The sequence below is a fragment of the Mycobacterium sp. E2327 genome (genome assembly GCF_001672675.1).
Lineage (GTDB): Bacteria > Actinomycetota > Actinomycetes > Mycobacteriales > Mycobacteriaceae > Mycobacterium.
Genome location: NZ_LZKE01000041.1, coordinates 56,371 through 102,645, shown reverse-complemented (window position 1 = coordinate 102,645; position 46,275 = coordinate 56,371). Strand labels below are relative to the sequence as shown.

The 46,275-nt window shown below is 65.0% G+C and carries 43 protein-coding genes, 1 tRNA gene and 3 pseudogenes (1 of these 47 only partly in view); 31 read left to right on the top strand and 16 right to left on the bottom strand.

Going from position 1 to position 46,275, the window contains the following annotated elements; genetic code table 11:
• Nucleotides 1–69: 69 nt before the first annotated feature.
• The 3 genes and pseudogenes from A5712_RS32635 to A5712_RS05635 all read right to left on the bottom strand — a co-directional run.
• Nucleotides 70–276, bottom strand: a pseudogene (locus A5712_RS32635) (PGRS repeat-containing protein); the annotation flags it as partial.
• Nucleotides 277–363: 87 nt separating this feature from the next.
• Nucleotides 364–633 (bottom strand): annotated as a pseudogene (locus tag A5712_RS32630) (PE family protein); the annotation flags it as partial.
• Between the two features lie 145 nt (nucleotides 634–778).
• The gene (locus A5712_RS05635) at nucleotides 779–1,768 is read right to left on the bottom strand and encodes a glycoside hydrolase family 6 protein (protein WP_068102332.1); all 990 of its coding nucleotides are present in this window, start codon (nucleotides 1,766–1,768) and stop codon (nucleotides 779–781) included.
• Nucleotides 1,769–1,925: 157 nt separating this feature from the next.
• Here A5712_RS05635 and A5712_RS05630 point away from each other — a divergent pair.
• The 6 genes from A5712_RS05630 (at nucleotide 1,926) to A5712_RS05605 (ending at nucleotide 9,298) form a co-directional block, all read left to right on the top strand.
• A tRNA-Cys gene (locus A5712_RS05630) sits at nucleotides 1,926–1,996 on the top strand.
• Nucleotides 1,997–2,254: 258 nt separating this feature from the next.
• Nucleotides 2,255–3,034, top strand: coding sequence for a hypothetical protein (locus tag A5712_RS05625; RefSeq protein WP_068102330.1), 780 nt, complete (start codon nucleotides 2,255–2,257; stop codon nucleotides 3,032–3,034).
• A gap of 470 nt (nucleotides 3,035–3,504) precedes the next feature.
• Nucleotides 3,505–4,134: a TetR/AcrR family transcriptional regulator gene (locus A5712_RS05620; RefSeq protein ID WP_231981990.1), complete on the top strand. Its 630-nt coding sequence runs from the start codon at nucleotides 3,505–3,507 to the stop codon at nucleotides 4,132–4,134.
• A gap of 78 nt (nucleotides 4,135–4,212) precedes the next feature.
• Nucleotides 4,213–6,876 (top strand): AAA family ATPase, encoded by a 2,664-nt coding sequence (locus tag A5712_RS05615; RefSeq protein ID WP_197519302.1) that lies wholly within the window; start codon nucleotides 4,213–4,215, stop codon nucleotides 6,874–6,876.
• Between the two features lie 138 nt (nucleotides 6,877–7,014).
• Nucleotides 7,015–8,205, top strand: coding sequence for an acyl-CoA dehydrogenase family protein (locus A5712_RS05610; RefSeq protein ID WP_197519301.1), 1,191 nt, complete (start codon nucleotides 7,015–7,017; stop codon nucleotides 8,203–8,205).
• Nucleotides 8,206–8,215: 10 nt separating this feature from the next.
• Nucleotides 8,216–9,298 carry a spirocyclase AveC family protein gene (locus A5712_RS05605; RefSeq protein WP_068102320.1) on the top strand — a complete coding sequence of 361 codons (1,083 nt, stop codon included), beginning with the start codon at nucleotides 8,216–8,218 and terminating at the stop codon, nucleotides 9,296–9,298.
• Here A5712_RS05605 and A5712_RS05600 read toward each other — a convergent pair.
• Both A5712_RS05600 and A5712_RS05595 read right to left on the bottom strand, forming a co-directional pair.
• Nucleotides 9,295–9,957, bottom strand: coding sequence for a TetR/AcrR family transcriptional regulator (locus tag A5712_RS05600; RefSeq protein WP_068102317.1), 663 nt, complete (start codon nucleotides 9,955–9,957; stop codon nucleotides 9,295–9,297). The two genes, A5712_RS05605 and A5712_RS05600, sit on opposite strands and share 4 nt — an antisense overlap.
• Before the next feature lie 285 nt (nucleotides 9,958–10,242).
• Nucleotides 10,243–10,851 carry a DUF305 domain-containing protein gene (locus tag A5712_RS05595; RefSeq protein ID WP_068102316.1) on the bottom strand — a complete coding sequence of 203 codons (609 nt, stop codon included), beginning with the start codon at nucleotides 10,849–10,851 and terminating at the stop codon, nucleotides 10,243–10,245.
• A gap of 850 nt (nucleotides 10,852–11,701) precedes the next feature.
• On the opposite strand from A5712_RS05595, the gene A5712_RS05590 reads away from it, so the two are divergent.
• The 10 genes from A5712_RS05590 to A5712_RS05545 are packed head-to-tail and all read left to right on the top strand — an operon-like array spanning nucleotide 11,702 to nucleotide 22,828.
• The gene (locus A5712_RS05590) at nucleotides 11,702–12,496 is read left to right on the top strand and encodes an ABC transporter permease (protein ID WP_068102314.1); all 795 of its coding nucleotides are present in this window, start codon (nucleotides 11,702–11,704) and stop codon (nucleotides 12,494–12,496) included.
• Nucleotides 12,493–13,356 (top strand): ABC transporter permease, encoded by an 864-nt coding sequence (locus A5712_RS05585; protein ID WP_068102311.1) that lies wholly within the window; start codon nucleotides 12,493–12,495, stop codon nucleotides 13,354–13,356. Before A5712_RS05590 ends, A5712_RS05585 begins: the two co-directional genes overlap by 4 nt.
• Nucleotides 13,353–14,771 (top strand): MCE family protein, encoded by a 1,419-nt coding sequence (locus A5712_RS05580; RefSeq protein ID WP_068102309.1) that lies wholly within the window; start codon nucleotides 13,353–13,355, stop codon nucleotides 14,769–14,771. The genes A5712_RS05585 and A5712_RS05580 overlap by 4 nt, the downstream gene beginning before the upstream one ends.
• A gap of 33 nt (nucleotides 14,772–14,804) precedes the next feature.
• Complete coding sequence (locus A5712_RS05575; protein ID WP_068102307.1) at nucleotides 14,805–15,833, top strand: MCE family protein; 1,029 nt, start codon at nucleotides 14,805–14,807, stop codon at nucleotides 15,831–15,833.
• Between the two features lie 26 nt (nucleotides 15,834–15,859).
• Entirely contained in the window at nucleotides 15,860–17,257 is a 1,398-nt protein-coding gene (locus tag A5712_RS05570; protein WP_068102305.1) for an MCE family protein, read from the top strand.
• Complete coding sequence (locus A5712_RS05565; RefSeq protein ID WP_068102302.1) at nucleotides 17,254–18,657, top strand: MCE family protein; 1,404 nt, start codon at nucleotides 17,254–17,256, stop codon at nucleotides 18,655–18,657. Before A5712_RS05570 ends, A5712_RS05565 begins: the two co-directional genes overlap by 4 nt.
• Nucleotides 18,654–19,808 (top strand): MCE family protein, encoded by a 1,155-nt coding sequence (locus A5712_RS05560; protein WP_068102299.1) that lies wholly within the window; start codon nucleotides 18,654–18,656, stop codon nucleotides 19,806–19,808. The genes A5712_RS05565 and A5712_RS05560 overlap by 4 nt, the downstream gene beginning before the upstream one ends.
• 1 nt (nucleotide 19,809) lies before the next feature.
• On the top strand, nucleotides 19,810–21,318 hold the full coding sequence (locus A5712_RS05555; protein WP_068102297.1) for an MCE family protein: 1,509 nt from the start codon (nucleotides 19,810–19,812) through the stop codon (nucleotides 21,316–21,318).
• Nucleotides 21,282–21,956 (top strand): hypothetical protein, encoded by a 675-nt coding sequence (locus A5712_RS05550; protein WP_068102295.1) that lies wholly within the window; start codon nucleotides 21,282–21,284, stop codon nucleotides 21,954–21,956. Before A5712_RS05555 ends, A5712_RS05550 begins: the two co-directional genes overlap by 37 nt.
• Nucleotides 21,953–22,828: a hypothetical protein gene (locus A5712_RS05545; protein WP_369830361.1), complete on the top strand. Its 876-nt coding sequence runs from the start codon at nucleotides 21,953–21,955 to the stop codon at nucleotides 22,826–22,828. The genes A5712_RS05550 and A5712_RS05545 overlap by 4 nt, the downstream gene beginning before the upstream one ends.
• Nucleotides 22,829–22,864: 36 nt before the next feature.
• On the opposite strand, the gene A5712_RS05540 is transcribed toward A5712_RS05545, so the two are convergent.
• Nucleotides 22,865–23,290: a hypothetical protein gene (locus A5712_RS05540; RefSeq protein WP_068102292.1), complete on the bottom strand. Its 426-nt coding sequence runs from the start codon at nucleotides 23,288–23,290 to the stop codon at nucleotides 22,865–22,867.
• A 213-nt stretch (nucleotides 23,291–23,503) separates the two neighbouring features.
• Complete coding sequence (locus A5712_RS05535) at nucleotides 23,504–24,016, bottom strand: CAP domain-containing protein (protein WP_068102289.1); 513 nt, start codon at nucleotides 24,014–24,016, stop codon at nucleotides 23,504–23,506.
• Nucleotides 24,017–24,241: 225 nt separating this feature from the next.
• Between A5712_RS05535 and A5712_RS05530 the strand changes: the two genes are divergently transcribed.
• Complete coding sequence (locus A5712_RS05530; protein WP_068102287.1) at nucleotides 24,242–24,688, top strand: lipoprotein LpqH; 447 nt, start codon at nucleotides 24,242–24,244, stop codon at nucleotides 24,686–24,688.
• 33 nt (nucleotides 24,689–24,721) lie between these two features.
• On the opposite strand, the gene A5712_RS05525 is transcribed toward A5712_RS05530, so the two are convergent.
• A complete protein-coding gene (locus tag A5712_RS05525; protein ID WP_231981988.1) occupies nucleotides 24,722–25,627 on the bottom strand; it encodes an alpha/beta hydrolase-fold protein in 906 nt (301 codons plus the stop codon).
• Nucleotides 25,628–25,824: 197 nt separating this feature from the next.
• Here A5712_RS05525 and A5712_RS31775 point away from each other — a divergent pair.
• From A5712_RS31775 to A5712_RS05515, 3 genes and pseudogenes are all read left to right on the top strand, one after another.
• Nucleotides 25,825–25,935, top strand: a pseudogene (locus tag A5712_RS31775) (CAP domain-containing protein); the annotation flags it as partial.
• A gap of 302 nt (nucleotides 25,936–26,237) precedes the next feature.
• Nucleotides 26,238–27,287, top strand: a complete 1,050-nt coding sequence (locus A5712_RS05520) for an LLM class flavin-dependent oxidoreductase (RefSeq protein WP_197519300.1) — start codon at nucleotides 26,238–26,240, stop codon at nucleotides 27,285–27,287.
• 77 nt (nucleotides 27,288–27,364) lie between these two features.
• The gene (locus A5712_RS05515) at nucleotides 27,365–28,090 is read left to right on the top strand and encodes a hypothetical protein (RefSeq protein WP_068102281.1); all 726 of its coding nucleotides are present in this window, start codon (nucleotides 27,365–27,367) and stop codon (nucleotides 28,088–28,090) included.
• Nucleotides 28,091–28,117: 27 nt separating this feature from the next.
• On the opposite strand, the gene A5712_RS05510 is transcribed toward A5712_RS05515, so the two are convergent.
• Nucleotides 28,118–28,867, bottom strand: coding sequence for an enoyl-CoA hydratase (locus A5712_RS05510; RefSeq protein WP_068102278.1), 750 nt, complete (start codon nucleotides 28,865–28,867; stop codon nucleotides 28,118–28,120).
• Between the two features lie 204 nt (nucleotides 28,868–29,071).
• On the opposite strand from A5712_RS05510, the gene A5712_RS05505 reads away from it, so the two are divergent.
• From A5712_RS05505 to A5712_RS05485, 5 genes are all read left to right on the top strand, one after another.
• A complete protein-coding gene (locus A5712_RS05505; protein WP_068102276.1) occupies nucleotides 29,072–29,695 on the top strand; it encodes a cytochrome c oxidase subunit 3 family protein in 624 nt (207 codons plus the stop codon).
• A gap of 2 nt (nucleotides 29,696–29,697) precedes the next feature.
• Complete coding sequence (locus A5712_RS05500) at nucleotides 29,698–29,973, top strand: cytochrome C oxidase subunit IV family protein (RefSeq protein WP_082973287.1); 276 nt, start codon at nucleotides 29,698–29,700, stop codon at nucleotides 29,971–29,973.
• Between the two features lie 73 nt (nucleotides 29,974–30,046).
• Complete coding sequence (locus A5712_RS05495; RefSeq protein ID WP_082973286.1) at nucleotides 30,047–30,724, top strand: TetR/AcrR family transcriptional regulator; 678 nt, start codon at nucleotides 30,047–30,049, stop codon at nucleotides 30,722–30,724.
• A gap of 290 nt (nucleotides 30,725–31,014) precedes the next feature.
• Complete coding sequence (locus A5712_RS05490) at nucleotides 31,015–32,970, top strand: NAD(P)/FAD-dependent oxidoreductase (protein WP_068102272.1); 1,956 nt, start codon at nucleotides 31,015–31,017, stop codon at nucleotides 32,968–32,970.
• A 9-nt stretch (nucleotides 32,971–32,979) separates the two neighbouring features.
• Complete coding sequence (locus A5712_RS05485) at nucleotides 32,980–34,146, top strand: acyl-CoA dehydrogenase family protein (protein WP_068102270.1); 1,167 nt, start codon at nucleotides 32,980–32,982, stop codon at nucleotides 34,144–34,146.
• On the opposite strand, the gene A5712_RS05480 is transcribed toward A5712_RS05485, so the two are convergent.
• The 5 genes from A5712_RS05480 to A5712_RS05460 form a co-directional block, all read right to left on the bottom strand.
• A complete protein-coding gene (locus A5712_RS05480) occupies nucleotides 34,140–35,279 on the bottom strand; it encodes a CaiB/BaiF CoA-transferase family protein (RefSeq protein WP_068102268.1) in 1,140 nt (379 codons plus the stop codon). The genes A5712_RS05485 and A5712_RS05480 overlap by 7 nt on opposite strands.
• A 5-nt stretch (nucleotides 35,280–35,284) precedes the next feature.
• Complete coding sequence (locus tag A5712_RS05475) at nucleotides 35,285–36,856, bottom strand: aldehyde dehydrogenase family protein (RefSeq protein WP_068102266.1); 1,572 nt, start codon at nucleotides 36,854–36,856, stop codon at nucleotides 35,285–35,287.
• Nucleotides 36,857–36,859: 3 nt separating this feature from the next.
• On the bottom strand, nucleotides 36,860–37,054 hold the full coding sequence (locus A5712_RS05470; protein ID WP_068102264.1) for a ferredoxin: 195 nt from the start codon (nucleotides 37,052–37,054) through the stop codon (nucleotides 36,860–36,862).
• Between the two features lie 20 nt (nucleotides 37,055–37,074).
• Nucleotides 37,075–38,313, bottom strand: a complete 1,239-nt coding sequence (locus A5712_RS05465; protein ID WP_068102261.1) for a cytochrome P450 — start codon at nucleotides 38,311–38,313, stop codon at nucleotides 37,075–37,077.
• Nucleotides 38,314–38,451: 138 nt separating this feature from the next.
• Entirely contained in the window at nucleotides 38,452–39,615 is a 1,164-nt protein-coding gene (locus tag A5712_RS05460; protein ID WP_068102259.1) for an acyl-CoA dehydrogenase family protein, read from the bottom strand.
• 219 nt (nucleotides 39,616–39,834) lie between these two features.
• Between A5712_RS05460 and A5712_RS05455 the strand changes: the two genes are divergently transcribed.
• Together A5712_RS05455 and A5712_RS05450 are read left to right on the top strand one after the other, a co-directional pair.
• Complete coding sequence (locus A5712_RS05455; protein WP_068102257.1) at nucleotides 39,835–40,962, top strand: acyl-CoA dehydrogenase family protein; 1,128 nt, start codon at nucleotides 39,835–39,837, stop codon at nucleotides 40,960–40,962.
• Nucleotides 40,963–40,974: 12 nt separating this feature from the next.
• Nucleotides 40,975–41,544 carry a TetR/AcrR family transcriptional regulator gene (locus tag A5712_RS05450; RefSeq protein WP_068102255.1) on the top strand — a complete coding sequence of 190 codons (570 nt, stop codon included), beginning with the start codon at nucleotides 40,975–40,977 and terminating at the stop codon, nucleotides 41,542–41,544.
• Here the strand turns inward: A5712_RS05450 and A5712_RS05445 are convergent.
• Nucleotides 41,534–42,337 (bottom strand): alpha/beta fold hydrolase, encoded by an 804-nt coding sequence (locus A5712_RS05445; RefSeq protein ID WP_068102253.1) that lies wholly within the window; start codon nucleotides 42,335–42,337, stop codon nucleotides 41,534–41,536. The two genes, A5712_RS05450 and A5712_RS05445, sit on opposite strands and share 11 nt — an antisense overlap.
• 68 nt (nucleotides 42,338–42,405) lie before the next feature.
• Here A5712_RS05445 and A5712_RS05440 point away from each other — a divergent pair, with 68 nt between their 5' ends.
• A complete protein-coding gene (locus tag A5712_RS05440; RefSeq protein WP_068102251.1) occupies nucleotides 42,406–43,203 on the top strand; it encodes an enoyl-CoA hydratase/isomerase family protein in 798 nt (265 codons plus the stop codon).
• 219 nt (nucleotides 43,204–43,422) lie between these two features.
• Nucleotides 43,423–43,839 (top strand): DUF732 domain-containing protein, encoded by a 417-nt coding sequence (locus A5712_RS05435; RefSeq protein ID WP_369830362.1) that lies wholly within the window; start codon nucleotides 43,423–43,425, stop codon nucleotides 43,837–43,839.
• Between the two features lie 32 nt (nucleotides 43,840–43,871).
• On the opposite strand, the gene A5712_RS05430 is transcribed toward A5712_RS05435, so the two are convergent.
• Nucleotides 43,872–44,669, bottom strand: a complete 798-nt coding sequence (locus A5712_RS05430; RefSeq protein WP_068102246.1) for an SDR family NAD(P)-dependent oxidoreductase — start codon at nucleotides 44,667–44,669, stop codon at nucleotides 43,872–43,874.
• A gap of 171 nt (nucleotides 44,670–44,840) precedes the next feature.
• Between A5712_RS05430 and A5712_RS05425 the strand changes: the two genes are divergently transcribed.
• Together A5712_RS05425 and A5712_RS05420 are read left to right on the top strand one after the other, a co-directional pair.
• Nucleotides 44,841–45,611 (top strand): enoyl-CoA hydratase/isomerase family protein, encoded by a 771-nt coding sequence (locus A5712_RS05425; RefSeq protein WP_068102244.1) that lies wholly within the window; start codon nucleotides 44,841–44,843, stop codon nucleotides 45,609–45,611.
• Nucleotides 45,608–46,275, top strand: partial view of an enoyl-CoA hydratase/isomerase family protein gene (locus A5712_RS05420; RefSeq protein ID WP_068102241.1) — the 5' portion only. The gene runs 136 nt beyond the window's last position; only the first 668 of its 804 coding nucleotides appear in the window; it begins with the start codon at nucleotides 45,608–45,610; the stop codon falls past the right edge of the window. The genes A5712_RS05425 and A5712_RS05420 overlap by 4 nt, the downstream gene beginning before the upstream one ends.

Sequence of the window (46,275 nt, the reverse complement as noted above, 5' to 3'; positions counted from 1 at the left end):
GGGCTCCCCGGCCTGCGGGCCGTGGAGCGGAACCTGCTGGACACGTTCAATGCCTACTCACTGACGTTTACCGGCCGCGCCGCTGCCGCCGGCCCCGCCGGCGCCACCCGTGCCGACCAGCCCCGCGGGCCCGCCAGGTCCGCCGGCGTTACCGGCCGCCCCGGAACCGCCGGCCCCGCCGGAACCGAGCAACCACCCGCCGGGCCCGCCGGCGCCGCTGGTCCCGGGGGCGGCGTTGGCGCCGTTGCCGATCAGCGGCCGGCCGGTAAACGTCAGTGAGTAGGCATTGAACGTGTCCAGCAGGTTCCGCTCCACGGCCCGCAGGCCGGGGAGCCCCAGAATCGCTGCGCTGCTGGCCTCAGCGGCCGCGTATGTGCCGGCGCCGCCGCTCAGGGCCTGCATGAACTGCTGCTGAAACGCGACCGCCTGGGCGCCCAGCGTCTGATACGTCTGCGCGTAGTTGCCGAACAGCCGCGCAATCGCGGCGGACACCTCGTCGGCGGCAGCCGGCGCGATCCCCGTGGTCGACGGGGCCCACGACGCCGTCGCCTCTTTGATCGCCTCCCCGATTCCGTTCAAATCCGCCGAGGCCGCGGCCAAGGCCTCCGGTGCTGCGATCAAGTAAGTCGACATCTGCGGCTCCCCTCAACTTCATCGGGGTGACTCGAACCGGCAAACTGTATTTAACAAGACCCGGGTCTGTATAGCCCAGGTATTTCCGTACAGAGGTGCGGTTTCTTTGCGCCACGCGGCTGCGATGACCGCTCGACGAGACGCGCTATGAGCCCGCCGCGTGGGCCAGATCGATGGCGTACTGGCTCACGAAGGTGCCCGCCGGCGGATCACCTTTGTCGCAGGTTCCATCGGACTCGCCGGGACGTTTGATCCACAGATAAGCGTCGGCGTGCGCGCCCGCGGTCGCGGTGGTCGGGGCAGCGCCGAGCCCTCGGCCGCTGGGGTTGCACCAGTTGAGCCCGGAGTCGGGCGCCGGCCCGGCGCCGTTGCGTGACGTGTCGATCACGTAGTGCGAACCGTTGGTGAGCCCCGAAATCGCTTCCCCGTAACCGATTTCGTCCCCGGTGGTGTAGAAGTTCGCCGTGTTCAGGCTGAAACCCCGTGCCCGGGCGACGTCGACCTTGTTGAGCCTGGCGGCCATGTCCTCGGCGCTGTGCCAGCGCAAGTGGCCACCGTCGACGTACACGGCTGTCGCCGGACTGCGCGTCAGCGTGTCGACCGCATAGCGAATCAAGTCGTAGCGTTCCTGGCGCTGGTCGGCCGACAGGCAGTCGGCCATGGCCAGCGCATCGGGCTCGAGGATGACCGCCGTCCGCGTACCACCCACCTGGGAGGCGATCCCGTCGATCCACCCGCGGTAGTCGTCGGCCGTCGCCATGCCGCCCGCGGCGAAGCTGCCGCAGTCGCGGTGCGGGATCCCATAGATCGCCAGGACCGGGATGGCGCCGGCAGCTGCCGCGTCGCTGGTGTACTTCGCGACCGTCGACGCGGACGAGCCCGGGACGATCCAGTACGCCTGCGGCGTGTTGGCGATGGCGGTCAACTCGGCACTTGGCGGATCGGCATGCTGTGCCGCCCGCATGGCCGCCGAGTTCGGATTGACGTAGAAGGGCATGCCGGCCAACGGGTTGGCGTCGTCGACCAGCCGCACCGATGTGGCCCGGTCCCCGAGTAAACAGATTCCGGCAACGGTCGCAACCGTTAGGAGAGGGGCGATCCAGCGCGCGACTGCGCCAGTAGCTGAGAACGTCACCCCAGGAAATTAGCAGCACGGGACGCCGATCGCGGACGTAGGTGAGGGCGCGCTGCGTGCGCCTGTTCGCCCGCGAGACCGCGCGTCTACACCGAAATGATCGGACCGAGGCAAACCGTCGGGTTTCGCGGCCTGCGCTAGCATCGTAGCGATTCGTGCGGGTGTGGCTGAGTGGCTAGGCAGCGGCCTGCAAAGCCGTATACACGGGTTCGAATCCCGTCACTCGCTCCGCGAAACGCGGCCCTTAGCCGCACAGCCACCCGCGCCTAACGGTCATCAGTCGGCCGAAACGTCTATTCTCCAGCTTTCGGCCGGAGGTTACGTAATTCGCCAGCATAAGGCCCGATTTAAAGGGCGGTAACCTTCAGGTTCCTCTTTCGATTTCTGCGAACGATCGTTATGGTGTGTGAAGCACGGCACATCGCGCGTCGGGGAGCGGCGCGCCGCGTCCCGCATGACCGATCGCATCATTTGGGAGGGCAACTGATGACTTCGTCCACGACCTCGCCGCCGCACACCACGGTGGATAGCCGCGGCCACTTCTCCCTGGCGAGCCAGCGCGCGATCCTGTGGTGGGGCGTGGTTCTCGCCATCGTCTACGCGCTCGCCTTCGTATTCCTACTGCAGCAGTGCCCGTTGAAGAGCCCGCAGTGGTCGGCCGACCAGATCGCGCAGTGGTACGTGAACAACGGGACCAAGGTCAAGTGGGGCGCGGTCATCTGCAGCTGGACCGGGTGCTTCATGGTGCCGATCTGGGGCGTGTTCGCCGCACAGATGGCCCGCGTGGAACCCGGGCGATGGAAAGTATGGAGCGCGCTCACCCTGGCGAGCGGCGCATTGATGTCGATCTACCTGGCGCTGCCCCCGATGATGTGGGGGGTGGCGGCCTACACCGCACCGCGGAAGAACTCCGAGGTCACCGCCCTCATGCACGAGCTGGCGTCCCTGACGATGACCACGACCGACCAGGCATACATCTTCGCCTGGATCGCCGTCACGGTGATCGCCCTGCGGCCGGCCACCCAGCGGATCAAGAACAACCCCTTCCCGCGCTGGTGGGCCTACGGCTCGCTGTGGATCACCTTCATGTTCGAGGCGGGCGCGTTCGCGTTCCTGCCGCGCACCGGCCCGTTCGCCTGGAACGGACTCCTGGTGTTCTGGTCGCCATTCATACTGTTCACCATCTGGATCATCATCCAGAGCAACCTTTGCTTCCGGGCCATCCGGGCCCAGCGCGAAGACCCCGACGAGAATTACTTCGCCTAGGCCGTTAGCCGACGCCGGGTTATGCCGGACGCCCGGCGATGCCGTGGGCGACCAACGGCGGGCGCGACGGGCACGATCGAGTCCTCGAGCATCACCGCGCCGATGACCTGGGATTCCTTGTGCTGCATGTGATTTCGTAGCAGTGTTTCGCCACGCATTCGGATCCGTTCCCGGCCGGATACCCGTTGCAGATGGTCAACGAAGGTGTGCCTCCGGCGCCGACGGTCACACCTGCACCGGCCAGGCGCCGCGATGCCGATGCCCCATGCCGTCGGTGAATTGCCATCCGTCCGTTGACTCCCGCCCGCCCATATTTGGAGATGCCATGCGCGACGACGGCTTAACCCGCGGATCCTCTGGGCATCGCGTGGGACTCGCGCCAGCCGTGCGGCGTCGTTCGAGCCTCAGAAGGTGGCGGTCGATGCCAAAATGGCGGGGTGTCGAGTAAGCCAAAGGTCGACGGCCAGCCGGTGGCACGCGGTGAGGGGCGGCGTTTACTACTGGAATCGGCCCGCGCCCTGTTCGCGGAGCGTGGCTACGCAGGCACCAGCACACGGGAGATCGCGCGAGCGGCGTCCGTGACGGAGCCAATGATCTTCCGGCATTTCGGATCCAAGGCGAAACTGTTCGAGGAAGCCGTGCTGGCCCCGTTCAGCACCTTCGTATCGGAGTACATCGCGGAATGGGCTGCGCGCCCACGCGGCGTGAAAAGCCCGTATATGGAGGCGCGCGACTTCTATCGCGGGGTGTACGACGTGCTGACCGAGAATCGGCGACTTATCCGCGAGATGATCGGTGGCCGTGCAACGGGTTCACTGGCGGCCGACACCATGTCGACGCCGCAGCTGGGCGTGCTCCTCGAACGCTTCGAGGAATTCATCGAGCGCGAGCGCGATGCCGGTGGGTTCCGTGACTTCGACCCCGCGGTCATGACCCGGCTGATGTTCGGGCTTGTGTTTTCCGTTGCGATATACGGGGACTGGATGTTCGAGGGCGCAACCCGCCCGCGCCCGAGCGTCGACGCTTTCATCGACGAAATGGCACGTCTGACCATCTATGGCGCCTATCCGGAGGGCGCCGTGCCACCTGCGGCACTGTGAGCGACGCTTAGCCGCTCGTTAACCCTCGTTCACGAGTATTAGGAGAATCCGCCGTTGCCGCGGCTCGGTCGTCGTATCGTGGGCGACGTGCTCACGGTTTGGCCCTTTGTCGGACGCGCGCAGGAGCTGTCAGAAATCGAGCGCGTCCTCACCGATGGTCTGAGCAGCGGTGTGGTGCTCGCCGGCGTTGCCGGTGTGGGTAAGACCCGGTTGGCGGTCGAGGCGCTCGCACTGGCCGAGCGCCATGGGTTCGCCGCGATGCGAGCGACGGCGACCAACACCGCGCGCGGTATCCCCTTCGGTGCGGTGGCGACAATTCTCCCGATATCGACGCAATCACCTGCCGTGAACGATCGTGCCGCAATGATCCACCGCATGTCGCAGGCGCTGGTCGAGCGCGTGGCGCCACGGCGTCCCGCCTTGCTGGTCGACGACGCCCACCTCCTCGACGATGCGACCGCGACACTCGTCCATCAGCTTGCGACCTCGGGTGCCGCATTCGTGCTGCTGACCGTGCGAACATCCGAACCGGTGCCCGACGCGGTGCTCACCCTTTGGAAAGACCGGCACGCCGAACGCATTACGGTCGAGGGTCTCGGCCCGGAGTCGGTCGGAGAAATCCTCGGCGCGGTGCTCGGCGGCCCCGTCGATCATGGACTGGTGCGACGACTGGTCGCGCGTACTCGCGGAAATGCGCTGTTCATTCGAGAACTCGTTTTGGGTGCGGTCGAGGACGGCAGCCTCCGCAACGACGAAGGCCTGTGGCGCCAGGTGCGTTCTATCAGACCGTCGGAGCGGCTGGTGGAGCTGGTGCAGGCGCGGCTTTCGCTGTTGAGCCCGGCGCAGCGCGCCGTGTTGGAACTCTTGGCCTTCGGCGAGCCGCTGGGATCAGAACTGTTGCGTATGCTCGCCGACCCGGAATCGATCGACGAGCTGGAGCGTCGCGGCCTGATCGTCAGCGAGATGTGTGACCGGGGACTGCAACTGAGACTGGCGCACCCACTGTATGCGGACGTCGTTCGCGCGAGGACGCCTGCCATTCGGACCGTCTCCGTCGCCCGCGCCCTCGCCGAAGCGGTCGAAGCCGCCTTCGAAGCTGAAAACCTGCGGCGCCCGGAAGACACGCTGCGGATCGCCACCTGGCACCTCGAGTGCGGAGGCGGGTCCTCCTCGTTGATGCTCGAGGCAGCCCAGGCAGCGCGTGGGAGTTATGACTTCGACCTTGCCGCCCGGCTCGCTGAGGCTGCCGTCGAGCGTGGCGCCGGCTTCCCCGCGCGACTGTTGGCGATACAGGTGGCGGCATTGCGCGGCCGAGGCGTCGAGGTCGAGCGCAACCTCGAGCAGCTTGCCGCGGCCGCGAGAACCGATGCCGAGCGGGGAGCGGTCGCACTGACCCGGCTCGACAACGTCGCGTTCAGTCTCGCGAAGATCGACGACGCATTGCGTCTGGCGGAGGGCGCCGAGGCGGAGATCGCGGATCCGATGTGGAAGGACGAGGTGCGCGCTCGGCGGGCGAGCCTTCTGCTGGTCGCCCCCTCGGGCGGGCCGCGAGCCGCCGTGGCGGCGGCTGCGCCGTTGCTCGAGCGGACCACCGGCAGCGCCAAGGTGTGGGCCTGCTTTACCGTGTCGTGCAGCCTTACCCGTGTCGGCCGCATGCACGAGGCGCTGCACTGGGCGCACGAAGGGGCTGTCGAGCACCTGAAGCTGCGGGAGCCCATCGAGTGGCATCCGTGGATCCATAACTACAGCCGTGGCGAAGCCCTGGCCCAACTCGGCCGGCTCCGCGAGGCCGGCGCGCTGGCCGTCGAGCAGTACGAGCTGGGGATCGAGGAGCGTTCCGTGGAACGCCAAGCCTTCTTCGCCTGGCAACTCGCGACGCGGGTGGGGGAGCAGGGCGACGTCCGCTCGGCGATCCAACGCTGCCGTGAGGCCCGCGCGCTTTACGAGCAGTTGGGCCGGCCATTTTTCGTCCGGCACTGCCTGGTTCACCTGTCGCTCGCGCTCGCCCTCGGAGGCCAGGCCGACGACGCGGTCGAGACCCTGACGGGCCTGGATGCGATGGACCTTTCGCCCCAGTTGTTCGCCTATAGCGGCGACCTGCTGCAAGCACGCGCGTGGACCGCCGTCGCGCAGGGCGATATCAAGGCCGCCCGCGATTTTCTCCAGGAAGGGCTGACGCTCGCCGAGACCACCGGTGATCTCATCGGGCAGGCCTCCGCCCTGCACGGTTTGGCGCGCCTGGGGCAGGCCAGGCGCGCGGCGCCCCGCCTCACCGCGCTCGCCGGCGAAATCGAAGGCGACTTGGTCGCCGGCCGGGCCGCCCATGCCAGGGCGCTGGCCCGCGGCAACCCCGACCGGCTCCACGACGTGTCCGAGCTCTTCGAGGGCATGGGCGCATCTCTCCTTGCTGCGGAGGCCGCGGCGGCGGAGGTCCCCATTCGCAGGCGAAGGGGCGAAATCCGAAAAGCCACCGCCGCCCGACGCCGGGCCGACGCCTTATTGCAAGGCTGCGACGGGGCGGTAGTGCTCGCTGTCGGCGGGCTGGGCAACGAAACCGCGCTTACCCCTGCCGAATTGCGGGCGGCGATGCGCGCCGTGGTGGGCTGTTCAAACAAGCAGATCGCCGAGGAGTTCCACCTGTCGGTGCGGACCGTCGAGCATCAGCTTCAAAGCGCCTACGACAAGCTGGGCATCTCCCGGCGGGACGAGCTGGCCGACGTGCTGCCCGCCGCGACGCATTGAGGGCTGCCGTCGGCCGATTTGGGTAGTGGCTACCCATGCGCGCGCATATCTCGCACTGGTTGCATCTCCGCTGTCGGATTGCCGCCCTTGACGGCGGCTGCCGCGACAAGTCCAATGCCGAGACGAATGAGGTGCCAGGTGACCGCCACGAATGAAATTCTTTCCCCCGCCGTCGAAGTGGATGAGGCTCTCATCGAAGCGGCCGAAGCGTTGATCCCTCAACTCGCCGCCCGCGCCGACGATGCGGAACGCCAGGCAGGCCTGCCCCAGACGACGATCGGCGAACTCGACGACCTCGGAATCCGGCGGATGGCGCTGCCCAAGAGCGTCGGTGGCCTGGAGGCCTCGCCGAGGACCATCGTCGCCGTGACGGAGGCGCTCGCCCGCGGGTGCGCCTCGACGTCCTTCATCAACACCGTGTACACGGCCGCCGCGTACCTGATTTGTCAGCTTCCCGATCCCGGCTGGCAGGCCTTCACCTCGAGCGACAACCCCACCTCCACGATCACCGTCAATCCCGGCGGCAAGGCGGTTCGGGAGGGCAATGGCTACCGCATCGCGGGTAAGTGGCCATTCGGAACCGGCCAGCAATATTCCGGCTGGTCTTTCGTTGCCGCGCTCATCGACGGTCCGGGCGATATCCCAGATGCTGGCTTCTTCCTCGTCCCGCGGCACGAGCTCACTGCACTCGACGACTGGAACGTGACCGGTCTGTGTGGAACTGCGTCAAACACCCTTGCGGGAGAAAACATCTATGTTCCCGAGGAGCGGGTGCTGCGTATCGGCGACTTCCTTGCGGGACGGTCGGACTCAAGCCTGGTCCGCGACAACCCGTACTATCAGCATCCCGCCGCGGCCTTCACGTTGGCGTGTCTGCCGGGCACTCCGCTGGGTGTCGTCGCGGCCGCGCTCGAAGTCTTCCGCAGTCGCGTCGGCAAGCGCGGCATCACCTACACCTCCTACCTGCGGCAGGCCGACGCCGCGCTAACTCATCACCAGATCGACACCGCGACAATGAAATTGGATCAGGCGCGGTTCCACGCCGAGCGCCTCGCCGACACCGCGTCGAGGCGGGCCTCCGACTTGGACCTCGAGACCCGCGCCCGCTGCCGCGCCGACACCGGCTGGACGGTGCGCCTGTGTCGGGAGGCCGCGGACGTCATCCAGGCCGCGTCCGGCGCGAGCGCCATCCATCGCAAGGACGCGCTGCAGCGCATGATGCGCGACATGCAGGTGATCTCCGTTCACTCTCTGCTGTTGCCGACGACCAACTCCGAGGTCTACGGGCGGGTGCTGTGCGGCCTGGATCCCGACACGGCCTTCCTGTGAGCAGATCGCGATGACCATCACCGACGAGCCGCTCGGTACCCGCGAGCCCGCGCGCCTCAAGCCGCGAACGCCGTCGTGGGGCTGGCCGCAGTGGCTGGCCGTGGCGGCCGCGCCGTTCCTGTTCCTCGAGGGTTGGACGCTGATCGCCTGGCTGATGGACGGGCCGCATCAGGTGACCATGTACCGCGGCCACAGTCACGGTCTTGAGTGGTGGGGAGCCCGCATCACGGAGGCGGCGGTCATCGTCATCGCCGTGGTCGTGGCGACCAAAGTGGTGCGCGATTGTCTGCGGCAACGGCGGATCCTCACGTTCGACGTGATGCTCTGTGCCAGTACGGCATTGATGATCTGGGGATGCGGCGGGCTGAACGTCTTCCAGCCGAATTTCGTCTACACCTCGGAGTTCGTGAACCTCAACGACCCGTGCGGCCACCTGCCGTTCGTGGTGAACCCCGATTGCGGCCGCCTTCCCTTCCCGCTGATCTTCCTCGGCCTGCTGTTCACGTTCGGGTTGCCGGGCATCGCCATGCTGGCCAACGTCGTCGTCGTCCGCCCGGCGCGGCGCCGATGGCCGGAGCTGTCCAACGCCAAGCTGTTGGGGTTGATACTGGTCTTCACCGCGGTGATCTCGCTCGCCGAGCCGTTGGCGATCATCCCCTTGCACCTGTGGAGTTACCCGGGGGGCCCGTGGGCGATTCGCCTGGGTGGCGACGCATGGCGCTGGCCCATCTTTCCCGAATACTTCGTCTTCATCCTGTTCGCCGGTCTCCCGGCGGCGCTGCGGAATCTTCGAGACGACCGCGGCCGCAACGTCCTCGAACGCGGCCTGGACCGCTACCGGCCCGGTGTGCGGACGCTGATCATCTTCCTGGCGACTTATACGGCGATCCAACTGGTGCTGTGGATTCCTGGCACTATGCCCGACTGGATCCTGGGATGGCGGGCAACCGAGTGGGCCAAGTTGCCGCTTTCGGTCAACAACGGGCTGTGCGATCAACCCGGTGTGATCGAAGGTACGCGGTACGGACCCTGCCCCGGCAGCCCGGGCTACCGGATGCCCGTGAGTGGGTCGCTGCCGGGCAAGTCGCCCTAGTTCGCGCGCTGTGATTTGCGGAGCAGCAAATTGATCGCCGGAGACTGCATGACTCCGTGTATCCGGGCACGCAGGCGGCTTGGGGGGGTTGGGATACCGAGTGCGCAGTCGAACGCGCGTAGACACATTTCGGTGAGGTCAGCCCGCGAGATGCTCTGCGATTGAATCCATTTCACGCAGGCGGCCCGAACAAACGCCAACCAGCCCTCGACTGCGATCTCGGTGGCATCGCGCGGGCTGCCCTCGGCGACGAGTTGGTCGGTCAGGCGCTGGCCGACGACGTTGAGTTCCTGAGCGATGATCGCCTGGATCGCCGGGTCATCGGACAATGCGCCGCGGTTGATCGTGACTGCCTCGAAAGGGTGATCGACAAACGATTGGATGTGGGCATCGAGCGCGGTGGCCAGCTGTTCCGCCAACGGTAGCTGCGGATCGTTGTGAACGCGTGCCAGAAACCGGTCACTGGCGCGCTTAAATATCGCTATGTATAGGTCTCGCTTACTCGAAAAGTGATGATAGAGCAACGATCTCGACACCCCGGCGCGCGCGGCGATCTCCTCCATCATGACATCTTCGTAGGGCTTTTCCGCGAACAGCGCCGCTCCGGTGTCGAGCAGATGTTCGCGTCGCTGCTGCGGCTCCAGCCGGCGTCGCGTCACGTGCAGTCACCCCCCGACACCGCAACCGTGGGCTTGTAAAGCCCCGACCCGCTATGGGGCCAACTGTACCGACCGAAGCGAAACTCGCGCTCGCCGTGGAGCACGCCACGCTAGCCGTGGGAATTCGTATCGAGACTCGGTCGCTCGCGTGCCGGCGAGGCCTCGATCAACCGCAGACCGCCTGGGTATGCCGCGCGCACCCGCACAGCGTCATAGTCCCCGTGGGTCACCGCCTGCCGATGGTCCTCGCGACCCAGTGCCGACGAGCGACCGTCCAGCCAGCAGTTAGGTCGCGAGGAGCTGTTGCATCTGGCCGATCTCTGCCTGCCTCGCCTTGACGATCTGTCTGGCGAGGTTGATCGCGTCCACGTTCTTTCCGCTGGTGACTTCGGCGTTGGCCACCTCAACTGCCCTCTGGTCGAGACCGATCATTGACTTCAGCCAAAGCGTGTCGAACTCGGGGCCGTGCAGCGATTCAAGGCTGGCCATGGTGTTGTTATCGATCGTTCCCCCGGTTGGACTCCCGGGCCCGACGTCGCCGGGTTTGTTGTCCTGGCCCTCCTTCCATTGCGCCCGGAGGGCCTTCAGCACCTGCGTGTCCACCTCCATGGCCGCTGCGGTCTTGGCGGCGAAGCTGACCAGTTCCGGGTTGCCGGACCGATCCGAGACCAGGCGCGACATGCTGATCCCCTGCTCCTCTTGGGTGGTCATGTTGTTCGCGAAAGCGACATCGGCGGTGTTGTTGGCGGCCGGCTCGCCGGTTATCAAGGGTTTGTCGTCTGAGCGTGTGGAATGGGCGTGGTCGTCAGATGGCGAGCTGCCGCACGACGTCAAGAGCAACACGGAAGACGAGGCCGCGAGAGCGGCGGTAATTCGCGCGGTGAGCGACGGCACGGCGCCAGCGTAGTGGACGTGCGGATGCTCCCGCCTTTAATCCAGCGTCGGCCGCGAGCTCGAGATCACGTCAGTACCGGCCAGTACTTTTTTACTCACACGTCAAATTATGACATCCCGTGTGTTCCAAATGATTTGGCCCAGAATTGGAGGTGCGGATGCTGCCGCGGGTCAACAAATGGATCTGAAGGCCGCTTAAAATACTTAAAATAGTTGTGCCCCGGTTGAGGATGAATGCCAGCCGGGGCGGGCGCTCTGGCGGCGACGTGGTCCCCGTGTGACATGGCCGAAGAGAGTATAGCGGCGCTAAACCATAGCGCCGAAAGCTTATTCACGGTCGCGCTGGACCCGGGGCGCCCGTCCGCGGGACGGACCGCAGGAGCCCAATGTTCTCAAATTGCCCCACGGACCGCCCTGGAATCTTGTTTAATCTTGATAAAACAACGCCAGCATCACCGGTCGGGTGGCCTCGCCGATCGGCCGCCGCGATTTGCTTGGTGATCCAACCAAAGACCAAGCAACCCAGGGTAAATCGAGCAGGCCGTAGGAGCCCCATGGACTATGGTAAAAATTTTGAGACGACAAGGACCGAAAACTATTGACTTAAGTCTGGCTGCTGAATAATGTGGTCCCGCACACGTCAGGCGAGAGTGTGTGGTCCCGCACACATCAGCTCGAAGCCGGACCAGGACGAACGAGCGAGATGGATACCGATGGGGGAGACAGAACTAGTGCGTGGAACCTGTCCGCATCCGGCGAGCGAGCGGGCGGAGGCGCCGTTTGGGGCCCGCCGTCGCGCGCTCGGGGCAGCCATTCCAGCGATCGTCAAGCACAGTAATCGGGGCCGCTGATGGTCTCCAGCGCCCCGCTAGTCGGGCTGGCCAAGCCGTTCCGAACGCCGCTCCGCGAGGTCGGCGGCTTCATCGCGCTGGCGCTGGACACCTGTATTCAAGCCGCGCGGCCGCCGTTCTTCTGGCGTGAGTGCATCGAGCAGTGCTGGTTCGTCGCTCGGGTCTCGACCCTGCCCGCCATCGCGCAATCGATCGCTTTCAACGGAATGGTTGTCTTCCTCTTCGGCGTCGCGGCGGTCTCCTTCGGTGCCGGCGACATCAACGGGGCGGCCTCAGGACTGGCCACCATCTCGCAGATCGGCCCCGTTACCACGGTGTTCGTCCTCAGCGGCGCTGCCGCCACGGCGATGTGTGCCGACCTGGGCGCGCGCACCATCCGCGAGGAGATCGACGCCATGAAGGTGTTGGGCATCGACCCGGTCCACAGGTTGGTGGTGCCCAGGGTGGCCGCGTTACTCATCACCGGGAATCTGATCAACGGCGTCGTTATCATCGCCGGACTGAGCGCCGACTACATGTTCGCCACTTACGCTTTGAACGGCAATCCCGGCGCCTTTGCCTCGAGCGTGACGCTGCTTACCAACTTTCCGACGGTGATCGTCAGCTTCGTCAAAGCCTCAGTTTTCGGAATGCTCGCCGGCTTGATCGCCTGTTACAAGGGAATCACCGCGGGCGGCGGCCCACAGGGTGTTGGTAATGCGGTCAACGAGACCGTGGTGTACACGTTCATGGCCCTACTGATCGCGAACATCATCATCAGCGTCATAACCGCGACAACCACGTTGGCGACATGATCGACGACGTAAAGGTGGTGACCACCGCTCGCTTCCCCCGGCTGACCCGCAGCGCGCGGACCTGGGCGGGCGAATGGAATCGCCTCGGCGAGCAAACGGCGTTTTATGTCCAGGCGCTCGCGTCCACTCGCGATGCTCTCATCAAATACAAGGCCGAAACGCTGCGCGTCCTCGCCGAGATGAGCTTGGGCGTCGGCGCGCTCGCCCTGATCGGCGGCGAAGTCGTGATCCTCGCGGTCCTGACGGGGAGTGCCGCGGCCATCGTCGGCATTTTTGGCTACGTCCAAGCGAGCAGCCTCGGCGTTGGCGCCATCGCGGGGTTCTTCTCCGCATACGCGAACGTTCGTTTGCAGCTTCCGCTCATTGTGGCCAACGGACTGGCGGCCACCATCGGCGCCGGCGCCACCGCGCAACTCGGGGCGATGCGGATCAGCGAGGAGATCGACGCGCTTGAGGTCATCGGCATCCGCTCCATCCCGTACCTGGTCTCGACCCGGGTCCTGGGCGGTCTATTGGTGGTGCCCCCGTTGTACTGCGTGACCTTCGTCGGGTCGGTGACCATAACCCGGACCGTTGTGACACTCGCCTACCACCAGGGGTCCGGCGGCTTCGACCACTACTTCAACACGTTCCTGCTGCCTCGTGATGTGCTCGTGTCCGGACTCGAGTGCACCGTGCAGGCGGTCATCGTCATGCTGATCCACACCTATTACGGCTACACCGCCTCAGGCGGGCCGGCCGGCGTGGGTGAGGCTGTCGGGCGTGCGGTGCGTGCCTCCATCGTGGTGTCCATAACCCTGACGTTCGTGCTGTCGCTGGTCCTTTACGGGAAGTCGGGCGACTTCCACCTGTCGGGATAGCGACGATGAGACAGAAACGCAAGCTGCACCCGAGATGGTGGGCACTCATCCTGGTCGGCTCGATCGTCGCGTCAATTCCCCTCGTCGTCATCGCTTTCAACCGAGACTTCACGTCGTATGCCGACGTGACACTCGTGTCGGATCGGGCCGGCCTGGTGATGGACGCGAACTCCGTCGTGAAGTACCGCGGCGTGGAGGTCGGCCGGGTCGCATCGATTGAAGCGAAAGACGGGGCGACCCTTCAGCTGGAGCTGGATCCGGACCAGCTGCAATACATTCCGGCCAACGTCGAGGCCCAGATCAGCTCGCCCACCGTGTTCGGTGCCAAATATGTCGACCTGCGACCGCCCAGCGAGCCGAGTCGCAAACGGCTGGCGTCGGGGGCGGTGTTGAGCACGACCAAAGTGAGCGTCGAAGCGAACACCGTCCTCAAGGACCTGGTGGGTGTGTTGAACCAGATCGACCCCGCCAAAATCAACGCGGTGATCGCCGCGTTGGCGGAAGGGTTTCGTGGCAAGGGCGAGGCGATCGGCCAGGCCATCACCGACTTCAATCAGGTGCTGATGGCGGTCAATCCGCGCAGCGAGTTGATCCGGACCGACTGGCATGCGTTCGAGCGGTTCAGCGACACCTACAGCGACGCGGCGCCGAATCTGATGACCGTGCTGGACGCCGGGAGCGCGGACAGTGCGGTGATCAGCAACGGCGCGAAGGACCTTGATTCCGCGCTTGTCGCGCTCGCGGGCCTTTCCAAGAGCGGTGAACAGCTGATCGGCCCCAACAAGGGCAACATCATCCATTTGCTCAACACGCTCGAGCCGACCACGCGGTTGCTGATGAAGTACAACCCGGAATACACGTGCACGTTCCTCGGCGCCAAGCTCCTTCTCGACAGGGGCTACAGCGACGCGTTCACATTCAATGGACGGTCGTTCATCGCCGATGCGGGACTGATGTTCGGCGACGATGCGTATAAGTACCCGGAGAACCTGCCCGTCATGGACATCAAGGGCGGCCCCGGCGGAACGCCCAGCTGCGGATCGCTGCCCGACGTCGAAAAGAACTTCCCGCAGCGGTACCTGATAACAGATTCCGGATTCGGCAACGGCATGGACGTGCGGCCCAACCCCGGCGTCGGCTTCCCGGGCTATGCCCTCTACTCGCCGGCCACCCGCGGGACGCCCCTGCCGCCGACCCTGAAAGACGAGGGCGGCCCCGCGCCCGGGCCGGTGCCGTATCCGGGCGCACCACCCTACGGTGCGCAGCGATACGCCCCGGACGGGACGCCGCTGTTCCCGTTGCTGCCACCAGCACCCCCGCCCGGACGACCAAAAGACCCGGGCATGGGTAATCCGCCGCCAGGTTCGGAACCATTCGTACCCCCCTACCCGGGGACCCCGCCAAAGCCCCACTAGCGCAACCCGACCCGCGTCCGAGAAAGGCAGACCTTGCGCAAGAACTTCCGAGGCACAGTGTTGCGCTTCGCGATCTATGCCGCCGTGTGCTTGACGGGAATCGCCGTGGTGTTCGCCGTGTTCTCGCAGATCCGCTTCGAGAAGGCGAACACCTACAACGCCGTGTTCGCCAACGTGTCCGGGCTGCGGGAAAACAACTTCGTCCGCATCGCGGGCGTCGAGGTGGGCAAGGTCAAAAAGATCGCCGTCCAGCCCGATTCCACAGTGCGCGTTGAGTTTTCCGCGGATGACTCGGTCGTGCTGACCGAGGGCAGCAGGGCCGCCGTTCGTTACGACGACCTCTTCGGCGGCCGATACATGACGCTGGAGGAAGGCGCGGGGGACCTCAAGAAGCTCGATCCCGGGGCGACCATCCCGCTGAGCCGGACCCAGCCGGCGCTGGACCTAGACGCTTTGATCGGGGGCTTGCGGCCGGTGTTTCGCTCGCTGAACCCCGATCAGATCAACGCGCTGAGCGGCCAGTTGATCCAGGCGCTGCAGGGCCAGGGCCCGACGGTCGGGTCAGTGTTGACCCAGGCCGCCGCAGTCTCCAACACCCTGGCTGACCGGGATCGGTTGTTCGGCCAGCTCATCGCCAACCTGAACACCACGCTCGGTTCGCTTGGCGCCCAGAGCGATCAGGTAGGCAAGGCCGTCGACTCGCTGTCGACACTGATGACCACCCTGCAGGCGCGCAGGGACGATATCGCCCAGGGTTTGAAGGGCGCCGAGAGTCTTTTCGCTGTGGGTTCCGAGGTGCTAACCAGGGCCCGCTCGCCGCTGAAGAAGGTGGTCGACGAAACCGATCGGGTAGCCGGAACCGTGATGGCCGACAAGGACTTCCTGGACAACTTGATCAACACGTTGCCCGACGACTATCGAATCATCGGCAGGGAAGGTCTTTACGGCGACTTCTTCACCTTCTACCTGTGTGACCTGATCCTGAAGGTGAACGGCAAGAGCGGGCAACCGACATACATAACGTTGGCCAGCCAGCGTTCGGGGAGGTGCACCCCGAAATGAGGCGCCTGTATCGACGCCTCTTCGAAATGAGGCAGTTCTCCGAACGCAACCCGTACGTCATCGGCGGGATCGGCATCGCCGTGGTGGTGGTTGCCATACTCCTCGCGACCAACTACGACGAGCTGACGTTCCTCACCGGCGACAAGGAGTACTCGGCGTATTTCGCCGAGGCCGGCGGAGTGGAAACCAATAGCGTCGTTGAGGTTTCGGGTGCCCGGGTCGGGCGGGTGTCCAGCGTCACCCTGGACGGACCGAAGGTGTTGGTCAAGTTCCGCATTCCAGGTGATGTGCGGCTGGGGGACCGCACCGAGGCCGCGGTCAAACTGAAGACGCTGCTGGGTAGCAAGCTGGTCGAGCTCACACCCCGCGGCGAAGGTCGCCTCACCGGGCCCATACCGCTGGAGCGGACCACGTCCGCCTACCAGCTGCCCGATGTGCTGGGTGATCTTTCGACAACCGTCGCCAAGTTGAATACCGACCAACTGTCCAACGCGCTTGCGGTGGTGGCCGGCGAGTTCAGTGGAACGCCACCGGAGGTGAAGGCCGCGGCGGAGGGCGTGGCGCGGTTCTCGCAGACGTTGAACGAACGCGATAAGGAGCTGCGAAACCTGTTGACCAACGCCAGCAAGGTGACCGACGTGCTGGCGAAGCGTAGCGACGAGATCGTCAACCTCGTCGGCGACACCAACACGCTCCTAGCCGCGTTGAAGGCCGAAAGCCGCTCCGTGGATCGCGTGTGGGCGGACCTCGCTGCCATCGCCCGGGCGATCGGGGCAATCGTCGACGACAACCACGCAACGCTGCGGCCCGCGCTGGAGAAGCTCAACGGAGTGGTAGGGCTGCTCAACAACCGCAAGGGACGCATCCAGGAAGCACTCAAGGGGCTCGACAGCTTTGCGCTCGCGCTGGGCGAAGCGGTTGCCTCGGGCCCGTTCTTCAAGGCCTACCTTGTCAACCTGCTGCCCGGGCAATTCGTCCAGCCCTTCATCGACTCCGCGTTCTCCGACCTCGGATTGGATCCCGCCACTCTGTTGCCCTCGCAGCTGACCGACCCCCAGACCGGCCAGCCGGGCACACCGCCGCTGCCGATGCCCTACCCGCGGACCGGCCAGGGCGGCGACCCGCGCCTGAACATTCCCGACGCCATCTCCGGCAACCCCGGGGACCGGCCGTGCAGCGTACCTGGCAGGCCGGGAGCCCCCGGCTGCTATCCGCTCAGACAGGAACCCCCGGCCCCGCCGCCCGGCGGCCCGCCGCCCGGGCCGCCGGCACTGGGGCCGGGGCCCGGCAACGCCTCGACGGGCCCGGTCCAGGAGCCGGCGCCCGGTCAAATCCCGCCGGGCCAATCACCCGTACTGGCGCCGACGGAATCGTTCGGTCCGCGGCCAGGCCCGGCGCAACCCGCCGAGGGGGGTCAACAGTGAAGTCCAGCAAGACAAGAATCGCCTTGGCGGCGGTGCTGGTGCTGGCGTTGATCGGCGGGGTGACCACGATGCTGGGATCCTCCGGTGGCCGCACGAATGTCGTCGGCTACTTCGACAACGCCAACGGCATCTACGTCGGCGATGCCGTAGTGATCCTCGGCGTCGCCGTCGGCAAGATCGAGAAGATCGAACCGCAGCCCGATCGCGTCAAGGTCTCGTTCTGGTATGAGGACAAGTACAAGGTGCCCGCCGACGCCAAGGCGGTGATCCTGTCGCCGTCGCTGGTGACGGTGCGCGCCCTCCAGCTGAGCCCCGCCTACACCGGTGGGCCGGCGCTGGCCAACGGCGCGGTTCTCCCGCTGGCGCGCACCGCCGTTCCGGTGGAGTGGGACGATCTTCGCGGGCAGCTGGAGAAGCTCACCGACGTGCTGCAGCCGACGCAACCGGGTGGGGTCAGCACGTTGGGGGCTTTCGTCAACACCGCGGCAGCCAACTTGCGGGGCCAGGGCACGGACATCCGAGACGCCGTCGTCAAACTGTCCCAGGCGGTCTCGGCGCTCGCCGACCACAGCGGCGACCTGTACGGCACGTTCAAGAACCTGGCGGCTCTGGTTTCGGCGTTGCACGACAGCGGCGCCCTGCTGCGCCAACTGAACCAAAACCTCGCCGCGGTGTCCGGGGCGCTGGCCGACGGCCCCGACAAGTTCGGAGATGCGTTCACCGCGATCAATGAGGTCGTTGGCAAGGCCAAGACTTTCCTGGACGACAACCGCGAGACGCTGGGGGTTACCTCGGACAAAGTGGCGGAGCTGACAAAGGCATTGATCGAGAGTCTCGACGACGTCAAACAAGCGTTGCACATCGGCCCCCACGTGTTTCAGAACGTCTTGAACATCTATCAACCCGCGCAGGCCGCATTCACGGGCGCGATCGCGCTGCAGAACTTTGCCAACCCGTTGCAATTTCTGTGTTCGGCGGTGCAGGCAGCATCGAGGCTGGGCGCCGAGCAGTCGGCCAAGCTGTGTGTCCAATACATGGCTCCGATCGTCAAGAACCGTCAGGTCAACTTCCTGCCAGTCGGATTGAACCCGTTCGTCGGGGCTTCGGCCCGTCCGAACGAAGTCACCTACAGCGAGGACTGGTTGCGCCCGGACTACATCCCGCCACCCGGACCGCCGCCCACGGAGGCGTTCCGCACCGTGCCACCGCCGCCGAACGGGCCACTACCACCGGCGAATGAGATCTTCAACTACTTCGGCAACGGGATGATCAACACCAACGCGCCGAATGTTCCGGCTAAGCCGGCGACCCCGCTGCCCGTCGACCCGGCCACCGGCCTGCGCTCGATGATGTTGCCGACGGACGTCGCGAAGATGGGCGACGTAGGAGGTGGGCATTGAGCGGGTGCAGCTACTGGCGCCGTTCCGGCGCGGTGCTTTTGATCGCTTTAGCGGTCGCCGCGGTTTCCGGCTGCGGCGCCCTCCGGGGCTTCCGCGGCGCGAATTCGCTTCCGCTGCCGGGCCGATTGGGTGTTGGCCCGGGGCACTACACCATCCAGGCACAGATGCCGGATGTCCAGAACCTCAAAGAGAATTCGCGGGTCGAGTTCAACGACGTCCTCATCGGTAACGTCGCCAAGGTCGAGCGCCAGGGCTGGCACGCGCTGGTGACCATGACGATCGAACCCAACGTGGACCTGCCGGCCAACGCGACCGCCACGATCGGTCAGACCAGCCTGCTGGGGACGTTGCACGTCGAGCTGGCTACGCCGCCCGGCGTCCCGAGCAAGGGAAAGCTGCACGACGGGTCGGTGATCCCGCTGTCGTCGGCGGGTGCCTATCCGTCCACCGAACAGACGCTGGGCGCGCTGTCGTTGGTGCTCAACGGCGGCGGTCTGGGTCAGCTTCAAGACATCACCCAGACGTTGAGTACCGCCTTCTCCGGTCGTGAACAAGATCTGAGAAGCCTTATCGGGCAACTGGATAAGTTCACCGCCTACCTCGACGACCAAAAGGGCGACATCATCGCCGCGTTGGACAGCTTCAACAACTTGGTGGGTCAGTTTGCCGATCAGAAGCCGGTCCTGGACAAGGCGCTGAAGACGATTCCAAATGCGATCACCGTCCTGAAGGACGAACGGGAAAAGATCTCCGACGCCCTTGGTCGGTTCAGCTCCTTCAGCGGGGATACGGCCGACGTGCTCCAACAAACCAAGGAGAATCTCATCAAGGAGCTCGGCGATGTGGGCCCGGTCGAGCAATCGCTGGCCAACTCCGGGCTGGCGCTGACTCGCGGGCTCGACTACCTCACGGTCCCGCTGTTCTCGAAGCCGCCTGTGGCCAAATGGATCCGGGGCGACTACGGCAACCTGACCGCCGTGGTCGACTTGACGCTGAGCCGGATCGATTCGTCGATGTTCACCGGCACCCGGTGGGAGGGCAATCTGACCGAACTCGAGCTGCAGTGGGGCCGCACACTCGGGGTGATGCCCAGCCCCTATACCGCGCGCAACCCGCTCGTCGCTCCCTATCAGTTCAATCAGGGGCCATGACATGCGACTACATCGACGGACCATTATCACGCTGGCGGTGTTCGCGGTGATCTCCATGGTCTCTGCGGGGATAGTTGGGTTGTATTACGCGCAGTTGCCGGCGGTGTATTTGGGGATTGGCCGCTACACGGTGAAGGTGGAGTTGGATCGGGCGGGGGAGTTGTACCGGGCCGGCAACGTGACGTATCGGGGTGTGGAGGTCGGCAAGGTTTCGAAGGTGCACCTGACGAATTCCGGTGTGGAGGCGGTGTTGTCGCTGCAGTCGGGCGTCGACATCCCGGCGGATCTGATCGCGCACGTGCACAGCGCGTCGGCGATCGGTGAGCAGTATGTGGATTTGGTGCCGCGCAGCAGCAAGGGGCCGTTGCTGAAGAACGGTGACGTGATCCCGGTGGATCGCACTTCTATCCCGCCGAACATCAATTCGTTGTTGGCGGCGGTCAGTCGGGGGTTGAACGCGATCCCGCGCGCTGACCTCAAGACTGTGGTCGACGAGTCGTATCTGGCCGTGGGTGGGCTCGGCCCGGAGCTGTCCCGGATGATCGGTGGCGGTGCCAAGCTGGCCAGCGGGGCGCGCCAGAACCTGGATGCGATCACCACATTGATCGACGAGCCGAAGCCGATTTTAGATAGCCAAATCGATTCGGGGGATGCGATTCAGGGCTGGGCGTCCCATCTCGCAAGCGTCACGAGGCAGCTGCGGACCGTCGAACAAAACAACTCAGATGTCTCCGGCACGCTTCGCGGGATCGGCCCCGTTTTTGACTCATTGCGTGAGGTGTCCGATCGACTGGATCCGACGCTGCCGGATGCGATCGCCAACCTCGTGCCCGTCGGGGATGTTGCGCTGACCTATCGCGATGATCTCGAGGGGCTGCTGGTGGAGGTGCCACAGATTGTGGCCGATTCACAGGCGATTCAGTTGCCGGATAAGGATCTCAAGGGGCCCTACAAGGGTCTTGGCCTGAGCTTCAACCTGAACCTGAACTGGCCGCCGCCCTGTACCACGGGGTTTTTCCCGGCCCAGCAGCAGCGTTCGGCGGTGTTTGAGGACACCCCGCCGCGTCCGCCGGGTCTGGTGTATTGCCGGATTCCGCAGGATTCCACGTTCAATGCGGTGCGGGGTGCGCGGAATTACCCGTGTGAGACGCGTCCGGGTAAGCGGGCTCCGACGGTCAAGCAGTGCGAAAGTGATGAACCGTATGTTCCGCTTAACGATGGTTTCAATTGGAAGGGTGACCCCAACGCGACGCTGACCGGACAGGGTGTGCCGCAGTTCGATCCGGGTGAGCCGATTCCCGCGGGATTTCCTGGGGGGCCACCGGCTTCACCGGGGCAGGCGCCGCCAGCGGCGCCACCGCCGTCACCGATCGCGGCGGCGGAATTTGATCCGGCCACCGGGGAGTATGTTGGTCCGGACGGGCAAAGGTACAAGCAGCCCACGCTGGCTGGGGGTGCCGGCAAGGAGCGAACATGGCAGCAAATGCTGACACCCCCGACGGGGAATTGAGCAAGGCAGCGGCGGAAACACCCGCGTCCCCGGTGGACAGCGAGTCGACGGCATCCGGCGAGTCCGATCCAGCCGACGACGCCGAGGACTACGACGCTGCGGCCGTAGACGAAACGGGCGACGCCTCCGAGGATGTGGCGCCGGCCGAGCGGTCGATGTCGCATGTCCGCCTGGCGGGGATTGTCGGGGTAGCCGTAGTCGCCGCGTTGGCGGCGACCGTCGGATGGCTCGGTTTCCGGGCGTATCAATCGCATCAGGCCCAAGCGCAGCGGCAGCTTTTTCTGCAGGTCGGGCGGCAGTGCGCGCTTAACCTGACGACGATCGACTGGCAGCACGCGGATGGCGATGTTCAGCGCGTCCTGGATTCGGCGACGGGCCAGTTCTATGACCAGTTCTCCAAGCGCAAACAACCCTTCATCGACGTGATCAAGAAGGCGCAGTCGAAGTCGGTGGGAACGATCACCGAAGCGGGCCTGGAATCCGACTCGGGTGACAAGGCTCAGGTGCTGGTCGCTGTGTCCATCAAGACCTCCAATCTCGGTGCGGCAGACCAGCCGCCTCGCGAGTGGCGGATGCGCATTTCGGTTGAGAAGTCCGGCAGCGATGTCAAAATCTCCAACGTTGCTTTTGTGCCATGACGAAGCCCCATTCCCGCGACACCAACGCGAAATCCGCCAAACCAGAAGGGGAACCAGCTGCCGTGGCGCCAATCGATGCTGCAAGCGAGCAAGACACCGCAAAGGCCGCGGCGGCCGAGAGTCAAGCATCTGACTCCACAGGACCGACGCCGGCCAAGGCCAAACGTCGCCCCCGACGGCCACGGGCGCAGGCCCCGAGCGAAAAAGCCCTTGAAGCCGATGACCTGGTCGATCAGCAAGATGAAAAACCAAGCGCGGCAGAGGCGAAAGAGCTCTCGGACGCCACCGATCCGGCGAGTGCCGAGGACAGCGCCGAGGTCGAGGCCGCCGGCTCTGACGACGCCGACGCCGAGGCCGAAGAGGGCGAGCCGGTTAAGGCCAGGGTCCGGATCAGCTGGTCTCGGGTGCTGGTCTACGGGGTGTTGCCGGGCTTGGCGTTGGTCCTCGCGGCGGCCGCGGGTTTTCTGAAGTGGCAGGAGTCTTCGGCGCGTCAGGCGCAGCTTGCGCGCATTGAATCGGTGGCGGCCGCAAAGGATTCCACGATCGCCTTGCTGTCATATAAGGCCGACACCGTGGAGAAGGATCTGGACGCCGCGAAGAGCCGGTTGACCGGCACGTTCAAGGAGTCCTACTCGCAGCTGATCAATGACGTGGTGATCCCCGGGGCAAAGAAGGAGCACATCTCCACGACGGCCACCGTGCCAGCCGCGGCGTCGGTTTCGGCGACTCCCAACCACGCGGTGACTCTGCTCTTCGTCAACCAGACCGCCACCGTAGACAAGAATCCGCCCAGCGATACCACGTCCAGCGTGCGGGTGACGCTGGACAAGGTTGCCGGGCGTTGGCTGATTTCTGGATTCGATCCGGTATAGGTCGATCTCTCGACCGAGGACACCGCGCAAAGCGCCCTATAGCCTGACCCGCGTGGGCGCGATGTCCTGGCAGATCGTCGTGGGCGCGGCCGGACTCTGGGTGCCCTCCAGGACGTCGGCGCATCCATGACCTTTGACGATGTACGTCGCACCCGCGCGGTAGGGGTAGTAGACGACCGCCGGTAGCAGGTCGTATCCCGTCCCGCACTGTCCGGCCGAATCGTCTCCGTCGACGGTCAGGCACACGGTCGATTCGGTGTGGGCATGCAGCGTGCACGATCCCGTGTGCACGGTTGCCGTCACGTTGTTCACCCCCGACGTGTTCACCACTTTCGGCCCATCGAGGACAAACGAGCAATGCCCCGTTTCGCTCGGCGGCGCCGCGGCCGCGGAGCCCGCATAGTAGAGCCCGACGGGACAAATCGCTACGAAAACCGAACATGCGCCGAACATCCGGATCATCAGGTTAGCGTAGCCCAGAGTGGATTTTTTAACGACTGTGAGAAACGTGAACAAGCACCAGAACGCAGCTCCAGCCACATTTCTCACTCCGGTATCTCCGACCCGGCAAACCGTGCTTCTCGGTCGGAGAAGCGGCAGTACCAAAAACGCCGTGCCCATCTCCGCGGAAATCGTTCGGTTTCAACCGGCTTCGCCCTACGGATGCCGGAAACCTCAGGCCGGCTGGCCGTAAACCGCCACCGTCACGGTGCGGTCGCGCTGATTCGACGATGTTCGTACGCCGATTTGGGTGTTGGCGCAGTTGGACATAATCGCAAAGTAGTCAGGGCGGTAATACCAGTTGCCCAGGATGTCAATGCCGTTGATCGCCATCGACGCCAGGATGGCCACCGTCTCGGCTGCCGTGCCGTTGTAGCCCGCCCCTCGAGCTCGGTCTTGGACCGTCGACCCGTCCGAGCCGATGTCTCCGTCGAGGGCTTGATTGTTGAGCACGTCGTCAGCGTGACGTTGTGCCGCCAGCTCCAGCGCCCCGTTGGGCTTCAAGTCGGTCGTGCAGCCGGCTTGGCGCTTGATGACATAGACACTCTGGGCGACACCGTTGTTGAGCCGATTGTTGTCCGCGGTGGCTGCCGGCGCCGCGATGACGGTGCACAGCGCAACGCCGGCACCGAGCAGGGCCAGCGTCGGCAGCGCCGCTGCGCGCCGGGCGACCTCGCTCACTGTCATACCGTGATCTTTTCACAGTCGGTCCGACAGGTCTACGAGTTGAAACCCCCTTTTAACGCTCATTCGAATCGAATTCCGCCATGGACGGGCTTGCTCGGGACGGCCCGTCACCGCGTCGCCGCGACCGCCCAAAAAATTCTGAATCTAAGCGTCCTAAAAAGCTTGCGCGCACCTGCCCCGGTGCCGATACACTTCAGGCACGGTGCGCGAAGAGGAGGATCCGCCGTGAAGCACAGGGTCGCCTTCATCACCGCAGCCGCGCTGATGCTCGGCGCCGGCACCGCCTGCTCGTCAGGTGACGTGTACGCGAAGCGAGAATCTGGGACGTTGCCTCCCGGCGCGGCCCTGTTCACCCTCGACGGCAAAGACCTCCCCATGATCAGGACGGCGCAGTGTGCGCCACCAGAGGAGTACCTGACGACGATCACGACCGGCAACGACGCTTCGGGTGCGACCTTGATGGTGTCGAACAACGGAAAACTCGCCGTCGAATTCGTCCGGATCCGGAATCTCAACGGCTTCACCGGTGACTACAACCGTGGCCTGCGAGGCCGCGACGCCACCATCGCTTTGACCGAGAACACCTACCAGATTGCCGGTACCGCATTCGGTTACAGCACGAAGTCGCCCGAGCCCACGACGCAGCCGTTTGCGATAAAGGTGTCCTGCTGACGCCGATCGCTCGACGTGACGAGGACCGCTTCGCTACCTGATGTTCGAGGCCAAGTCACCCGACATCGCGCCCAGTTGCTGGCTCCACGTCCCCCAGTCATTGCCGCCGCCGGCTCCCAAATCGAAGTGGCCGTTGTGGCCGCCGCCCCCGCGGTAGCTCGCATAGAAATCCCTGCACGTGCTCTGCCAGATATCCGCGAAGCCACCCACCGCGCCGCCATCGCTCGGGCTCCCGGCCGCCGGGCTGTACACCCACAGCCGGGTATTCTGGTCCACCAGCCGCACCACGTGCACATTCGGGGAATGCCATTGCCACCGGCCGAACTGGGGAGCCCCCCACATGTTGACGGGGTCTGCCCCACCGTCCTTCAGGACCGCCGTGACAGCACCGTTGACCCCCGTCCTTTCCGGAGTCAGCACACCGGACAGCGATCCCGCGTAGCGAAACCGGTCGGGATGAAAGGTAGCCAGTGCCACCGCGGCGTAACCGCCTTGCGCGGCGCCGACGACGCCGTGCCCACCGGGCGAGAGTCCTTTGTTGGAAGCCAGCCAGTCCGGAAGTTCGCTCGACAAGAACGTATCCCACTGCTTACCGCGGTCCTGCTCCCAGTCCGTGTACATGCTGTACGCGCCGTCGGCGGGCGCAACCACCGAGATGCCTTTACCTGCAAGCGTATTCATCGCGTTGCCCGCCGTTACCCAGTTGCTGACGCCGGGCGCGGCGTTGAACGCATCGAGCAGGTAAACCGCGTGTGGGCCGCCGCCCATGAACGAAACCGGGATGTCGCGCCCCATCGCCGCCGATGGCACCATTAGGGACTCGACACTCCCAGCCGCCCTGGCGATGGCCGTGCAACCAACCGTTGCGGTCGTGTCCCACAGCACGACGGCGAGCACGGCAGCGCAAACAACCCGTAGCCGCATCGACAGAGCTTTCACATCACCCTCGTTTGCATGTCCCCACCGAATTTATTCAACATTTAATTATCGAACAGTGAACCACCCGCGGGGGCGCGCGGCAAGATGTCGCAAGATGCCGTCCGCTCACGCGAACGACCTTTCGCCGGAGGCGGTCGACGTCATAGACTGCAGGGGTTGGTTTGACGCGTTATCGGTGCTGGACGGAAGGTCGTCGCATGGATCAATACCCTGACTACGACGCGAGTGACGAGGTGGAATACGGTATCGCGGCCTTTGCCTGGCTCCTGAGGGGCCAGTACCCGCCGCCGTATTACGGATCGAATTAGCGCGCGTCAGGGCAAGTAATAGATGGCGCGTCACCTGCGCTGTCTGGTGAATCAAGATTGCCCGTAGCAGTGCGGGACCCGCGGGAGTCGGGACCGCAACGCGATGGTGACACGCTGTCTGAAATTCCCCGCCAGCGGGCCCGAGAGATGCAACGACATCAACGGGGTTGGTTGACGCCGGGCTGAAACCGTTGCGTTAGCCGGTGCGCTAGGTGCAAATTGCAAACTAATCGGATATGGTGACCTGTGCGAACGATCGTTCGCACAGGTCGTACAATGATGTCGATCCGAGGAGCGCAACCTTGACGCTACCCGCGAAGAGTCGCATCGGAGTGTCGCTGCCGATGCTCAACCAGCCCTACGAGCGTTACGCCGAGTTCGCCGCGCTCGCCGAAGATGCGGGTTTCGATTCGGTGTGGGACTACGAGTTCTACCGAAATCCGTTCATTACCCACGCGTTGAACGCACGGGCTACATCGCGGATTCAGCTGGGCACCGGGATCGCCACCGCCGCACCCCGCACTCCCTACGAGATGGCCAATGCGGCCGCAGATGTCGACGAGCTCTCTGGCGGGCGAACCCTCCTGGGTCTCAGCACCGGCGGAGCGGGCTGGATGGAGTGCTTCAACGGCACCGACATCGACCGCCCGCTCACCCGCATGCGCGAATACATCCACGTCATACGTCAGATCTGGAGGCACTTCGAGACCGACGAACCGTTCGAGTTCCGGGGCAAGATTTATCGCGCGTCCAGCCCGCCGATCAACCCGTGGGGCACCCGCAACCTGGTGCGACCGGAGATACCCATCTATCTGGCCGGATTGAAGGGGGGGATGCTTCGGCTGGCCGGCGAGGTCGCCGACGGTGTGCTCGGCTTCCTGCCAACGCCGACGTTCATCGAACAGCACGTTCTTCCGAACGTGGCCGCTGGCGCGGCGAAGGCCGGCCGGGACCCGTCGGACGTCGAGGTGACCGCGTTGGTGATCTGCAGCGTGTCGCACGACCGAGACGAGGCGAGACGGCGCGCTCGCATCAATGTCGGCAACTACGTGGCTTACCCGGTGAGCTCCACGGTGATCGAATTCATGGGGCTGCAGGAGGATCGCGACCACGTGCTGCGACGGCTCCTCACCGATGGGCCCGCGGCGCTGGCCACCGCGGCATCGGATGAGCTGCTGCGCGCCTTCGCGATCGCGGGCACCCCGGACGAAGCCGCCGAGCAGCTCGCCGCCTACGACGGAGTGCTTCCGCACGTCGTCTTGCACACACCGTATGTGCCCCCGATTGATCAAGCGTCGAGCGAGGACGCATTCCGCTCGATGGTGGACACCTTTGCGCGGGCCAACGCGTGATTCCTGATGTGGAGGTTGGGATGAATCGAACCGTTCATAAGTTCTGCGCGTGGAGTGGCACGCTGTGTCTGGTCACCATGGCGATCGGCTTCATCTTGATCGCCGGGTTTATTCCGACCCGGTCTCCGGGCCAAAACGCCATGGAAACAGCGCAATTCGTCATCGCTCACCGGGACAGAATTCGGTGGGGGATGATCGTATGCATGTTCTCGGCGTCCCTGTTGGTGCCGTTTGCGGTGTCGATGGCAATTCACATGCGCCGCATCGAGGGACGATTTCCGGCACTGGCCATGATCGAGTTCGGGCTGGGCACTCTCTTCACCCTCGAATTCATCTACCTGCTGTTCTTCTGGCAGACAGCGACTTTCCGCGCTGACAGGGCACCCGAACTCATCCAACTGCTCAACGACATGGCATGGATACCGTTCGTCGGACTGACGTCCACGGCGGTGCTGCAGGTAACCTGCTTCGGCATCGCCATACTTACCGACCGGCGCGAGCGCCCACTCTTCCCGCGCTGGTTGGGCTATTACAACCTCTGGGTCGCGCTGATGTTCACCCCCGGCACGTTCAACGTCTTTTTTCACAACGGTCCGCTCGCGTGGAACGGCATCATCGCCTGGTACCTCCCGCTGGCCGTGTTCGCCACCTGGGCGATCGTCAACCCGATCTATCTCTCCAAAGCCGTCGACACAATGGATTCCGACCCACTTGTCGCAACCAAAACCGCGCCCACGGGCGGCGACGAGCTCATCCGGCTGCGAGCCGACGTCGATGAGCTGCTCGCCCGGGCCTTGAGGTAGACGTACCGATGGGCGCGTCGCGAGCAATCACTTGCGGCGCGCCAGGGCGAGCCGCTCCGCGAACGCCGGGGCCTGGATCGATGCGGCCTGCGGCCCCAACTCGGCGCGAACGGCGACCGCATGCAATTCGGTGTCGAAACGCCCCGGGCTGCTGGTGGCACGCATGGTGGCCTTCGTGGCGATCACCACCTCTCGCGGTGCCGATGCCGGACCGGCAGCCAGCGCCAGGGCAGCCGCCACCGGATCGTCGGTGACCTCGAGCGCGAGGCCGTGGCTGACGGCGGCGTCAGCGTCCAAGGGCATCCCGAACAACAACGCCGCCCGTGCCACCTGCGGTCCGACGGCGCGCTGCAGCATCCACGTCATGCCGCCGCCGGGGTGGATGCCGAGCTTTTGAAAGCGCGCATCGAACACCGCCGCCGGTCCGGCGATCCGCACATCGCACGCCAGCGCCAGATTGAGCCCCGCGCCCACGGCCGGTCCGTTGACGGCGGCGACCGTGGGCAGCGCGCAGTCGGCGACGGCGAGAAATCCGTCATAGAGGCGGCGCAGCCCGTCCTCGGCCGCCGTGCCGAGCGCGCTGAGGTCTGCACCGGCGCAGAATGCCTTGCCGGCACCGGTGACGACCACGGCGTGAACGTTCGGTTCGTTTTGCGCATCGTCGACCGCGCGGCGCAACCCAGCGGAGATCTCGTCGGTGACCGCGTTGCGCCGGTCGGGATCGTTGATGGTGATCAGGGCGACGCCGTCGCTGGCCTCGAGCAGCACGTAATCCACTTCAAACCGGCCCTTTCTGAGTACGGTCGCACCCCGCGGGAAGGTGTCGACGTTCGAGGCTCACGCTACGAGATCGGATGTCACGAAATCAATTCCAGCGTGATCGATCGTTTACCAGGGTGATCTTCGTTGACGGACCAGACACGCGGGCTTACTATTGAGACGAATTATCTCAAAGATGCGACGTACGGCAAAGGGTGGTGGATGACGGACGTTATCGGATCGGCGCGCGCCGCCGACGATGCCGCCCTCAGCGCATCACGCGCTCCCGAGCGCCATGTGCCCGGTGAGCCGGGCATTTGGGTGTTGCTATTCGGCGACATGCTGGTTTTCACCGTCCTGTTCACGGTGTACTTGCATCAGCGGGGTGCCCGCCCGGAGCTCTTCGCCGAGTCGCAGGGGGCGCTCAATCGAGCGCTAGGCGCGACCAACACGCTCGTGTTGCTCACGAGCTCGATTCTGGTGGTGTTTGCGACACGGGCTTTACGGCGCCCCGAACTGCGTTACCTCGCCAGGCGTTTGACCCTGGGCGGCGCGCTGGTGGGCGCATGTTTCGTGGTGATCAAGGCTTACGAGTACCACGAAAAGGTCGCGGCCGGAATCACCCCGAGCACCAACGAGTTCTTCATGTACTACTTCGTGCTGACTGGGCTGCATCTGGCGCACGTGGTCATTGGCCTGATCGTCCTGACAGTCCTGTCGACCTTGGCGAGCAAACCGGAACCGACCAAAACGCATATCGCCTTCTTTGAGGGTGGCGCATGCTTTTGGCACATGGTCGATCTGCTGTGGATCGTAATCTTCCCCTTGATCTTCCTGGTGAGGTGAACATGAGCTCGGTGGTACGGACCAACGCCTCGCTGATCTGGTTCCTGTTGTGCGCGCTGACCGTTGTCTCGTGGGCGCTGGGCACCGACCACGGATTCGGCGGGGGACACCATACGCCGGCCAGCCTGGTGATCTTCGCCGTCGCGATCTTCAAGGTCCGCCTGGTGGGCCTGTACTTCATGGAGCTGAGAATGGCCCCGCTCGTGTTGCGCGGCCTTTTCGAGGGTTATTGCCTGGCGTTGTTTGGGCTGTTAACCGCCATGTTCCTGTTCGCCTGATCGGTCAGCGCGATGTCTCCCCCCATTGTGCGACATATAGCCTCTAAACTGGGCGCGGAGGTAAGGGAGCCCAGTGCCGAAAAATGAGAACGGTAGGACCAACGGCCGCCCTCGTGGCCGGCCGCGCCTGACCATCGACCGGGACGCGGTCGCCGACGCGGTCGCGGAGCTATTCCATCAGGGTGGCTACGAGGCCGTTTCGATCGTCGACACCGCGGAAAAGTTGTCGATCTCGCGTGCCACGCTGTACCGCACCGTCCCGACCAAGCAGGACCTCCTCGGCATACTTTTCGAGCGCAGTACACGCGAGATCACCGAGCGCGTCGAGGCGGCGATCCGCGACATTGCCGATCCCGCCGAGCGACTGAAGGAGATGGTCCGGCTGCAGTGCGAAGCGGCGGTGCAGATGCGCAGTTACATGCCCGTGTTCTTTGACGGCGGTGACCTGCCCAACGATGTCGTCCAGCGTTGGCACAAGTGGAGTCGGCAATTTGAAAAGCTGTGGGTCTCGGTGGTCGCGGCCAATATGGAGGCCGGCTACATCGAAAAGGGTGATGAGGTCATCACCACCCGACTGATCCTCGGCATGATTCTCTGGGTATCGCGGTGGTACCGGCCCAAGGAAAAGATCACGGCCGAGCACATCGCAGAAGATGCCATCCGGCTGCTGCGGCTGGGATACGTGGCGCCCGAAAGCGGGCAGCGCAAGTCTGGTGCGCCGCAGCGACGTCGCCGCAACTCGGGCCGCTAGTCAGCCTCTTGACCGCGGCGAACGCCGCGTGTGTACGATCGTTCTCGGATGTGCGCTACGTCGGCCATGTTAATCGGGCTGCTTAAGGCGGCCTAACCAGTCAAAACGGCATGATTTGGCGAACGACCCCTCGCGCACCCAGATCTGGCGAGATATTGCGCCCGCCGCGGCACCTGCCGTATATTGAGACGCGTCAGTTCAAAAAGAAATTGGCGACGCGATGCCGGGAAGGTTCGTCGTCCGGCGGGGGCGCGGAGTGTCGCTAGTCGAAGGTCGGAGGCCGAACGTTTATGACCACTGCCGCGTCGGCGCCCTGGACGAGGATCCCCAACTGGATTGAGAGCCTTCAGGTGGCGCTCGAGGATGCCAACATCCCCACGTTGCTACTCGTCTTGCAGCATCTCACCGGCAACACCAAATGGACCCACCCACCGTACCGGCCCGCACGCGGAAAGCCATTGGACGACAACGATTCCGGAGGACTCTCGCCGGAACTCCAGGCTGAGGTGCGGGCGTCGGCGCAAGACGCGGTCGTTGCGTTCTATGAAGGAAAACTCCAACCGGTCACCCCATCTCCGGACGAGGTCACGCGCATGCTCAGCTGCGCGATGGTGGAAGAGGTACCTGTCGAGTACGGCGAACTGCTTTCGGAGGAAATGGGTTTCATCTCGCGCGACGTAGAGGTTCCCGCCGAGTCGATCCCCAAGGACTTTCGGGTCGCCATCATTGGCGCGGGCTTGTCGGGGCTCTGCATGGCAATCAAGCTCGCCGCCGCCGGCATCAGCTTCGTCGTGCTGGAAAAAGACCCCGACATGGGCGGCACCTGGCTGGAGAATGTCTATCCGGGTTGTGGCGTGGACACGCCCGGTCATCTCTATACCTTCTCGTTCGCGCCAAACCCGGACATCACGAGGTACTTCGCCAGGCGTAACGAGGTCGAGGACTACATTCAGCGGGTCGCGTCCGAATTCGATGTCAAGCGGCACATTCGATTCGGCACCGAGGTGGTGCGGGCGCGGTACCAAACCGCCACCGCGACATGGCAGATCGATATCAGGGGCGCGAACGGCGACGTGGAGTCGCTCTCTGCCAACGTCTTGGTAAGCGCCGTGGGAATGGTGAACAGGCCGTCGATTCCGCCCATTCCTGGGCTGGACGAATTCCCCGGCCCGGTCATGCACACCGCGGCGTGGGACAACTCGGTCGACCTGACCGACAAACGCGTCGCCGTGATCGGGACTGGTGCCAGCGCAATGCAAGTGGTGCCGGCCATCGTTGATACGACCAGTCATGTCAACGTTTTTCAACGATCGAAGCAATGGGCGTTGCCGCATCCGAACTACCATCGCGCGGTCAAGGAATCGGTTCGATTCTTGATGAAAGAAGTTCCCTTCTACGTTCAGTGGTATCGGCTGCGGTGTTTCTGGAACTTCAGCGACCGGCTGCACTCCGCGCTGCAGATTGATCCGAACTGGCCCCATCCGGAGCGCGCCGTCAACGAGGCCAACGATCGCCACCGGATCTTTCTCACCAAGTACATCACGGAGCAGCTCGGCGATCGGACCGATCTGCTGGACGCCTGCCTGCCGGACTATCCGCCCTACGGTAAGCGTCCGCTGATCGACAATCACTGGTACAAGACGATGTGCCGTGACGATGTCACGCTATTCACCGAGGCGGTAGATCACGTGACCGGCCAGAACGTCGTGACGTGCTCGGGGGTGACGGTGCCCTCCGACGTGATCGTGTTGGCCACCGGGTTCAAGGTTCTGCAGTTCCTCTGGCCAATGGATATCGTCGGAAAATCGGGCAGGACGCTGCGTGAACAGTGGGGCGTCGACGACGCCCGGGCATACCTCGGGGTGACGGTTCCGGACTTTCCGAACTTCTTCATCGTCAACGGCCCGAATACCAATGCCGGTCACGGCGGAAGCGCCATCCACCCCACCGAGTTTCAGGTGCGCTACATCATGCAGGCGATCCGCGATCTGCTCGTCCACGAGACCGCAGCCCTGGAGGTGGATCGCGGCGTTTTCGAACGCTACAACGAAGAGCTCGATGAAGCATTGGCGCGCTGTATCTGGTCGCACAAGGGAATGACGACCTATTACCGCAACGGCGCCGGGCGCATCGTTGTGACCGGCCCGTGGAAGTACATCGACTACTGGGAACGGATTCATGACTTCAACCCGAACGACTATCACGAGGTGACGGCGGCGTCGCAGACGGCAGAGCTGACCGCCTAGGCGACCTCGATGAGCACCGACACCGTGTGCACGACCGGCCAGGAGGAGCGGGCGATTCGCGATGCCGTGAGCGGAATCGCCAGCTCGTTCGGTCCCGACTACTACCAGCAGCAGGTCGACAGCGGCGGCAATTGCGCGGAGCTTTGGGATGCGCTGGGCGCCAAGGGGTATCTCGGTGTGCACCTGCCCGAAAAATACGGTGGTGGGGGACTGGGGCTGGCCGAGCTGGCGATGGTGGTGCAGGAAACCGCCCTCTCGGGTTGTCCGCTGCAGGCCATGCTGTTCTCGGCGGGAGTCACCGGAACCATTCTGTGTCGCAGCGCCAGCGAGGAGCAGAAGGCCCGTTGGCTGCCCGGCGTGGCCGCCGGGCAAACGCGGCTGTCGTTCGCGATCACCGAGCCCGATGCGGGGGCGAACGCCCACCGGATTTCCACGTCGGCCCGGCGGGACGGCGAGCGCTACGTCATCAATGGCCAGAAGGTCTTCATCACCGGCATGGAGGCGGCACAGTGGGTGATGGTCGTGGCGCGCACCGGCATCGACGAACACAGCGGGCGCGGGCGTTTGTCTGTCTTCATGGTGAAGGCCGATACGCCCGGCCTGTCGTGGACGCCGATCCGGACGGTGATGAACCAGCCGGACAAGAGCCATCAGGTCTTCTTCGACAATGTGGAGGTGCCCGTCGCGAATGTGGTCGGTCCGGAGCACAAAGGGCTGGCGGTGGCGTTCACCGGACTCAACGCCGAGCGAATCCTGACCAGTTCGATCTGCACCGGCGTCGGACACTACGCCCTGCGGAAAGCGGTTGCCTACGCCAACCAGAGGCGGGTATGGGATCAGCCGATCGGCGCGCACCAGGCGGTCGCGCATCCGTTGGCCGCCGCGCACATCCATCTGCAAGCCGCCCAGCTGGTGGCGAACCGCGCCTGCGAACTCTACGATCGCGGATCCGAGGTGGGGGAGTTGGCCAACATGGCGAAATATCTTGGGGCCGCGGCCGGACTGGAGGCGCTGGACGCGGCCGTTTCCGTTCACGGCGGCAACGGCGTCACCTACGAGTACCAGCTCGCGCCCTACTTTTGGCTGCTGCGCATGCTCAACATGGGACCCGTCTCAAAGGAGATGATCCTGAACTTCGTGGCCGAGCATTCCCTCGGGCTACCGCGGTCTTACTGAGAACTGGAATCGGTCGCGGCCACGCCGTCGTCAATCGCCCAGTCGCGCAACACATCCGCTGTGTCGGCCCCCACCGGGGGCGGCGGAGTCGGGCGCCGCGGGATGGTTCTGCTGAAGCGGGGCGCGGGCGCCGGCTGAGTGACGCCGCCGACGTCGATGAACGTGTCGCGGGCGGCCAGGTGCGGATGGGTGGCCGCCTCGGTCAGTGACAGCACCGGCGCCACGCAGGCATCGGTTCCCTCGAACACCGCCGCCCAATCGGCGCGGGTCCGTGCCGCAAACGCATCGGATATCGCGTCGCGCAGTCGCGGCCACTCCGACGGCTCATCGCGCAGCGCGGCGACGTCGTCGGAAAGCCCTAGCAACCGGGTGAATTCGGCGTAGAACTTCGGCTCGAGGGCCCCGACGGCCATCCATTGGCCGTCGGCGGTCGCGTAGGTGTCGTACCACGGCACCCCGCCGTCGAGAAAATTGGACCCTCGCCGATCGACCCATTGCCGGGCCGCCATGAGTCCGTGCAGCAGCGCGGTGAGCGAGCTGGCGCCGTCCACGATCGCCGCATCGACGACTTGGCCATGACCCGATCGGCAGGCCTCCCACACCGCGGCAAGCACGCCGATCACGAGAAAGGTTGAGCCACCGCCAAAATCGCCCAAGAGATTCACCGGCGGCACGGGTGCCTGCCCGGTCCGCCCAATCGATGCCAGCGCCCCGGTCAGGGCGATGTATCCGATGTCGTGCCCGGCGGTCGACGCCAACGGACCCGACTGGCCCCAGCCGGTCATTCGTCCGTAGACCAGTCGCGGGTTGACGTTCCAGCAGTCGGCGGGGCCCAACCCGAGGCGTTCCGTCACACCAGGCCGGAAGCCCTCGAGCAGCACGTCGGCCTTCGCCACCATCGACAACACGGTGCGCAGGCCGTCTGGATCGCGCAGATCCACCACGATCGATCGGCGGTTGCGGCGCAACACATCTTGCTCCGGGGGCACTCCGCTGGCGGGAGGCCCGGGGCGCTCGACGCGAACGACGTCGGCGCCCAGGTCGGCGAGCAGCATGGCCGCATACGGCCCCGGACCGATACCGGCGAGTTCAATGACCTTGAGCCCGTCCAGCGGGCCCCGGGAATCCACCATATGGCTTAGCGAGCCTTGGGGCCCAGGCCCAGCCGACGCCGCCAGTCGTGCATTTCGAGCAGTCGAAGCACCGCGCTGGAGATCCGGGCCTTACGCGGAGAGTACGGGTACCAGTGTGTCTCGGAGGGCAGGTTGAGCTTCTCGCTGACCACCGCCTGTGCGCGACAGTACTTTCGGATGCCGTCGGGCCCGCCCATGCGATGGCCGAGGCCGGATTCCTTCCAGCCGCCCATCGGCAGCGGGAACTGGAACACGTGCATCATCGCGTTGTTGATGTTGACCCCGCCGGCCTCGATCCTCCTGCCGACGCGCTCGCCGCGCTCCTTGCTCGTCGTCCAGACGCTGGCACCCAGACCGTAGGCGCTGTCGTTGGCGAGCGCGACGGCTTCGTCCTCGCTCGAGACCTTCATGATCGGAAGCAGCGGCCCGAATGTTTCCTCGCGCATGCACGCCATCGTGTGGTCGACGTCCACCAGCACGGTTGGCGGGTAGAACAGGCCACGCTTCGCCCGCTTTCCGCCGGTCAGGATGCGCGCGCCGCGCGCCACCGCATCGCTGACGTGGCGCTCGACGATCGCCATCTGGGCTTCGTTCGCCAGCGCACCGATGTCGGTGGAAAAGCTGCCGGGTTCATCGTGTCCCTGGCGGAGCTTGTTGACCTCGTCGACGAGGCGCGACGTGAACTCGTCGTAGACCGAATCCTCGACGTAGATCCGCTCCACGGCGACGCACGACTGGCCCGAGTTGAACAGCCCGCCCCAGATGGCCCCGCGGACGGTCCGCTGCAGCGGCGCATCGGACAGCACGATCATCGCGTCTTTGCCGCCCAGTTCGAGGCTGACCGGGATCAGCCGTTCCGCGCAGTGGATGCCGATCTGACGGCCGGTCTTAGTGGAGCCGGTGAACTGCACCATGTCGACGACGTCCACGACTGCCCTACCCGTGCCACCCCGGCCCGTCACGCAACCCAGTACGGGTGGAGCGCCGATTTCCTCGTTCCAGCCACGCACGACTTCGGCCCAACCCAGCGGCGTTTCCTCGGACGGCTTGGTGAGCACAGCCGCACCGGCCATCAACGCCTGTGGCACGTCGAGCATCGGCATTCCCAGCGGGTAGTTCCACGGGGTGATAACGCCGACCAGTCCGTAAGGGCGGTAACGGATTTTGAGGTTCTTGGCCGCCGACGCCGGCCCGTGCGGGCGGCGGGTCTCGTCGGCCAGGAACTCTGCGCCGTGTTTGGTGTAGTAGTTGATGACTTCCATGCACACCAGCAGCTCGATCTGCGCATCCCCCCAGGACTTGCCGGCCTCACGATGCACCAGGCCCAGGATGCGGTCCTGGTTGTCGACGATCCAGTCCAGCCACCGCCGCAGATAAACCGCACGGCCCTCCGGACCCAGTGCCTCCCAGGCTGGCTGGGCCGACCGCAGTTCGGAGGCGATTTGCGACACCTGGTCGGCCGGCATGTTCGCGACCACCCCGACCAGCGACCCGTCGGCCGGGTTGCGCACCTCGACGACGGGAGCGCCGGGCCCGCCTTCGTCCTTGCTTACGGTGGTTTCTTCGGCGGTGGTCATAGTTCAGTCCTCAATGCGAATCGCGCTGACCGGACACATCATTGCGGCTTCCTCCACCGCCGAACGCAGCCGCTCATCGGGTTGGTCGTTCAGCAGGGTCACACCGTCTTGGTCATCTTCGATCGCGAACACGTCGGGTGCGGCCATCACGCATTCCCCGTGAAGTTCGCATCGGCCGGTGTCAACGATGACTTTCATTGCGCGTCAATCCCGTTGGGTCAGGCAGGGGTGACGGTGACGGGCAGCTGGTATACCCCCCGCGAGTAGGCGTCGCGCACGTAGTCGATGTCGCCGGCGGGGGTGATGTCCTTGGTGCGTTGCAGCAGTTCCTCGAGCAGGATCTTCATCTCCAGTCCCGCGACGTGCTTGCCCAGGCACTGATGCGGGCCGCGGCCGAAGCTGACGTGCGGATTTTTCTCGCGGGCCAGGTCGAACGCGTTGGGGTTGTCGATCGCGCGCTCGTCGAAATTGCCCGCGGCGAACAACATCAGCACGACATCGCCCTCTTTGATCTGCTGCCCGTGCAGCTCGTGATCCGCGGTGGCGGTGCGCACCAGATGCGTGAATGGCGTCGCGATGCGCACGATTTCCTGGATCGCGGTGTTGGGGATGTCGTGGGCGTGCTCGCGCAGCCACGCCATCTGCTCCGGGTTGCGCATCAGCTCGTGCATGCCGTGCGACAACGAGGTGCGGGTGCTCTCGGCGGCGCCGGAGGCCAGCAGCGCCACGTTCCCCATCAGCTCGTCCTCCGAAATGACCTCCGCGCCGGCCTGGACCAGCTGGGTGATCACGTCCTCGCCGGGCTCGCGGCGCTTGAGCTCGCCCAACTCCACCGCGTAGCCGAGCAGGTCGAAGATGGCCTGCATGACGTATTCGAACGAGGGAGTGATGCGGGTGTCAAACGGTGCGGCGAAGGTGTCCACCCAGGCGAAAAACTTCTCCCGGTCGCCGTTGGGAACGCCCAGCACGTCGCCGAGGGCCTCCATCGGCATCGCGTGACCGATGTCGGTGACAAAGTTGAAGGTGCCCTTCTCCAGCGCCGCGTCGACGATGTTGACGGCGTACTCGCGGAACTTGTCCTCGAGCTTCTTGACCATGCCAGGGGTGAACGCCTTGCTCATGACCCCCCGTTGCGTGCGGTGCTTGGCCCCATCCATCGTGAGCATCGCCGGCTTGCCGCCCACCTTTGGGTCGAGCGGGGTCACCTTCCACATGTTCACACCCCCGCGATCGGCGGCGTAGAGCTCGGAATTGCGGTCCACGGTCCAGATGTCGGCATTGCGGCTCACGATCCAGGCCCGGTCGATGAGCATCGGATCGTTGAACTCGTGCAGGTAGCAGGGTGCCTCGTCGCGCAGGTACGCGTACTGCTCCAACGGCAAGCCGAAGGTCGTCGGGTCACCGTTGGCGTACGTGTCGGCGTCCAGAACGCGAATGTCGGGCTTGGCCGTGGTCATCTACTGGCTCCTAACCGGGAGGTGACGGAGGGGCTTTAGACCCACGGACCGGACCACCCCCGTAAGAATTATGAGTTGAGCAGTCTCAATTGTGGTTCTTCGGTGCGCAAAGTGTCAAGCGTCATACCCGGATCCTTCTCAGCGGGCCGGGCGCAGGCCGAGGGTGGCGGAGATGATGTCGCGCTGGATCTCGTTGGTTCCCGCATAAATTGTGGGAGCGATGGACAGTCGCAAGTGTCGCTGCATCTCGAACTCGGTGCTGTAGCCATAGCCACCCATCATCTGGACGCCTTCCAACGCAACCTTTTTCGCGGTTTCGGTTACCTTGACCTTGGACATCGACGTCGCGCGCACCCACTCCTCGGGAGCGCCGATCTCATGCTCGATGTGGTGCACGGTCGCATAGGTGAGCGCCCGTGCGGCCTCGATCTCGATGGCCAGGTCGGCGATGCGGTGCCGGAGCGCCTGAAACGACCCGATCGGCGCGCCAAACTGCTCCCGCTCGGTGACGTAGGCCAGCAGGTCGTCGAAGGCGCGCTGCGCCATGCCCAGGCCCTGCGCCGCGCAGACCAGCCGCTCGCCGTTCAGGCCGGCCATTATCTGTTTCCACGCGTTGCCCTCGGTGCCCACCACCGCCGACTCGGGGACGAAGACATCGGTAAAGAACAGGTCGTTGACCTCGCTGCCGCCCATCGTCGAGATCGGTCGGATGTGCAGCCCTTCGGCGTCGGTGGGGACCTCGAGCAGAGTCAGACCATCGTGGGGCCGCACACCGCGCGAGGTGCGAACGACCACCAGGATCGCGGCCGCGAATTGTGCGTCGGAACACCAGGTTTTCTGCCCCCGCACGCGCCAGCCGCCGTCGACCTTCTCGGCCTTGCAGCTGACCGCCGACGCATCGGAGCCGGCGCCGGGTTCGGAAATGCTGATCGGCATCACCTTGCCCGAGCAGATCAAGCCGAGCGCGGCCTTCTTCTGCTCTTCAGTGGCAAACCTCTTGTAGATGCCCGCCACGGTGTGGGAGCTGCCCGCTCCGTGGACCGGGGCGAGGCCCCGCCACAGCTGCTCGAAAAGGATGACCTGCTCCGTGAGTCCGCCACCGCTGCCGCCGTACTCCTCGGGAATCGATACTCCGAGATAGCCAACATCGGCCAGCTTCTGATACAGGCCCGCATGGTGTTGCTCGGCGCCATGGTCGGTCAACGCATCGCGCTGCTCGCGGGTGCCGCATTCCTTGCGGCAGAATTCCCGGACGGCGCGGGCGAACTCCCGTTGCTCCTCGGTAAGCCCCACCGCGTCCATCTCGGCTCCTTGCAGAACGACCGCTCGCGCCGTGGGATCGGAGGCTCGCGTTAGTTCCAGTGATTATGAGTCAGTTAGTCTCAATAGTAAGCGCGAGGCTTTGGCCTGGTCAACATCGCCGGTAGCCGGGGGCGACCTACTGCCCGCAGGCGTGAACAATGTACGCGCGCGGAGATAACGAGCGTTTACTATAAACGCTCAGCCGTACGAAGGAGCGTTATGACCCGCTCGGTTTTCACCGAGGAGCAGGAGCAGTTCCGCGGCGCGGTGCGCAAGTTCCTCGAGGACGACGTGGCGCCGGAGTATCCAACCTGGCTGGCCGACGGGAAGCCGTCGCGGCGGTTTTGGCGCGCCGCGGCGGGCGTCGGCATTCTCGGAATCGGTGTCCCCGAGCGGTTTGGCGGCATGCCCGGTTCGGACTACCGACACAGTGCCGTCGTCACCGAAGAGATCCAGGCGCTGGGCCTGGCCATTGGCGGTTTGCGCGTGCAGACCGATATCTGTCTGCCCTACTTGCTGCACCACGGCTCGCCCGAACAGTGCGCCGCCTGGCTGCCCCGCATGGCTGCCGGGGATGCCGTTGTCGCGCTCGGGCTCTCCGAGCCGGGCGCCGGTTCGGACCTCAAGGCAATGTCGACGCGGGCCCGCCGGCGCGGGGATCACTATGTGGTCGACGGCGCGAAGACGTTCATCTCCAACGGCGCCGCGGCCGATTTGGTGATCCTGGCCGTCAAGACCGACCCGGAGGCCGGTCGGCGTGGCATCAGCCTGCTGCTGGTGGACACCTCGACGCCCGGCTTCGCGCGGGGCCGCAAGCTGGACAAGCTGGGCCTTGGCGCGCAGGATCTGGCGGAGATCTCGTTCACCGACATGAGGGTCCCCGTCGAGAACCGCCTTGGCCAGGAGAACGAAGGGTTCACGTACCTGACGTCGAACCTCGCGCAGGAACGCTTGTCGATCGCGGTGAATTCGCAAGCCGCGGCCTCGGCCGCCCTTTCTTGGGCGGTTGAGGATCATCGACGCGTCGGCGACGCGGGTCAGGAGGTGAAGTTCACGCTGGCGCAGTGCGCGGCCGAGGTGGCGGCCGGTCAGTCGCTCATCGACCAGGCGTTAACGCGCCACGTAGAGGGGCGGCTCAGCGGCAGCGATGCGGCGATCGCCAAGCTGTATTGCACGGAGCTGCAAGGACGGGTCGTGGACCGCTGCCTGGCGATGTCGCACCCGTCGGCCGCACTGCGGGGCAACTCCCGGTTGGGCAACGCCTATCTCGATGGCCGGGTGAGCCGGATCTACGGCGGGTCCAGCGAAATCATGAAGGTAATCATCGGTCAGAGCCTCGGCCTGTGAGACGCTGCTAACGTGACGCGCGACGAAAAGATCCTGGCCGCAGCCGAGAAGCTGTTCTTCGAGCGCAGTTTCGACGGTGTAGGCGTCGACGAGATCGGCAAGGTCGCCGGCACCACCGGGTCGGCGATCTACCGCCACTTTCCGAGCAAGGATGCGATCTTGGCGGCCCTGTTCGACAAGACTCTCGACACGATTCTGGTGCGGCTTGGGGAGCCCGACGACGACCCGATGGCCGAGCTCAACAAACTGGTGCGCGCGTTTGTCGGCCTGGCCAACAGCCACGAGCGTTTGGTGTCGATCTGGCTGCGCGAGCAGCGCTCACTGGCCGAGCGCTATCGCCGGGAACATGACCGCCGGCAACGCCGCATCAACCAACGGTGGACGGATTGCCTGAAGCGGTGTTACCCCGACCGCTCGACCGACGAGATCGTCACCGCCACACGGGGTGTCCAATTGTTGTTGCTGTCCGAGGCGCTGCGCCCTCCGGGTGGGCGGCGTGCCAAGCAGGCCGAGGAACTCCTGGCGGAGATGGCATTGGCATCTCTGCGCGCCCTGGAGCCGGAGCCGGCCGCTAAGCGGTGACGAACTTGAGCAGCGCGGATTCGAACGCATCCGGTGCTTCCAGCATTGGATAATGGCCGCAATCGGGCACTTCTACGAGGGTCGCGTCGGGTAGTTGCTGCTGCAGCCAGCGGGCCCCCTTGGCCGAGTGGACCGGGTCGATGGCACCGATGATCTGTAGCACCGGCTGGGTGACCCGCGGGATGTCGGCGAGCAGATCGGTCGTCAGGAGCGACCGATAGCACGCGACCGCGGCCCAGGACGGCATCCGAAGCGAGCAGCGCACCAGCCAATCGACCGTTCTCGGATCCGGCTCGTGACCGAACGCCGACGCGATCGTGCGATACCGCGCCCCCACCCGGTTGGCGTGCTCGTCAGCGACCATGGCCTCGAGCATCGGCCCGGGCGGCCCACCGAACGGAAATCCTTCGCTGCGGCTCGCGCGAACCCCGTTTGACCCGACTAACACCAGCCCGGTGACCAACTCGGGTGCCGCCGCGGCGGCGCGAAAGGCTACTTGCCCGCCGAAGGAGTGGCCAACCACCGTCAGGCCATCAATTTCGAGCCGGCCGAGCACCGAGAGCAGGTCGGCGGCGAGGTGCTCGACGTCATAGCCGCGCAGTGGGTTATCGGAGAATCCGTGGCCGCGTTGGTCCACGCACAGGACGCGAAGTCCGCGCTCGGTGAGCACCCGCACTTGGCGATCCCACAGCTCGTGGTCGAGGCCGAAGCCCGAAATCAGCGCCACGACGGGGCCGTCGCCGAGATCTTGCACGTGAATCCGCACACCATCTTCGACTTCGACAAATGCCACTTCAGGTCTCGCCCTCGATCGGGTAGATTTATGAGCTTCCAAGTCTTAATAATACCGGGGAAGGCCTCATGAGCACCAGCCTCGAAGCGCTATCCATAAACTCCCTGGGCGGGGGAGTGAGCGAGATATCGCTGATTCGCCCAAAATTGTTGAATCGGTTCGACAATCGTTTGCAGGTTGAACTGGCAGCCGCGCTCGAAGAGCTCGGCAAAGACGCTGGCGTCCGCGCGATTGTGCTGGGGTCCACTGGAAGCGCGTTCTCCGCCGGTGGGGACTTCGCCTTGATGCGGGCCGCCCATGACGACGCGGATTCGCGGCGCGAAACCGTCGACGCCGGCGGCAGGCTGCTGCGGTCGTTCCTTGACCTGCCCCAGCCGATCATCGCTGCGGTGCAGGGGCCGGCGATTGGCCTGGGCGCCACGGTGGCGCTGATGTGCGACGTCGTGGTTGCGGCAAGGGCCGCGAAACTCGCCGATACTCATGTGAAGGTGGGTCTGGTCGCCGGCGACGGCGGTTGTCTGGTGTGGCCGCAGGCGGCCGGCATGCTGCGTGCACGGCGTCACCTGCTCACCGGGGATTCACTCGACGCGGCCACCGCCTATCAGCTGGGCATGGTGACCGACATCGTCGACGAGCCCGACGACGTGCTGCCGTGTGCCCGTGAGATCGCCAAGCGCATCGCGGCTCTGGCGCCGCTGGCCGTCCAGGGCACGAAACGTGCGCTGAACCATGTGACTTCGCTTCGGGCCGACGAAGTCGTCGAGCTGGCTTTCGAACTCGAGGAGCAGACCCTGACCAGCGAAGACCTGCTGGAAGGCATCGCCGCGTTCAAAGAAGGCCGCGATTCCAACTTCGTCGGTCGGTGAGAGCACGATGACTCTGCGAACCGGTTGCGATGCAACCACTTACAGCGCCATCGTTCCCGACTGTCACATGCCGGGCGGGTGGACCCGTGGCACGACGTGCGGTAAACGGGCGTTAAGCAGAGACCGGGATTCGCACATCCGCCGGGTCTTGACAATCCGCTGGGACTTTGTTGATCTCCTTGGAAGTAGACCGGGGGAGCGGCTCATCCGCCGGAATGACTGCAAAGGACGTTAGCGATGAAGCGTCGAGTGTCAGTAGCCGCCATAATCGTCAGCGCCGTTGCGGTCGGTGGGGTCTCAGGGGCGGTGGCGCCGCGGGCGCAGGCCAAACCCGCGCCCGAGGTTGAGTACATGTACAACGTGGCGGTGCGGCGGCACTACAACTTTCCCAACAACGACGCGATCGGCTACGGCTACGGCATCTGCGGCAAGGTCACCGGCGGCGAGGGCTACCCCCAGATCATGGGTGATGTGAAAAACGATGTGACGCCCAACGACGAGTTCGCTGCGAATTATCTCGTCTCGTACGCCGTCGACATCTTGTGCCCCGCCCAGATCTGGCAGCTGCGGAACTCGGCGCAGGGGTATCGCCCGCCGCCCGGCCAGGAGTATTTCGGCAGTCCCGGCGCCGAATGAGCAGCTGGACCACGCGATCGGGCCGGGACCGGCTACGGAATCGTGTAGCCGCCGCTGACCGAGATGAGCTGCCCGGTCACCTGCCGAGCCGCTGTCGGTGAGCAGAACCACGCCGCGGCCCGGCCGACGTCCTCGGCGGTGGTCAGGCGGCGCAACGGGGTGCCCTTGATCATGTAGTCGATCTGGTCGGGGTTGAACACGTTGTCCTGGCCGACAGCCCAGAGGCTGGATTCACCGACCGCCTCCGGACCCTCCGGGATCACCAGGCCGGGGCAGATGATGTTGGACCTGATCCCGTGGCGGCCGTGCTCGCGCGCGACGGTCCGGGCCAGGGCCACCACCGCGGCCTTCGACGCACCGTAGATGCCTTGACGGATCTGCCCGAACGCTGCGTCGCTGGCGATAAACGCGATCGCACCGCCGCCGGCCTCTTTCATCGGACCGATCGCCGCCTGGGTGGCGGCGACAGCGCTGAAGAGGTTGATTTCGATGGTGCGCTGCCACTTGTCACGATCGGTGTCGGTCGCGATGAAGCCGGGCACGCTCCACCCGGCGTTGTTCACCAGGACATCGATGCCGCCCCAGTTGTCCACTGCGGTACCGATCGCGGACTCGGCGCCGCCGGGAGCGGTCAGATCATCGATCGCGAGTTCGACGTCGGCCGCGCCACGCGCCTGTGCCTCACCCCGCACGCGCTCCGCCTGCGGTTTGTCGATATCGCTGATCACGATTCGGGAGCCCTCCGCGGCAAACACGTGAACGATGCCGCGCCCGATGTTGGATGCGCCTCCAGTCACCACCACCCGGGCGCCTGCCAATCCAAGGTCCATCCGCTCCTCCTCGTCCGGGCGGCTGTTGTGGCCGCTGTAATGTTAGTTTAACGTGGATTAGAAACTATGGTTCCATGGTCTCGGTAGGGAAAGGTAGTTTATGGCTGTGTCGCTCCTTGACCAGCGCGTCGTCGGCGACGGCGGTTACGGGCGCAAGCGTGGGATGCGCCGATGACACTGGTGCTACGCGACGTGGCCGACGGGATCGCGTGGATCACGCTCAATCGACCGGAACGGATGAACGCCATCACCGTCGCGCTGAGCGGTGAGCTGGAGCAGGCGATCGTCGAATTGGGCAACGACCCCGCCGTCACCGTTGTCGTCATCCGAGGCGCGAAGGGAAACTTTTGCGCCGGTGGTGATTTCGATGAAGTGGAGCAGCTGCGTTCCCAAGGGCCGGATGCGCTGCGCCGGCTGTTCGCGGCGTTCCGCGACGCCTGCGAAGCCATCACCCGCGTCGAGGCCCCGGTGGTCGCGGCGGTCGAAGGCATCGCGATGGCGGGCGGCTTCGAGCTGATGCAGGCGTCGGACATTGCACTGGTCAGCGAGGACGCCAGGATCGCCGACAACCACATCAAGTTCGGCATGATCCCCGGCGGCGGCAGCACTCAGCGGTTGGCGCGGCTGGTCGGCCGACAGGAGGCGCTGGGCCTGCTGCTATCGGGGGACCGGATCTCCGGTGCCGACGCCGTTCGTCTCGGCCTGGCGTATCGCAGCTTTTCCCAGCCCGAGTTCGACGACGGCGTGCGACGGTTTGCGGCCGATCTGGCAGGCCGCCGGCGCGAGGCCGTCGCATCGGTGAAGCGGCTGGTCTACGCCGGCCTCGAGGTCGCGTCAGCGACCGGATTGGACGACGAAATCGATTCCGTGGTGGACCACATCTGCGGGCGCGCCGGGCCGAACGGGGTGGCCGCTTTTCGGCAGCGAGGAGTGCAGCGATGAGTGCAGTAGAAACAACCGCGCCGGTCGCGCTCGACGTCGCCGACGGCGTCGCCCGGCTGCGCCTGAATCGACCCGAGGCGTCCAACGGGATGAACGTCGAACTCCTTAGAGCGCTTCATGAGGAGATACTGGCGTGCCACGCCAATCCCGCGGTACGAGTCGTTCTGCTCACCGGTGCGGGCCGCAATTTCTGTGCCGGCGGTGATATCCACACTTTCGAGTCCAAGGGTTCGGGTCTTCCGGACTACCTGCGCGAGGCGACAGCATGGCTGCAATTGGCCACCGCCGCATTGATTCAGCTCAAGGCGCCGGTGGTGACCGCCGTGCAGGGTTTCGCCGCAGGCGGCGGCGGACTGGGATTGGTGTGCGCATCCGACATCGTCGTTGCCGCACGCTCGGCGAAGTTCTTCTCGGGCGCGGTCCGGGTCGGCATGGCCCCCGACGGCGGCTCGTCGGTCACCCTGCCCCAACTGGTCGGCCTGCGCCAGGCGCTGCGAATTCTGCTGACCAATCCGACGTTGACGGCCACCGAGGCGCTCGAGATCGGCTTGATCACCGAGGTGGTCGACGATGACGAACTACCAAGCCGCGCCGCACAACTGGCGACCGAGCTCGCTGCGATGCCGGCCAAGGCGCTGTCCGCCACGAAACGGCTGGTTTGGAG

Coding starts and splice junctions, on each gene's coding strand:
- A5712_RS05625 (WP_068102330.1), top strand. CDS start 2,255: ATGACTTCGTCCACGACCTCGCCGCCGCACACCACGGTGGATAGCCGC.
- A5712_RS05605 (WP_068102320.1), top strand. CDS start 8,216: ATGACCATCACCGACGAGCCGCTCGGTACCCGCGAGCCCGCGCGCCTC.
- A5712_RS05590 (WP_068102314.1), top strand. CDS start 11,702: ATGGTCTCCAGCGCCCCGCTAGTCGGGCTGGCCAAGCCGTTCCGAACG.
- A5712_RS05585 (WP_068102311.1), top strand. CDS start 12,493: ATGATCGACGACGTAAAGGTGGTGACCACCGCTCGCTTCCCCCGGCTG.
- A5712_RS05570 (WP_068102305.1), top strand. CDS start 15,860: ATGAGGCAGTTCTCCGAACGCAACCCGTACGTCATCGGCGGGATCGGC.
- A5712_RS05555 (WP_068102297.1), top strand. CDS start 19,810: ATGCGACTACATCGACGGACCATTATCACGCTGGCGGTGTTCGCGGTG.
- A5712_RS05550 (WP_068102295.1), top strand. CDS start 21,282: ATGGCAGCAAATGCTGACACCCCCGACGGGGAATTGAGCAAGGCAGCG.
- A5712_RS05545 (WP_369830361.1), top strand. CDS start 21,953: ATGACGAAGCCCCATTCCCGCGACACCAACGCGAAATCCGCCAAACCA.
- A5712_RS05540 (WP_068102292.1), bottom strand. CDS start 23,290: ATGATCCGGATGTTCGGCGCATGTTCGGTTTTCGTAGCGATTTGTCCC.
- A5712_RS05535 (WP_068102289.1), bottom strand. CDS start 24,016: ATGACAGTGAGCGAGGTCGCCCGGCGCGCAGCGGCGCTGCCGACGCTG.
- A5712_RS05515 (WP_068102281.1), top strand. CDS start 27,365: ATGGCGATCGGCTTCATCTTGATCGCCGGGTTTATTCCGACCCGGTCT.
- A5712_RS05505 (WP_068102276.1), top strand. CDS start 29,072: ATGACGGACGTTATCGGATCGGCGCGCGCCGCCGACGATGCCGCCCTC.
- A5712_RS05500 (WP_082973287.1), top strand. CDS start 29,698: ATGAGCTCGGTGGTACGGACCAACGCCTCGCTGATCTGGTTCCTGTTG.
- A5712_RS05490 (WP_068102272.1), top strand. CDS start 31,015: ATGACCACTGCCGCGTCGGCGCCCTGGACGAGGATCCCCAACTGGATT.
- A5712_RS05485 (WP_068102270.1), top strand. CDS start 32,980: ATGAGCACCGACACCGTGTGCACGACCGGCCAGGAGGAGCGGGCGATT.
- A5712_RS05480 (WP_068102268.1), bottom strand. CDS start 35,279: ATGGTGGATTCCCGGGGCCCGCTGGACGGGCTCAAGGTCATTGAACTC.
- A5712_RS05475 (WP_068102266.1), bottom strand. CDS start 36,856: ATGACCACCGCCGAAGAAACCACCGTAAGCAAGGACGAAGGCGGGCCC.
- A5712_RS05470 (WP_068102264.1), bottom strand. CDS start 37,054: ATGAAAGTCATCGTTGACACCGGCCGATGCGAACTTCACGGGGAATGC.
- A5712_RS05465 (WP_068102261.1), bottom strand. CDS start 38,313: ATGACCACGGCCAAGCCCGACATTCGCGTTCTGGACGCCGACACGTAC.
- A5712_RS05460 (WP_068102259.1), bottom strand. CDS start 39,615: ATGGACGCGGTGGGGCTTACCGAGGAGCAACGGGAGTTCGCCCGCGCC.
- A5712_RS05455 (WP_068102257.1), top strand. CDS start 39,835: ATGACCCGCTCGGTTTTCACCGAGGAGCAGGAGCAGTTCCGCGGCGCG.
- A5712_RS05440 (WP_068102251.1), top strand. CDS start 42,406: ATGAGCACCAGCCTCGAAGCGCTATCCATAAACTCCCTGGGCGGGGGA.
- A5712_RS05430 (WP_068102246.1), bottom strand. CDS start 44,669: ATGGACCTTGGATTGGCAGGCGCCCGGGTGGTGGTGACTGGAGGCGCA.
- A5712_RS05425 (WP_068102244.1), top strand. CDS start 44,841: ATGACACTGGTGCTACGCGACGTGGCCGACGGGATCGCGTGGATCACG.